This window comes from Pseudomonas sp. 34 E 7 (assembly GCF_900005715.1).
Taxonomy (GTDB): Bacteria; Pseudomonadota; Gammaproteobacteria; order Pseudomonadales; family Pseudomonadaceae; genus Aquipseudomonas; species Aquipseudomonas orientalis_A.
Genome location: NZ_CVTX01000049.1, coordinates 1 through 57,671, shown reverse-complemented (window position 1 = coordinate 57,671; position 57,671 = coordinate 1). Strand labels below are relative to the sequence as shown.

The window sequence follows — 57,671 nt, the reverse complement described above, 5'->3', positions numbered from 1 at the left end:
GTTTCGCCCTTCAAGGTTCTGTCTGGCAAAACTCAACAGATACTGACTCATCGCGCTTCCTCCCTGATGCGCACCAGCGTAACCGGACTGAAATCACAAAGCCATTACCATGCTCTTGGAAGGCACTAGTCGGGCGGGCGCGGAGGAGCAGAATTTATGGGCACCTCTTAGCCTCAACTGAGGCCATGAGCAACCCGTGTTCCCCCCGAATGATTAAAAATCAAGTGTGCGAAAAGAAGCCACCAATCGCTGATGTAACGTCAAGTCTCGACGTATCGACGCACATACTGAGAGTCCATTTTAGCGGCTATTACGCTTGGTTCTTTGAGTCACTGGCAAGGTGATGCCCCCCGGAGGTATCTTCGTTCTCAACTGTTGAGAACTTGAGTAGGGTGGTGGCTCGGCTTTCGAGCAGTGCACCCGCTTGAAAGTAGCCCATCACCGTACTCACACTGCGATGTTCGGTCATTGCCATAACGTCACCCAACGGTACACCCTGGCGGCCAGCCTCGGTCACAAAGCCTGAGCGCAAACTGTGCGCTGCCCAATCGCCCTTGAGGCCTGCCAATTTGGCTCTGCGCTGAACAATCCGCGCCACCTGGTCAGCGGACAGACCCGTTGATCCAACTTTGTCTCCTTTATACATACGTCGAAATAAAGGTCCTGACTCCGCCGGTGCTGCCAATAGCCAAGCGCTAAGTGCCTCAGCCGCGGGACCGCGTAGCGGCTTTTCTCTGCGTACCCCGCCGGTGTTGGTTTTGGTCACACCCAACGCATACAACCAGGTGTCGGTATCCAGTTGGCGCACATCGCTAATTTGTAAGTTCACCACCTCAGAACGCCGTCGGCCACCGCCGCTCCAGGCCAGTAGGAGGAGCGCGCGGTCACGCTGACCGCGAAGACCATCGGTGCAGGTGGCCAGCAGTGCCTGTAGAGACTCAATTACGATGGCGGTCTTCTTACGCACCGATAGCCCTTGGCGTGACTGCGCCTTGCGTGCCTCGCGTAGCAAGCTCTTGAGCACCGGTGCATCGGTGGGGCTATCCCAGCTATTCAATCGATGCCATTTGCCCAGCACCGAAAGTCGATGACTGACGGTGTTATAGGCCAGCGCACCCGGCTTGGCTTTGACCTTTGCGCGGATAAGCGCAGCATCAATGGATGCTGGCAATAAATGCACCCATTTGCCGTCGTCCGTCGGACGGGCGAGGTGATCAACCACAAACTGGACCGCCACTTCGACGGGTAAATGCGTATCGCCTAACGCGTGTCCATATCTCAGTTGTAACCACGCCGACCAATAGGCGAGGGCACTCCGATAGCTGCGCACAGTATTGGCCGCCGTGCCTGCTGCAATAAAGTCTGCGGCTGCCTCCTGGGCGTTTAGCGTCAGAAAATGCAGGTCCAGCGGCGTTTCGTCGACCTGCGAAATCTGGTTTGTAATATTTAATACGTCCAACGTATTTTAAATCCATATTTAGGAAGATTGGGTCGGATAACATTTAATTATCAGACCTAATATAGCGGAGGGCATGGCATGGCGGTAGGCGTACCGGAAACGACCTGTTCGCCGCCGCGGACGCGGTATTGGGCCGCGGAGAGCGGCCCACCGTGGAGCGGGTGCGACTGAAACTAGGCCGAGGCAGCCCGGCGCGCGTTGGGGCCCTACTGGATCAATGGTTGGAGCGGTTGGTCCTTACTGGCCGTCGCCCCATCAGGCCTAACACGCCGTCGATGGGCATTCTAGCTGGTGGAACACGTTGCCAAAACGGTGGCAGACGCTGGGGGAGTCACCCACCAACTTGCGCTTGGCATGGGGGGCTTAAACGTGGCGACCTGAGTGCCATGGGCATGGGGCGCTCGGACTACGAAACCTTCATGGCGCAGGAGCCGCAAGACCAACGTAATGCCTTCCGGGTACTGGCGCGCAGCGGTGATTTGCCGAGCGAGCTGCTGATGGCGGGTGAACATGTCCCCGCCGAAACGGTTGCGATTCTACGCAAGTCGATCGTGGATAACTCGGCAGCGTTGATCAACAGCATCAGCCAAGGTTGAAAAACTTAACGTCGTGTCCGGGATTAGTTGACCACTACATGCACCGTTTGCATGGATAAGTTACTCATGCTCCACGTTCCCCACAGCCAGAGACAGCGAATCACCAAGAATGCGCCACAAAGCGGTAAGACGCCGACAGTAGGTGCCTTCACTACAGTAAATCAACTCGACATGAAGGCTGTCGACAACCGCTATATAAGCATCCTGAAACATTGAAATCTCGTTCGCCGACAGGGCTGGATACCTGTTCTCAAGGTTTGCGCCAAAGCGTTCACGAAGACGGTCCAGATAGGCTTCAAAGCCACTTGTCACCGATGCCTTTAACTCCGAAGGCGGAAAGAATGCCGTTCGCAGCAGGAAACGCAGGGCAGCGGAAGACTCGTAGCGGTTTGAAAGATTGTCCGTGTACAGCTTGCCGGGCTCGTCATCATTCGCCGGGACGCTTGCAAACATCTCTTCGATATAGTGCCTCTCCGTCGCCAGCGCCAGATTCAGCACGGCGTTGAACAGATCATCCTTGCTCTTGAAGTGCGCGTATAACGAGGGCTTGCGCATACCTGCCACGACCGCGATTTCATTGAGCGACGAGGCGTCGTATCCCCGCTCAGCGAAATGCACCAGAGCGATATCACAGATTCTGCTTGCGGAAGGGCTCAGCACTTTCATCGGGATGACCTTTTAATTCAGTGATTTAACGCGGTGATGTGCTCGGCCCTGCCTTCGCGCACACTGACCCAGGTCAGCGCACCCACCATAACGGCGCAGACTATCAGGAATGCGCACCAGGCAATGGCGCCATAGCTGCTCGCCCAACCGGTCAACGGTGTGGCGAAGGCCGAGATGCCAAGCTGAAACGCGCCGAGCAATGCAGCCGTTGAACCCAGGGCAGTGGTTTGCGAAGACATCACCAGCGTCATCAGTGAGGTTTCTGCAATCCCCAATCCAAGCAGTGCTACCGCGACACCGGCAGCCAGCCAGTACAAACTAGAACCAGATACTGCTGCGCCGTAGGCCATGACAGAACCTGCAAAGATGCAAAAAGCTCCAGCCGTTGCCATGCGGGCCAAACCGTACTTGCCCACCAGTCTGGTAGCCACGACGGCCCCTATGAGAATCGCGATGCCGGTTGCGCCAAACAGCGTACCGAACTGGGCAGCAGGCAGTCCGTATTCCTTCTGATAAACAAATGTAGCGCCGCCCACATAGGCAAAGAGAAAGAAGAACACGGCTGACAGCGCTAAAGCTGGCCTTAGAAAACGACCGTCTTTTGCGAGGCGCGCATACGTGCGTATCGCAAGGCTCATATTCAATGGCTCGCGCTTTTGCATTGGTAGTGTTTCAGGCAAAACAGCCATCGAATTCACCGCCACCAGCGCACCGAGAACAGCCAGTACCAGCATGACGGCCCGCCATCCGAAATGCGCCTCAATGTAACCACCCAACCCCGGGGCGATGATGGGAGCAACACCTTGAATGGTCAGCAGCAGGCCAAAAAGTTTTGCTGCCTGAACGCCCTGAGTGACGTCACGCACCATGCTCATGATGACCACCAACGTCAAAGCACTGCCTATCCCTTGAGCAAATCGTGCCACGAGTAGCCACTCAAGGGTTGGTGCCGCTCCTGCAGCCAGCGCACTCAAACTGAACAGCAACAAGCCTGCTATCAGTGGACGTCGACGGCCCAAGGCGTCGACTACCGGCCCGAACAGCAATTGTCCAAGCCCCATTGCCAATAAAAAGACCGTGAGCGTCAGCTGAATGCTGGCAACACTGGTCGAATAATCAACCGCCATTTCGGGCAGGCTAGGCAAATACATATCGACGGCTGAGGGCCCCAGTGCGGCGATGGCCCCCAAGGCAATGGCAAACTTCAGTGAAGGATTGCCGAAATGACTCTTTTCCATAACAAACTCATGATTGACTTCCTACCGGAAGGTAGGAAAGTGGCGTGAAGTTAACGAGAACCGAGAGGCAAGGTCAAGCGGTTATTTTCTTAGTGGCCAGGCAGCACCTGCCAGCGCTCCGCGCAATGCATGCGCACGAAAGTGTTTTAGGCTTCAGTTCAAAGTGTTTTTTCAAGAAGCGGCTGAAATGAGCGGAATCTGTGAAACATCATTTTTAAGCGATCGAGGTAAGCGACTCAGTGCGCAGCAACGGGTTGGCCAAATCGATCACGCTGCGTTCGAGCCTGGCGCGCTGGATGTATCGACAGACGCCGTCACCTTCCGCACCAGCTATGGGGCGGAGAGGGTGGCCATCTCGTTGTAGTCGGGGCAATTTGGAGGCAACACAGAGGACCACCTGGCGCCGTTATCCAGCGCCACGGTTGGCCCACACGCCAACGGGACACTTAGCGCCAATGGCCGTAACTTTGTGGGCGGGATCAGGGTTCAAATTGAACTCTATGAGAGCCAGACTTGCCTGCGAACTAGGCGCCTTGGTGTATCAGGCAGACCTCTTCATCGTACGCGCGTGCAAGCCTCGATCCAACAGATGGCCTCCGATACCTCTTACAAGCGAAACCTCGACACCATGCTGTTCAGGTCAACCGCCAGGCGGGTCAACTCGCCGCTGGCGGCGCTGGTCTGGGCGGCGCCGTTGGAAGATTGCGTCGACAGGTCCCGGATGTTGACCAAGTTGCGGTCCACTTCACGGGCGACTGCAGCCTGTTCTTCCGCAGCGGCGGCGATGACCAGGTTACGCTCGTTGATCTCGATCACTGCGGTGTTGATGGTTTCCAGCGCCAAGCCTGCGCCTTTCGCGATGCTCAGGGTAGATTCAGCACGGTCAGTGCTGTTACGCATTGAACTGACCGCTTTTTGGGTGCCGCCTTGAATGCTGCCAACCATACGTTCAATTTCGCTTGTGGACTGTTGGGTGCGATGGGCCAAAGCGCGTACTTCATCGGCGACAACCGCAAAACCGCGACCGGCTTCACCGGCCCGGGCCGCTTCGATAGCTGCGTTCAGCGCCAGCAGGTTGGTCTGATCCGCCAAGCCACGAATCACGTCCAGAACCTTGCCGATGTCGCGGGACTCCTCCGCAAGATTACCAATCAGATCGGCGGTGCTTTGCACATCCCCGCTCATGCGTTCGATAGCGTTGACGGTTTCGTGAACTAGATCCCGGCCATCGCCTGCTGACGCCGTCGCGTTTTTTGACGCCTCTGAAGTGCTCACTGCGTTACGCGCCACTTCTTCGACGGCGCTGGTCATTTCGTTGACTGCAGTCGCGGCTTGTTCTATTTCGTTGTCCTGCTGCGCAAGGCCGCGGGCGCTTTCATCGGTAACTACGTTCAGCTCCTCGGCAGCGGAAGCCAGTTGTGTTGCGGATCCGGAAATACGCATCAAGGTATCGCGCAGTTTCTCCTGCATTTTTTGCATGGCGAGCAGCAACCTGCCCGCTTCGTCAGTGCCATCAACCTTTATCGGTCGGGTCAGATTACCTACGGCTATGGTTTCAGCCGCTTCAAGTGCCAACGCTATAGGTTGGGTGATGCTCTTGGTCAGCAGCCAGGCAAACAGCATGGTCAGCAGCGAGGCAATAATGAGGAGGCCGACAACCCAGTTGAACGCAGAGCTGTACTGGTCAGCAGCGGATTGATTGATGATAGCCAGCTGGGCGTTATTGAAGTCAGTAAGCTTACCCAACGCCACGTTTATCTGCTCAGCGTTAGCCGCAGACTCGGCGTTCAGCACGCGCGTTAGCTCCTGCAGATCGCCAGCCCGACTGAGGGTAACAAGGCGCGTTTCAATCTTGCGATATTCACCCATCAGCCGCATATAGTCGTTGTAGTCGGATTGCTCTACAGGGGATGAAATCAGTTTGGCGTATGCTGCCTGCGACTGGTTAAGTTGTTGGTTTTGTTCCGCAAGTAATTCGATGGTCCTGTTCTGAATATTTGGTTCGCGATCAGTTAACAGCCGATGCGATAAAACCCGCATGCGGACGCCCGTCACCGTTAGAGCATTCAGGGTCTGAAAGCTAGGGACGCCATTTATCGCGATGTCGTCGCCAGCTGCTCGGATCTTGCTCATCTGAGACAGGGCGAAGAGGCCGAGAATCAGCATGAGCGCGCCTATCAGGGAGAACCCCAGAAATGCGCGCGGAGCAATGTTCATTGTTCTTATTGTCATGGTTTTCCCAGAGCGTGGAATGTGCTCCCCGCAAGCAGCGGCGGATGGCCCAGCGCATAAGTTTTTATCGGTCGCTTGATGACACACTTGAGCGAAAACAGCTGTGTGCCGCATATTAAAACTGATATTGCCCACTCACCAACTTACATACATCGACTGATGTCGGCCCGATGCAGCCCGATTGCGACAATCTTCAACCCAGACGACCTGGACGCGATTTTCGTTCAGTTGGTAGAGACTCGCTAACAAGGTTGCATATTTCTCTTACAGAATCAGCTCTAGAGGCTGCAGCAGCGTGACAGAAGCTGCTGTGCATAGTGGTGCTCAAGGATAGGGGATGGTCGGTTCGATGCCCGCGAACACCGCGCCAGCGCCGTCGTAAGTCGCTTCGCCGAGGAAAGCATGCTGTGTCACTACCATGGAGTCGCGTACGATCCATTGCAGACGATTGTCATTGAAGATGGCTGCAGTCCCCGCCAGTCGATAAGCCTTCATGACTACGTCCGCTCCGGTATGAGCGGCATGGGTGGCGCTGAGGCGTAATAAGTTAGTCTGCTGCAGGGTCACCGGATTACCGGCGATGAGCGAGGCCCATACAGCTTCGGCGGATTCGTAGAAAAACGCCTGGGCGCTTCGCAGCATCGCCTCTGCCTTACCCAGTTCGCTGCGGTAATAAGCGCGATCACCCAAACGCGGGGCACCGGTGACAGTCTTGGTGCTGCCCGACATTGCGATCACCAAGTCCAGTGCTGCGCGTGCCAGCCCAAGGTTAACGGCGGCGTGAACTTGCGCCTGGTAGGAAACAGACGGGTAATGATAGAGGGGCTCGTCAATTGTGGAGGCACTGCCCCGCACGAAAGTCCACTCGCGTTGGACGTTCTTTTGGTGCAATTTGAGGTCATGGCTCCCCGTGCCTTGCATCCCGACAACATTCCAGTTGTCGACGATCTGCACTTCGCTTGCCGGGAACACAGCGGTCAGCGGTTTGCCTGCCGTCGGTCCTCCACCGTTGGCCGATGTGCCACCGATGCCTACACCAATCCAGTTGGCACCTTTGCACCCACTAGCAAACCGCCAGTGCCCGCTGACTTCCCAGCCATTTTCAGTCTCTTTGGCAGGTTGTAGAGGGTAAAGGCCGCCAGCATAGACCTGGTCTGGCCCGTTGGCATAAATCAATGCTTGGGTTGCCGGGGGGAGTGCCGCCAGGTAGATGTTGGCTGAGCCGAACGCGGTCACCCAACCGACCGAACCGTCGGCTTCGGAAACCCGCTCTACGATGCGCAGGAACTCGGCTGGAGGCAGCGCATCGCCACCGAAACATTTGGGAGTACTGGCGCGGAAGATACCCACTGCTTTCATTTTTTCAATCATGTCTAAAGGGACATGGGAGCGTTGGTTAAACTCGCTGCGACGCTCAGCAATCTCCGCAATCACATCATCCAGGGAAATCGCCTTGATGCTGATTGGAGCGCCTTCACGTGTGTCACGATCATCGAAATTGTTTTTGCTGTTCATGTTTATTGTTCTCTGGCTAGGGTGATTGCATACACGTTCAGAATGCGTGGGATGATAAGAAAAAATCAAATTCGGAATATGAATAAGCTAAATAATCCGTGGGAATTAACTGTCGTGCCATGCGCCTCTAAAGGGGAGGGCGTTTAAGGGCGATGGCTATTCCTGCTGTCAATAGTGCGTATGAGTAAAGCGAATTTGACCGAATGAACAATCCCTCTCAACATGGATTCACCAAGTCAATAATTAAAAGGTGAAGGTTATGGTTAGCGATCAATCAAAACAACATTTTCGGCAAGCGCTGTCATTGTTGTCTGCGGCGGTGAATATCATTACTACCGATGGCCCCCATGGTCGCTTCGGATTAACTGCGAGTGCGGTCTGTTCGGTCACTGATACGCCCCCAACATTATTGGTTTGCATCAACCGTAACAGTTCAATTCATGAAGCGTTGCTGGGCAACAGGGCGTTGTGCGTAAATATACTGACCGGTGATCTGGAGGGTGTTGCGCGACAGTTTGCTGGCATGACCGACCTGCCGCCTGCTGAACGTTTTGCCGGCCAGGATTGGCGGACAGGCTCCTCGGGCTTACCGGTGTTGAACGACGCCCTAGCAAGCCTCGAAGGAAACATAGTAGATATCAAGGAAGTCGGATCGCATTCGGTATTATTTGTCGAAATTAACCAAATTCAGGTCCGTGAAGAGGGGGAGAGTCTGATTTACTTTGGGAGAAACTTCCACCGTCTGGGGCGGGCTGCAGCCGTCAACGTACAGACGTCGGCATCCTGAATAATTGCAGTTCCCCATTCGTGGCTTACAGGGTTTATAAAGAATGCTCGCACGCCTCATTTGATATGAACTCCAGTATGGCTGCCGGAGGCAAACAGACTAATGATTAACCCGCGCAGCCAGGTTATCCCGGCATCCGATAGGAAACGGCTATGGCAATAAAGTCCCACCGAGATGGCTGGCAATTCGATGGGCAGACTCAGCAGCCGATAGCGCTGGTCGTGGTTTAGCTGCATGGCAATGGCACGCGGCAGAATCAATGCCAGATCAGTGTTGGCAACGATTTTCGGGGCAATCGTGAAGTTAGGCACTTTCAGAGCGATTTCGCGCGCAATGCCGGCCTTTCCGAATGCTGCATCGGCGGTTACGCCATGGCCGGTAATATTGCTCGAAACGTCAACATAGCGCAGGGCGAGTATGTCCAGAACGCTCAATTCATCTTCCTGAAAAGGATGGCCGTCGCGCAACAGACAAATGAATTCGTCGTCTAGCAAGTTTTCGTGGATGCACTCTTCACCAAGTTCTACCAGATAGCCTATCGCGATATCTACATCACCTTTGCGCAATGCCATAGCCAGTTGCTCTATAGGCATTTGACGCACATCCAGGCGTACTTTCGGCGCCTCGCGCGCTAGCACTTCCATCACCGTCGGTAGCACATAAAGTTGCGACATATCCGACATGGAGATGCGAAAAGTACGATCCGCTGTTTTCGGTTCAAAGTTCGAAAACATCATTAATGCGCTTTGAATAATAATCAGCGCATGTTCAATGGGTCCGTGCAGGCGAATAGCTGCGTCAGTCGGCTCCATCGACGTTGCTGTTCGTACGAACAGCGGATCGTCAAACACATCGCGTAGTCGACGCAGTGCGTGACTGACGGCGGGCTGGCTGAGGTGTAGGCGTTCGGCCGCGATTGTCAGGCTGCGGTGTTCCCAAATAGCCACAAAAGTCCTGAGAAGATTCAGATCGATCGTGGCCATGTTGATGTGCGTCATTTATTTACCACGAGCCTTACGCGTGATGCTGGAAAAGACGCCGTCGCGGTATATCCAAGCATGTATCAGCGCTGCGCAAAGATGTCCTAACACAAGCAGAAACAGAGCCCAGGCGAATAACCCATGTGCGGCCCGAAACCAAGCGTAAAGCGCGGAGCTGACAGGAGCAATGGGTGGAAGGTTCCAGCCCGCGAACATGGTGACAGGCCAATTTCCGGCAGAGAGCGTCGCCCAACCGAGCAGTGGCAGGCAGAGCATCAGCAAGTAGAGCAATAGATGCGAAACATGCGCCGCCATTGCCTGCCAGTACGGTACGCTGGCAGGCAATGGCGGCGTGGTGCTTAAAAGCCGATTGCCTAGACGCAGGATAGCCAAAAGAAGAATGGCGATTCCCAGAGGCCTATGAAGATCAATGAGCCAGGGACGCAGGCTCAGAGAAGCCATCATGCCTACACCTATAAATAGCATAGCCAGGATAAGGACAGCCATGAGCCAATGGAGAAGCCGTGCCGCGAAGTTGAAACTTTGCACACCGGTGTGCTTCTGCTGGGTATGCATTATTTGATTTCCTTTTTGCCAACCGCGTCAGTGGCTTTACCAAAACCGACTTCTCGTAATCGGGCGTTATAGGACTGGGAGTAAATACCCGCACGGGCTGCAAGCACCGGATCGTCTGAAAGCGCTATTCCTGAAGGTACAAGCGTCGGGTCAAAGTTAATGTCACGACATGCCCCATGAGTTTGCTCTACCACCTGGTTGACCTCTAACGTCCCAGCGATTACCTCCTTGCGGTTGCTCGGCCATGGTTGAGAAGGGTCGTTCACCGGATCTCCCGCCTCGGCCAGTTGGAATACCAGATCCCAGTACAAGGGTGCTACACCCACACGCTGAGTTATTTCATTAAACAGGAAGTCATGACTGGCTTGCGCATGAGCCTCTTTGCTCAACATCTCTACCGCCGCATGAGGGCGCATGGACCAGCGCACAGGTTGACGTTTTCCATCCGCTGCAATGAGTACGAAGGCGTTGATGGAATTATATTCGGTTCCTGCAAAACTGGCCGGCCAAGTCGCGTTCGCCTCTCGCTCTACAGACTTGCGAGCCTCTGGATATTTTTGAAAAAACGCGGCCACCTTGTCCGGGGCTGGTTGTCCAGTGGCAGCCACCGGTTCAAAGGCCTCGACCTGCGCCAGGAAACCCTCGGCATCCCGAGTCGCGAAGTAGGGTTCGTTGTTGAGCTTCATTCGCCACTGTGACTTGTCGTCGCCTACCAGCATGAGTGCCATGCTGACGGTCGCCGTCGAATTGTCCGCCGCATGCGGGTCCACGGTGCCGATTGAAAAACGCCCGACGGCGGGGATGTTGGCCGGTAGAAAAATACGTGAGGTCGACAGAGGGACGGCCTCGCCGCTCGCATGAAAAGTCCCACTGAAACACATACCCTTACCGTGGGCCCGTCGATAGCCTGGTGGAAAATTATCTAGGGAGTCACCCAGAAACTCTTTTGTGGTAACGCCGGTGCCTAAGAATCCTCCTGCCCAGGCAAAAGCCAGCACAAGAGCAGTCGCGATACTGAATATGCCCAACAACGGCACTCGATATTTCCATAAACCCTGAAGGTTATTCTTAAGCATAAAATTCTCAGCTGCACGTTGTCAGGCAGCGCTGGATTGAAACTGCCGAATGGCTAGCGCCAACACTAACCGGCGCAGAGCAGTAGTCATGTGTAAGACAGGGGGATTTGAACCGCCGATACGGCAAGAAAAAATCCCGGTGGGCTCAATGGCTTTGCTTGAGCGGCAACGCATGACAATCCCTGCGCCATAGCCTGTGTGTCATTACATTGCTGAGGACGGCCAAGGCAAATGACGCCGGCGATGCACCGCTTTTGACGTTATATGTCCAGCACCAATCGTGGAGATTTTGATCGTGAACAGCATACCAATATCGTATCGTTCGCCGCTTTTTCATCAGCAGTGAGATACACATCGCGATGGTCTGGTTCACCCTCTAAAACATCACAGAGGCATGTGCCACAAACACCCTGCTCGCAGGATATTTCGATATCAATACCTACTTCAGCCAGTGCTTGATAAATGGTCTGCCCGGTCATGACATTGACGGTTTTACCGCTGCGCGCCGCCACAACCTCAAAACCAGACCCATTGGTATCAATGTCGGCCTGAAAGTATTCGCGGTGAATGTGTGCATCAGGGTAGCCGAGTTCGAGAGCATTATTGATAACCCACTTCATAAAACCTCCCGGTCCACATGTATAGATGTGAGCCGTGTCCTGGCTGCCTCCTAATACGCGTTTGAGGTCCAGTTGGCTTTCAGGTTCATCGTCGAAGTGCAGCTGGACAGCTTGGGAAAATCCGGAGAGCTCCAACTCTTCAAGAAACGCACTTCGGCTACGTGAGCGTGCGCAATAATGCATTTCAAACGCCTTGCCCCTGGCTTCAAGCGCATAGGCCATGGCCAGCATCGGTGTGATGCCAATACCCCCTCCGAGCAGGATTGAACGTTCGGCATTCAAGTCCAGCGGGAAATGGTTACGAGGCAGGCTTATGTTTACCTTTACGCCTTCAAGTAATTCCTGATGGACTGCAATGGACCCACCCCTGGATTGAGGATCTCTCAATACCCCAAGGCGATAAATGCCTGCGTCAGCGGGATCGCCGCACAACGAATATTGGCGGATCACATTTGAGGGTAGGTGCACATCAATATGGGCACCGGCCTCAAAGGTCGGTAAATTGCCGCGGTCTGCCCGCGCCAGCTCGATGACGACCACATCATCACCTTGCAGCACTCGTTTAAGCACGACTACGTTTAGGAGTTCATTCATCGGGTAATACCTGTACGCACGCGGGAAGACAATTCATATTGATGGTTTAAAAAAGGTCGCCAATCTTCATTCAGCCTGATCAAAAACACGCATAACACCGGCCTTGAGTGACGTATGGGCGAGTAAGCCTTCTTCACCCAATTCATGACCTGCGCCTGAATCCTTCATGCCGCCGAAGGGGAGACTGAGATCCAGCACATTGTGGTTATTGATCCAGATAGTGCCTGCTTTCACGCCGCAGAAGAAGCTCGTGATCCGATCAACGTTTTTGGTCCAGATACTGGCCCCCAAACCAAATGAGGTCGCATTGGCGCGCTGGATAACCTCACGGTCGTCCTTGAAGGAAAAGGCTGTTAGCACCGGCCCAAAAATCTCCTTTTGGGATGTGATGCTGTTGTTTGTAAGGTCGGTCAAAATGGTAGGCTGAATATAAGCGCCAGGGCTGTTGATCGTTTCGCCCCCACACAGTAATTCTGCACCGGACTCAAGGCCCTGGTGGATCATGCTCATCACCTTGTCGCGGTGGGCGTGATGAACTAGTGGACCCATCTGCGAACTTAAATCCAGACCCGGGCCAATTTTGATGGTCCGTGCGATTTCAGCGACTCCAGCAGTGACTTCGGCGTAGTGGCGTTCGTGGACGTACAGCCGAGAACCTGCGCAGCAGTTTTGACCATGATTGCCGAAAATAGCCCAGGCAGCGCCGGGAATAGCGATGTTCAGATCGGCATCTTCGGCGATGACGACCGGTGACTTACCGCCGAGTTCAAGCGTGTATTTTTTCATCAGGGGCGCTGCTATTGCGGCGATTCGTTTCCCTGTCTCAGTCGAGCCTGTAAAACTTATCTTGTCCACGCCAGGGTGCTCAACAAGCGCCGCACCTACTTCATGACCTAGGCCGGTAATGACATTGACAACTCCAGGTGGAATGCCAGCTTCATTACACAGCTCCGCCAGGCGCAAAGTAGTGAACGGGGTTTGCTCAGCGGGCTTGAGAACAACAGTGCACCCTGTTGCAAGAACAGGTGCCAATTTCCAGACCGCTTGGCAAAGCGGAACGTTCCACGGGGTAATTGCTGCGACGACACCCAGTGGCGATCGTTTTGTGAAACCAAAGAATTTTTGATCCGGCAGGTAAGGAACGGACAGATCCAGGGTTTTTCCAGAGATTTTGGTGGACCACCCGGCCATATAACGCAGCGTATAAACCGACAGGTCCGCATCGAATGCGCGAGTGTTTCGAATAAGGCGGCCACTGCTGAGCGTCTCGAGTTCAGAAAGCTCCTGAGCATTTTCCGCAATCAAATCAGCGAGCCGCAGCATCAAAGCTTCACGTTGATAGGGTCTCATTCTGGACCAGGCGCTGTCTTCAAATGCCTTGCGTGCAGCGGCCACTGCCAGGTCGACGTCAAATTGGTCTGCCTGTGCGATTTGACCTAATTCAAGACCGTTACTAGGATCGGCGATAGAAAAGTATTTTTCTGAATGCGGGTCCCTGAACTCACCATTAATGAAGATTTGGGTACGTTTGCCGATCCTGGATTTAGCCCCAGAGGTGAGGTGTTCGTAGTTATTTGCCAATGTCATGATCGAATGCCCATTGTTATTGTTTCAGGGGCCGCTATCGTACTAGCGGAATATAAAGGAAATTAATATCCCGCACCGTCACGAGTTGGACAATGACAGCAGAGGTACCTATTGTTGCCCTTGCTGCAACAAAGGCGAATCATCCAGGTGGTGCGTCCAATGTCTCACTTGCGTGTAGGGCGGATTGGTTTTTGCTGATCGTGCCCTAGGTCGTGGACCATGACTGCACTAAGCTGAGACGATGACGATATCGGGTAAAACAGTAGTGCATCTGACCGGGCAGGTATATCTGGCCTGTATGGAATACAAGCAAGTATGGTCTTTAAGGCGAATTAAGAGTGTTGTATAATTTCTGCAAAATTTTTACGTAAAAAGGAAATTCTCAATGAGGGTTGCTAAAAACAATCAAAAGACTGAAGAGAAACGTACGGCTATTTTGGTCGAGGCAAGGATGGTATTTCTCGACTCGGGAAATGCTGGATTCAGTATGAGAAGCGTGGCTAAAAAAGTCGATATGTCGCTGAGTCATCTTCAATATTTTTTTCCGACCAAAGATCAACTATTTTTGGAGATGGTCAGGTATACCGTAAATGACTATCTGAAAAATTATAAACTCATCATGATGGAGTCCTATAATAGTCCCGAACAACAGATGTGTGCTGTGTTGGATTATTTGTTTAGCGATCTCATGCGACTGGATGTTACAGCTATCTTCGTCGAGCTCTGGGGGATGGCACTCCGGGATGTAGAGGCGCGCCTTTTTCAGCGTAAACTGTACAGAGTCAATAGGCGAAAATTTTCGACAATCCTTACCAGGGTTTACCCTGATGCATCGCGTGAGACCATCAAGCGGGTCGCAACCCAGGTGCTGTTACACATCGATGGCATTATGGTGCTTTACATGGTGGATTGGCCGGATGCGCAGAATTATGAGCGAATAGTTCAAGACGCTAAATCCATCATATGGAGAATCATGGAAAATATCGCTCAGAAAAAAGAGGCTAGTCAACTGCCGTAGCTATGGCATTTTTCCGAACCAAGAAAATCTTATTGGGATTTCTGCTGGTGCAGTCACGAATGCGCCGAATCTGTGCGTTTATCGCCATTGCCAAGTAATGCACCAAATCACGCGAAAGAGGGGACAGCTTCCTGGATTGGCGCGAAATAATTTGTACTTGTGTTACATTCAATGCGTGATAATCGATAGGAATAGCTTTTAATGTGCCGTTGCATAACTCATCAATGACGGGAAAGTCACTGAGTATTGTCGAGGCTATGCCATTGCGCGTGAGGTCCAACATTATCTTCAGTGAGTTTGAAGTAATGTAAGGCTGGAAGTGAGCGCTGCTTTCACTTTGCAACTGATCAATAATTCCTCTGATCCGGTACTCAGGCGGGGGTAGAACAATATCTTCGTCAGCCAGGTCTTGAAGACTGAGTATCGATCTGCCCGCCAGCGAATGGTCGGGGTGGACAATAGCTCTCATGGGTTGATCGAAAGAATGGAGCCTATTGATGTTGGTGGTCTTGGTAGGGGAAAACACCAATCCTATGTCTGCTTCGTCTTCAGCGACCATTCGCTCAACTTCGTGAGAGGGCGCAATCAACAGCTCAGTGTGCGATTGTCGGTTAGCTTTGAAAAATTGATAAAGCTCACCTATGGCCTGAGTACTAAGTAGTCCTTCGCCCACCGCAATGCTGGTTCTATTTAAATATCCTTCTTTGAGTTGGCCGAGTTTTTTCAAAAGTTGATTGTGATGACCCATACGCTCAACATAATAATCAACTGCAGCCTGACCTGCGGCGGTCAGGCAGATCCTGTGAGTACCTTCTTGTATGAGCTGAATACCTAGATCGGACTCCAGTTTCGCAATCTGGCGACTGATGGAGGAGACGGCGAGCTCCAGCTCTTCGGCCGCCGCGCGCATGGTTCCCAGTCTGGAGCTCAAATACAGATACTTGAAGCGTTGATCTTGAAGCTCAGTTTGGGAATTCATCATGGGTGCCTCGCACGGTTCGCATCATCAAGTTTTTTATTATGTTGATGAATCTATGCTAGTGAATGCCGGGAAGCAATACTGTGGGCTAGTTTTTTTGGTCAGTGACCTACAATATTTTTATAGCTTTTTGATCTAAGAAGGTTTTTCTGTCTGCGCCGAAATTTGCGGTTCTAGGTTGCATAGTTAGCTTTCTATAGGACTCTTGATTGCTGAGGTACCCCTGATTTTCTGGCTTGATCAGCTGTGCTGGCGCTTGAGGTGATACGGTGCGGGATTAACTATGGGGGTGTCGCCAGTGACGAGATCAGCGACCAGTTGTCCGGCTGCTGGAGAGGTTCCAAAACCATGCCCTGAGAATCCGGAAGCAAGCGTCAAACCCGGGATTTTATCTACGGGGGATATCACTGGGAGGCCGTCCGGCGTTACATCGATCATGCCAGCCCATTCGAGTTCTATGGTGGCTTTTTTAAAAGCGGGCCAAGCTTCAGTGAGATTGCGTAATGCAGCCCGATTCAGTCCGTGATTGACGTTTGGGTCTATTGTCCGTCTCTGCTCGAAAGCAGAGGTACCTTGGTCAGAACTGCGTCGCGACAGGGCCAGTTCTGTCATGAACTCTCGTCCCAGGGAAAGATTCATGTTTTTCCATTGAGAACGCAGTGTGGAAAAGTAGTGATGCCCGATCAGCAAGCTGTCAGGTACGATCGGCACCATGAAAGCTCCCCGGTTCGTAATGATGTATCCGCCGTCCTGGTGTTTGCGAAAAGAGATATCTGGAGTGCCTACTGCGACTTCAGTCATTCCCTCTATCGTCAGAGGAGCCGTTCGAAGGACTGAGGCGACTACCGGTAACGTCAAGAGGGGAACACCGCAGGTAGCCAGAAAGCGTCTCGACCACATGCCGCCGGAAAGGATTACGTTATCGCAACGCACTTCCCCCCGCTCGGTTACAACACCGCTTACTCTGCCTGCCGACATGGATAGCGTTCGCACCGCGCAGTTCTCCACGATGATAACGCCTTTAGCGATAGCCGCCCGTGCGATGGCACTGCTGGCAAGAGTAGGTTCTGCTCGGCCATCAGAGGCTGTATAAATTCCGCCTGCCCAATCGACGGTGCACCCTGGAGAAATATCAGCGATTTCTCTCGCCGTGACCAGGCGTGAGTCGAGCGAGGCATCAGCGACTGAGTTCAACCATTCTTGATGTGAAGCCATTTCCCCGGCTGAGCTGGCGGTATACAAAATACCGGTCTGTCTGTAGCCAACATCGGCATTGAGCCGTTGTGCCATGGTGCTCCATAGTTTTTCTGCGGCGATTGAAAGAGGGAGGTCCAGTTTGGCCCGCCCCATTTTCCTGATCCACCCCAGATTTCGCGAGGATTGTTCGCCAGCAATTCGGCCCTTTTCAAGTACTGTGACGGGGATGCCACGTTCTGCCAGCGACAATGCCGCAGTGAGTCCGATAATGCCCCCTCCGATCACCACCACTGTCGTGGCGGCAGGAAGAACGACAGAAGTCTGAACGGGAGAGATAGAGGGGGCCAAGTTTCTTGTCCTTGATACTGTATACGTTATCGAAAGTGCACTGAATCGCTACGCCCTGAGGCTGCTAAGTGTCACGTATTGTTATGAGTAATCGTGATTTCTTTGACATTGGCCTTTGAGACCCCGCGATAGGCGGTGACTTCAATTTCAACTTTGTATATCTCAGATCCCAGAGGAGGGCTGGTCAGCGTCAGCGTTGGATTAATACCGCGCATTTTTTCTGCGTAGGTGGCCATTACGATATCTATGTCCTTCGCAAACGGTATGAACACGCGCGCGGCAACGATATCGCCAAGCGAAGCGTCAACGGCCGAAAGGGCATGTTCTATATTGGCCAAGACTTGAAGGGTCTGCTCAGCCGGGTCTTCGGGCATTTCCTTTGTGGCGGGATTGCGGCCGGCGGTATTGGATACGAAAATCAGATCGCCGACGGCGATGAGGCGCGAATAGCTACCCAGCTCCTCAAACTTGGATCCGGTTTTAACTTTAATAACGTCGATAACTTCTTTCATGTGGAGTGTCCGGTATTCAATGAAAACTCAGAAGGCGCGGTGGCCGTGCGGGATCAACTTAGCGTTGGGGTTTCCCAGAGATTAAGTTTGACGCCTATGCCTTTTTCGCAGGCATTGCGATAAATCACGGTGCCCCACGCAACGTCTTCTACCGGCATACCGCCGACGGACATGATGATGATTTCATCGTCGTTTTTGCGGCCAGGTGCTTCACCGACAACAATCTTGCCCAGATCCTCGAGCTGGTCAGGTGACATTTTTCCTTCGTCTATCAGATCCAGGAATTGGATGCCCACTACTGGCACGATGTTGTGCACTGGCTTGGGATTTTCTTCATGCCATGCCTGGTAGAGAGAAGGATTGTCCAGAACCTTGCGGATGTCGGGTGACTGCATGCCTTCATCGATACTCGTCAAGGCGGGCATGGACAGAAACGTACCAGGGCTTAACCATTCACGCTTCACCACAGGATAGGCAGAGGCATCGCCAATTGCTCCGGAATTGCAGAATGTGACGATGTCACAGTCGCGTACCACAGCTTCGTTGGTGTCAACCACATGAATGTTGACAATCTGCGGAAAAGTCTCACGAACCCACGATGTAAACGCATCGATATTTTTTTGGCCGCGTCCTTTGACTTTAACTGTGTCAATCTCAGGACATTCGGCAACGAATGCCGAAAGTGAGGTCTTCGCCATCACACCTGGACCCAGGATGCCAACCACCTTCGAATTCTTTTTGGCCAGATGGCGGGCGCCTACGCCAGGCACGGCGCCTGTTCGATAAGCAGAAAGAAGATTCGCTGACATGATTGCCAGAGGAGCGCCCGTATCGGCATCGTTGAGTACGAACAGAAGGATGGAGCGGGGGAGGCCCTTCTCTCTATTCGCGATGTTGGATCCGTACCATTTCATCCCGGCTGTTCGAAATTGACCGCCAAGGTACGCAGGCATCGCCATGAAGCGTCGATCGGGGGTAGGTTTGGGCATGTCCGGAAAAGGTGAGTCTTCGGGAAATACCACCACAGATCCGTGGGAGTTGTTATTGGGACCTGCCATCCGGTAGTCGCCGTGGTACATCAGGGAAAACATTTCTTCCATCGTGTCAACGCAGGCTGCCATATTGGTGACGCCCGCCTGAATCATGTCCGGTTCGGAGAGGTAAATGAAATCAATATTTGGTAAGTTGTGCATAGTCGTTGATGCTCATTTTGAAATACTGCTCTTGCCGCTGATACGAACCTTTCTCAGCGGGGACGTGATCTGACCGGTTGCGCTCTAACCTTCAACGCCGTTGTCATTCTGAATCGAACGGTCCAAATCGCAGGGCCTTCGAATAATCGGGTGAGCCATGACGGTTATGCGCTTTTTTCGGCGCTTAACTGCTCCAAATCAGCCTTGGAGCATTCGGCATGAGTTCTGGCGCTCAAGCTAAACTAGGTAACAGACCACGCTTATCCTACAGTTCGTTTTTTTGAACTCGATGACATTCGAGGCGACACTTGTTGTGGTAATGACAACGCTTGCGCTAGCAGGGTATAGCGGCTATTCCGGTCAAGCACCGATCAACATCATTGCCTAAAAAGCAACATGATCCCTGGTTGCTGTGATTGTGGCCCGATTTCTATGTCAGTAATTTCCTTGTCTTGTTTTTGCAGATTCGACAGGAGCCTTTTCATGATTTCCCCCATTTCTGACATTTCCCTGCTGGAAGAGCGTATTCGGGTACTTGAGGCCGAATCTGCGGTTCGCCATTTACTGAATCGGTATATGTTTTTGTGCGACGTTCCCGGGCCTGAAACACGTGAAAGCGAGCTGGGCCAATTGTTCTGCCAGGACGCAGTTTGGCAGGGGGTCGGTTCTCGGTATGCCCTTAAGTTTGGTCGTGTAGGCGGACGCAAAGCGATAGTGGCGATGCTCATGAGTTACCTGCCGCCGGCTCCACACTTTCTGTCAAATATGCACTTTCTTTCCGGTGAGCAGATATCTGTCGATGGTTTTCAAGCCAAAGGCCGATGGGTAATGCAGCAACTCAGTCGCTACGAGTCTGGCCAATCAGGATCAATTGTCGCCGCCCTCAGCGTGGAATTTCTCTGGGAGGCAGACGCCTGGCGCATCTCCTCTTTTTCAACTGAACGCGTTGATGCCTTTCGTCTCGAGAATGTCCAGGGGGCGTCACTGTGAGCCCGCTGGTCATTGAAGGTTGCATCGGGGGGCCAGGTCGGACGGTCGCCATCAAGGATTCTTTGGATGTGGCAGGTTGGCCAACACGGTGTGGGAGTCGTGCTTTCGAACACGCCCCGCCAGCCCAAAACCATGCAACTGTTGTGAAGGCGCTTCTCGACGATGGTTGGCAAATCATTGGCAAGACTGTGCTGCATGAGCTGGCTTTCGGTGTGACCGGTATCAACGAGTGGGCTGGAACGCCAGTTAATCCACAGGCACCAGATCGGATACCTGGTGGCTCTTCCAGTGGCTCAGCGGTCATCGTTGCTCAGGGAAATGTGGATGTGGCATTGGGTACTGATACAGGAGGTTCTGTGCGCATGCCGGCTGCTTGCTGTGGGGTCTTGGGTCTCAAGCCATCGTTCGGTCGTTTGAGTCGTCACGGTGTGTATCCGGCCTCCAGTTCTCTTGATGTTGTAGGACCCATGGCTCGTGATCTCGAGACGCTCGTGGCCGCGATGACTTCAATGGACTCAACTTTCTCGGCGCATAAGCCTCTCGGGAAATTTCGGGTAGGTTTAGTCAATGTCTCTTGCGATCCTGCGATTGAGCAAGCCATACGGAACGAGATGAATCGTCGCGGCTGGGCCTGGGAAGTCGTCACGCTGCCGCTTCTTGATCAGGCATTCGAAGCTGCATTGACCGTAATTAATGCTGAAACGTGGGCTGCTTATAGTCATTACACCGGCCAGGCTTTACTGGGTGCCGATATTGAGGCGAGGTTACTGCGTGCGGCCGACACTGATGCCGTGGCCGTACAAGCAGCGAATGCGGTGCGCATGGCATTCAGCGAACAGGTAGACCATTTGCTGGAACGCTTCGATACACTCGTCCTTCCGAGTTTGCCTCGTCTGCCACCGCTATTGGTCGATGTGTGCAAGGGTGAATCGGTGATCGATCTGACGCGCTTCCTCAGGCCGTTCAACTTGAGCGGGCACCCTGCATTGAGTGTGCCAATTCCCTATCCGGGTTCCTCCATTAAAACCGGCCTGCAACTCATCGGAGCAAAGGGTGACGATGCACGTCTGTGTGCCATTGCTGGTGCGTTCCTTTGAATAAATCAGCGTTCGTCATCGAGCGCAGCAAGCACGCGGGTCAGGCGGTGCAATCAGCAGGCGGTGCAAGCAAAAAGTGACTCAGTTCCTTCTCGGGCGACCAAGGACCTGATCAGGGATGTCACCCAAAAGGTTGCAGCGTTGCAATCTGTACAACGAATGTCGCTTACGGTGTCATCGTTTCCGCGGCGAAGTACTGCAAGGATACCGGTAGGCCGTACACCGCTATGAAGCCGGCGACATGTGATGCGCAATCTACATCGCGCCGACAATTAGAAGGATACGCTTGAACCAGATTCAATCCGATTGCCACGGCCAGGAATATACACTGCACATTGATGCCTCATTGAATAGGCGTCATGAATCGTGTCATCGAAGACAAGTTCCTGAGTACCCGCCTTTTGGCAAGATAAGCGTTTGGTGAACTTGGCAACGAGTGGAGAGCGATATAAAGAATAGCCAGGCTGCGGTTTTCAGGGGCAGCGCGCAGGTATTGCTTGCGCTTGAGGAGCGCTCGCGTTGGTCCGCAAGGATGCTGCTGCATCGATTTATTTCCGTTATTCATAAAATAATTAGAGTGGAGAATTGGGATGACAGAGCTATCCGAGCCCCTATCTGCAGATGTGCCTGCAGGCGGCCAGCAATTAGAAGGTAATCTAAGTGCTTATAAAATCGCGTTATTGGTGATTGCAGCCGCAGGACCGTTAGGGGCGGTTCTCACCGCAGCCCCTATTGCTTTTGAGCACGGTAATGGCGCTGGCCTTGCCGGAGCATTCCTGCTGGCAGGAATTCTGATGATTTTTTTCTCGATAGGGTATGGCGAATTAATCCGGGCGATCCCGGGGGCCGGCGCATTTTACAAATACCTCACGGTGATCTTTGGACGGGGCGTAGGAGCGGGGGCGGCATGGGTTGCCTTAGCCTCTTATCTGGCGATTACCACGGCGATTGCTGTGGCGTCCGGGTATTACACGAATATGACCCTGCAAGGGTTTGGTATTGATATCGGCTGGGCAGCATGGACCGTCTTATATGTGGGGGCGATCTGTTACCTGGGTCGGGCGAATATTGATTTTGCCGCAAAGATCCTCGTGCCTTTGGTGCTTGCAGAGTTCTTTGTGCTTTTTCTACTGGGTATTTCCATATTCTTGGATAAAGGTCTTAACGCCCTCCCGGTTCAAGCCATCTCGGTGGACGCAATAATGTTGCCGGGGCTGGGGGTTGGGCTCATGGTGGCGCTGGCATCATTCCTCGGTGTCGAGTCCGCCGCGCTTTATGCGATGGAAGCCAGGAAGCCAGCAAAAACCATTCCGCATGCCACTCGTTTGGCGGTCGTTTTGGTAGGCGTCGCCTACTTGATCATTATCTGGCTGATCATCGGTGAGGTTGGGTTTGACTCCATCAAGGACGAGGCAGCAATAGCGAAGGGCGGGTTGGTCATTAATCTGTTCACGACTCGTCTGGGTAGCACGATGGCGACGATTGTTTCCCTCATGCTCTGCACCAGCAACTTTTGCTGTTTGTTGTCACTGCATAATGCTGCGACGCGCTATGTTCAAGTTTTGGCCAAAGACAGACACTTGCCGAATGTGCTTTCACATGTTCATGAAACGAAAAAATCTCCAGCCAATGCTAGTCTTCTTGTAACCGTGCTCGTTGCGCTGACCATTATCGTCTCTTCCTCCCTGGGCTATGACGCCTTTGTATTTTTGTTTCCCGTAACGGTGGCATTGTCGACGCTTGGATTGATAGGGCTTCAGACATTTGTCACATTGGGGGTCGTCGTTCACTTCAAAAAAGCCAACGATAAACGGTATTTTAAAACATTACTCTGCCCACTCATCGCACTGGCGGGTCTTAGTACTGCCGTTTATCTTATCTACGATAATTACGGCATGCTAACGGGCAGTGAATCTGCCTGGGTCAATGGCACTCCATTACTTCTGGTTGTCTTGTTTCTCTACGGGATAATCAAGGGGCGCTTCAGGAAAGCTGACTCCTCCGGGATCAAATGATATAGGCCTTACCTAAACCGCCGTTAAGCTTGATCCAGGTGGGCTTACGCTTGTTGTCTTTAAAACAATAAACCTCTCGCGGTCGGCGGTTGATGAGCTGTGGGTGCGGGCTTAAGGTTATTTAAAAATGACTCTCGTCACATTGCGATAGAAAGGTAATTAATTGTGAGCGATTTAATTAACGTTGTCGGGTTTGATATGGAGCCCGCAAGCTTGGTCAAGCACGACCGCGTGCACACCTCGTTGTACACCGACGCCAAGCTGTTTGACATGGAACTGGAAAAGATTTTCTACAGTACCTGGGTCTGGGTCGCGCACGTCAGCGAGATCCCGGAGGCGGGCAGCTACAAAAGCACCTACATCGGCAAGCAGCCGGTGATCGTGGTGCGCGACCGCAAGAAACAGGTCCATGTGCACCTCAACCGCTGCCGCCATCGCGGCGCTACGGTATGCGAACACAAGAAGGGCAAGACCAACAGCTTTGTCTGCCCATATCACGGCTGGAGTTACGCGCTGGATGGTTCACTGCGTGGTGTGCCGAGCCCTGAAAGCTACGGTGATTGCCTGGATAAGGGCGAGCTGCCTCTGGTCAGCCTGCGTGTTGAAGAATACGCGGGCATGCTGTTTGCCACGCTCAAGGATGACATCGAACCATTGGTCGACTTCCTCGGGCCTGCCAAGAAATGGATCGACCTTTTCATGAAGCAGGGCGCCGGTTACCCGATCAAGGTCCCAGGCGAGCACCGTTTTCGCTTTCCGGGCAACTGGAAAATCCAGCTGGAAAATACCACAGACGCTTACCACTTCCCTCTGGTGCACAAGTCATTCCTGGCATCGGTTGATGAGCAAACCCTCAAACTGTTCGACTTCGTTGAAGGGCCGGGTTACGTCGAAGACCTTGGTAACGGGCACAGCGTAATGGTGATGATCCCCGACCTGGTGGATCTTGAAGCCGATCTCGACAAACCGATTCCGGAGCGCTTCGAGGAGCTTGCTGCGCAATTGCGCGAAGACGGTATCGAAGAGCAGCAAGTGCGCCGTATTGTTCGTGCTGTCGGTGGCTCGGGTTTCAATCTTAACCTGTTCCCCAACGTTGCCTGTTCCATGGCGTTTTTCCGCGCGCTGCAACCGATATCGGTGACAGAAACAGAAATTCATCACTCGGTAATCACCATGGACGGCGGCCCTGCTATAGCCAACCGCTACCGCCTGCGTTTGCATGAGCACTTCCAGGGTCCGATGGGCTTTGGTACTCCGGACGATTCCGAAGCCTGGGAGCGTGTGCAGAAAGGCGCCAGTGCTGGCGAAGACCTGTGGATCATGTTGAACCGTGGCCTGCCGGGTGAGAAACCGACCGAAGACGGGCTGGTCAGCGACGTAAGCGCCGAGACCGGCATGCGCGCTGCTTACCAGCAGTGGAAAAAGATGATGACGGCAGAGACTAAGTAAATGAACCTGCAATTACTGAACCAAGTCACCGCTTTTATCTGGGCTGAAGGCGACATGCTCGACCATGGCGAATTCGACACCTGGTTGAGCCTGTGGAACGAAAAGGGTACTTACATTATCCCGATCAATCCCAAGGAAGAAGACTTCGAAAACACCCTCAACTACGCCTATGACAATCATCACATGCGTCAGTTACGAATCCAGCGTCTGACCGGAGGTGATTCGATTTCCACCAGCCCGCAGCCGCGTACCGTGCGCACCCTGTCACGTTTTCGTGTGCTGTTCGAAAGCGATGAAAAAGTGACGGTCCGTTGCGCGCAAAACGTGCGCGAGTTCCGTAAGGACTCGCTCAAACATTACAGCGCGGACATCGTCTACGAGCTTGAACGCGTCAGTGACACTTTCAAGATTCAGCGTAAGTTGATTCGTTTGATCAACGCTGACGACGCGCTCGCTGGGATAGGTTATATACTTTAAGTTAACAGTTCGGGTGCCGAAGACGAGGAGTGTCCGAACTGTTTCTGCCGACTATAACAGTGGTGCCTTCTGACACTCGCCAAGCGTTTTGATCGGAAGGCACTTTGTCGGGGTTGAACAGGGTCTACTGAGGGTGTCGGTTATAGATTTAAATATCAGTCTCTGTAGAGGCGGGTGTTTTCTGTCGGGTCAGCATACTCAAATTTTTAGCCCTTCTTATACGTGGCACAGGCTCTACAGAAAAAGCACGTCAGACTCGATTGTTGTACAGATAATAATGCTCATGTTAGGCCTGCTAGAGAGGTATTCAAGCAAGATATCGCGAGGAGGTGAAGATTTAAAAAAACGCAACAGATGTTTAAAGCATAGACTGCGCAACTATTAATCGGTAGCTCGCATTGACTACCCCAACGACTGCAGAATCCTGGCGGCATTTAAATGCAGGTGAGGAATAGCCCATTTAATGTATCGCTTAACCCAATAAAAAAAATGGAAATGCAACCATGCGTCGATATTCCCTGCTTCACTTTTGTACCCTCGCTGCACTGTTCAATGCAACAACTCCCGCGGGCGCTTATGAGCTTTTTTCCCGAGATGACACCCATCTCAATGCTAACTTGGATGCGGTTTTTGGCGTTTTCCACAGTCGTGAAAGTTATCCAGCCTCTGGCCGGTTAACACAGGGGGCGTCCTCATGGCGAGAGGGCTACATCAAGTACGGCGTGAGCGGCGATCAGGGATTGCGAGGCGCAGGGACGGCCTATGGTGCCTTCTCACTGGTCAGTTCGGCCACTTGGGGGGACGGGGACGCTGCTGGCTACACTGATGGATCTGAGCGCACCACCAAGATTGAAGATGCTTATTTGGGATGGCGCTCGGGCAACCTGGTTGAAGTCCTTGGCAAAGACGGCATCGACTTTTCATTCGGTCGACAGAATATTGCAGTGGGCGACGGCTTCCTTATTCAGGGCGATGCCTTCAGTGCAGGTCGCGGCCTCGGCGACGGGCAGTACAATCGTGGAGGTGCTTTCTACGTGGCTGCCCGCAAAGCGTTCGATAAGACAGCCGTGTTGCGCATTGGCGGTAAAGAGGGCTGGCGTGGCGATCTGATGTGGCTTAAATCCGATAACCCCTCTCAGGCCAATACCGAGATGTACGTCGGTACGCTGGAACACGTGGCTGCAGCCGGTACGGTTGGCCTGACGTACATCAACACCACGAAAATCGCTGAACAGTACGCTTCGCCCCTGCAGCTTGAGCGTGAAGGCATGAAGACCTACAGCGTGCGCGCAGTGGGTAATGCTGGCGTGGAAAACCTGTTTTTGTCGGGTGAATACGCCAGGCAAAACAAACCGAATGCGGCGAATGAGGACGCTTGGTATCTGGAAGCAGGGTGGACCTTTGCTGATGCTCCGTGGAGGCCGAGCGCCAGCTATCGCTACAGCCGCTTTTCAGAAGGTTATGACACCTTGTTTTATGGGACGGGTCGTGGCTACGGCACATGGTTCCAGGGTGAAGTGGCCAGTAACTATGCCGGCCCCTTCAACAATAACGCTCGTATCCAGAATGTTACGTTCAAGGTCAATCCTTTGGAAAGCCTGACCCTCGGAGCCATGTACTTTAATTACGACACCATCGATCGTAACGTGAGTAACACCGATGGTCATGAAATCGACTTGTATGCCGAATGGCGCGTTAATCAGCACTTGACCGTTTTGCCGTTGTTAGGCATCTACCAGCCAGACAAGAGCGCAGAGAAGGGGGGGACGCAGTTGGGTAACAACGATACAAATGTGTACACCCAGTTGGTGTTTTCTACGACATTTTGATACCTGGCAGGTGACTGATGTCACCTGTTTTTGTTCCTCGCCGTTTAGATAAAGTTGTATCCCTGCACACGCCATAGCTCACCGTCGGATCGCCGAGTTTTGCCTGGCAAACGTTCTGTACTTCTTGCGAGATCTAGCTTGATCAAAGAAAAGCATGACGTAAATAACGCAGTCAGCACTAGAAACCGGCAGAGCGTTTCATCCGTGCGCCTGGAATAGTTTCCACTTTTGCTCCTTGGTGGAGGTGCCCTCGTTCCCGAGGGCACCCTTTTTAGACAGCCACTCTTTTTGAGCGGTTCTTGGCCGCTTTATTCTGGCGTTGCGTTTCCCAAGACTATTTCGTCTGGAGCACTCACGATTTTAGCCCCATCGACTTTCCTGACAGCGTCGCCGCGACATCGAGCATCATTTCGCGCCAACGCCGAGGGCCGGCTTGAAGCTTGATGTCCGAAATTTACAATACCGTCACCAACCGCACGCCGATACTCGACCTCGATAGCGTGGGAGCAGTCGATACCTCCTTCAGTCGAGAATAATAATGTCCACTACCACAAACATAGACTTGATCTACTTGTCCGAGCGCGTATCGCTTCGATCGTTTCTGATTTGACCCAAACCTCATGCCACTGTAGGAGCGAGGTTGCTCGCTCCTACGCAGATTAGCGGAGCGAAGCTATGCACTCAGCCAGCAGTTTCTTCACCACTCGAGCAGGCCTGAACCTGCATGTCCTGCGCTCGGACTTTCTGCCGGCGGCGACCCTGCAAGCCATGCGCGACTGCAATGCGCAGGTGCGCACCGCCGAAGTCGCGGACGCCAGCCATTATGTGCACGACGACCAGGGCGCGGGCCTCAACCGCCTGGTCATCGAGTTTCTTCACAGACTCGCGATTTCCGGTCGATGAACCCGCGGGCACGCCTGATTGTATTGCTCTCATCATTGACGGCCTTCGGGCCGTTTTCGATTGACACTTACCTGCCCAGCTTCCCGCAAATCGCCGAGGACCTGTCGACCAGCACTGCGCAGGTGCAACACACCATCAGCGCGTTTCTCGCCGGGCTGTGCCTGGGCATGTTGTGCTACGGCCCGTTGTCCGACCGCTATGGCCGACGCCCTCTGCTGCTTGGCAGCCTGGTGCTGTACGCGGCAGCGACCCTGGGTTGCCTGTTTGCCGGCAGCGTCGAACAATTGATTGCCTGGCGCTTTTTCCAGGCGCTCGGTGGCGCGGGCGCGCTGGTACTGGCGCGCGCCGTTGCCAGGGACATGGTCGGCCTGGTGGAGGCCGCCAAAGTGCTGTCGTGGATGCACGTGTTGACGATGATGGCGACACTGGTCGCGCCGATGATCGGCACCTGGCTGGTGCTGATCCAGGGTTGGCGCACGATCTTCGCGACCTTGTTCATCCTGTCCAGCCTGTGCCTGTTGCTGGTTACCCTGACGCTTAAGGAAAGCCTGCCGATACAGGATCGCGGCGCGTCCGTGGCGGCGGCTTTCGCGGCCTACCTTGCCATTGCCCGCCAGCCCAGGGCGGTGGCACTGATCCTGTGCATGGCCTTGGGCTTTGGCGGCATGTTCGCCTTTATCACCGCTTCGCCTTTCGTGTACGTGATGTATTTCGGTGCCTCGCCTCGGGTATTCAGCGCATTGTTCGCCTTGAACATCCTCGGCATCATCCTGGTGACCTTCATCAATGCGCGCTGGGTCGGCCGTTATGGGCCGCAACGCATGCTCGGCGTGGGCGCGGTGCTGGTCAGCGGGGCAGGGCTGGGGCTGATGCTGGTCGGCTATACCGAATGGGGTGGACTGGCGAGTATCGTGTGTTGCATGGCGCTGTACATGGGTGTGACCGGGTTGATCGGCGCCAATTGCATGGCCAGCCTGATGACGCTGTTTCCACGCCGGGCCGGCGCGAGCGTGGCGTTGGGGATTTCGGTGCAATTTGCCACTGGCGCGCTGGCCAGTGTGTGGGTCAGCGAGTTGGCTGATGGCACCGCGTGGCCGATGTGCCTGGTGGTGGGGTGTTGCGGGTTGGGTAGTCTCGTCGCTTATGCGGTGAGCCGTCGCCTGCCTGCTCGGGCGGTCGCAATGCAAGCTTGAGTCCGGTGGCAGTTGAGTTGTCAGCCCTGACCAAGAATTCGGCAATACTGGACATGCCAGCCAGGCAAATCCGCTACACACTGTAGGCGTGATAGGCCCTGATAATAAAAAGGTAGTCTGGTATGTCGTTGTCTCTGGAAAACCCTTCTTCGTACTACACCATGACCCGTAAATACGATCTGTATTATCGGGATCTCGAAGGGGATATCGAGGCAGAGGTTGTGATTATCAGGGGCGGTTTTTCGGGTATCAACACGGCGCTGGAGCTGGCCGAGCGCGGTATCACCAACGTGGTGATGCTGGAAGCCAATTACTTGGGCTTCGGCGGTTCGGGGCGCAACGGCGGCCACGAGATGGCGGGCATCGGCCATGATCTGGAGAATATCGAAAAGGACGTCGGCCCCGAGGGGCTCAAGGCAATCTTCGAGATCAGCGACCTGGGTGCAAGCCTGATCAAGCAACACATGGCGCGGTATGACATCCAGGCAGATTTTCGGCACGGTTATGGTTACCTGGGCTTCAATAAGCGCCAGGGGAAGCTGTTGCAGTCCTGGGCCAAGGGTTTCCAGAGCCTGAATCCGGATCAAGAAATCACTTACCTGGAAGGTTACGAAGTGCGCAGCATCGTCGGGTCCGATATCTACACCTGCGCGCTCAAGCATATGGGCAATGGGCATATCCATTCGCTGAACCTGCTGCTGGGGCAGGCTCAGGCATTCACTGAAATCCATGGCAGCAGGATTTTCGAGCAGTCTCCTGTGCTTGAGGTGAACTATGGGACTCAAGTCCCCGCGCGAACCGCAAAAGGGTCGGTCAAGGCCGACAAACTGCTGTTTGCGTGCGGGGCCTTTCTCAACAAGCTGGACCGCTCGCTCGACAACTCCACCATCAACGTCTACGCAATCAATACGGTCACCGAGCCGCTGACCAATGAAATGATCGAGCGCATCAGCCCGATCCGTGGCGCCTTCAGCGATATCACGCCGATCATTGATTATTACCGGATCACCGCGGATAACCGGCTGATGTACGGCACCGCCGGCATGCTGCTCGAGTATGTCCCGCTGGACCTGAAGGCGTGGAACCATAAAAAGATGCTGAAACTGTTTCCCTACCTTGCCACCACCAAAATCGATTTGGCCTGGGGCGGCCCGATGGATTGCTCGTTGAACCTCTTCCCGCAGGTCGGCACGTTGGATGAGCATCCGAATGTGTTCTATGTGCAGGGATATTCCGGGTTCGGGGTCACACCCAGCCAGGTGATCGCCAGAGTCATCGCCGACGGCATGAGCGGTGGCTCGCCCGCCTGGGACGCGATGAGTTCAATTCCGCGCAAGCGTATTTTCGGCAAGGATCGTTTCAGGGCAGTGCTGTGCTCTCTGGGCAAGGTTTCTCGCCAACTCAATGCCTACCGTGTAGGCCGTCGTTAAGCAAACGTGGACTTCTGTTCATCAAGCCGGGATACCTCAATGAAAATTACAAAAAAAAATCCGATCGATAAAACTTCCGTTTACTTGTGTGCAGGGCTGGTCTCGGGGGCGGGCGCACTATTATTGAACGTGCTGCCGGTCCTGTTTGGAGCGTTTGCCGAGCGATTCGGGCTGGGCGAGCACCAACTGGGTAACCTCGCCATGGCGATGAACCTGGGATTCGGCGCGTTCGGGCTGGCGTCATTGCTGTGGATTCACCGGCTCAGCTGGCGGGTTATTTCGGCGTTGTCGTCGGCGCTGGTGGTGGGCGCGGTGTTGTTTGTTTTGCGCGAGCCTTCCTATGAAATGCTGCAGGTGATCATGGCCTTGGCGGGTGCCGGGACAGGCGCCTTGTATGCCCTGGCCATGACGATTTTCGGTGACAGCTCTCGGCCCGAACGTGCGTTTGGTTTCAAGCTGGGTATCGAGACGGTACCGGGCGCCTTCCTGCTCATCCTGCTGCCAGTGGCGGTGGCGCCGGTGTGGGGCTTTGAAGGCATGTTGATCACCATCGCCCTTGCCATGGTGGTGATGGGCATTCTGCCGCTGCCTTGGGTGCCGCGTCGCAGCGAGCGCCAATTGGATGCGTCCGATGCTGCTGTCCAGATTGCCAGTACTGAGAGTCGCGCCATCGTGTGGTTGAGTCTGGTGGCCAGCCTGGTGTTCCTGACCGGCATCATGTCGGTGTGGGCGTTTCTCGAACTGATGGGGAAAAAGACCGGACTGAGCTCCGATACCATCGGGATGGTGCTGGCGCTGGGCTTTTTGATCAATGCAGGCGGTGGTTTCATCGCGTCGGCAATCGGCCTGAAGGTGGGGCGCTTCATGCCGGTGGCGGTTATCATACTCGCGGAGTTGCTGGGCCTGGTGGCGCTGGCGCAGTTTTCCTCTCTGACGACCTATGTCGTAGGGGTCATTTGCTTCCTGTTTTCGATCAGCTTCGTGCTGGCTTACACCTTTGGCGTCATGGCCGAGTTCGACCTGTCGGGCAAGCTTGTCGCGTTGGGCGCACTGTGCCTGTCTCTCGGTGCGGCATTCGGGCCAGCTATCGGTGGGTTCCTGATCGAGGCGTTTGGCTACTCAGCGGTATTCGTGTTCTCTGGCGCCTGTTCGGTTGCGGTCCTGGCCATCTATGGTGCTGCGGTGTTGAGAGCTCGGTTGGCGTTCAATCGCGCCAGGGATTCAGACACCGCAGTCATGTCCAGACTGTGAAGCAGGCGACCACCTGTTATTCAGCGCGCACTGCGCTGCTGCGCTGAGCCTCGACGAACGCCGCCAGGCGTTCGCTGGCATCGGCATTCAGCTCTTTGTAAGACTCCCCGGTGGCCTGCGCCATGGTCTTGATCATGCGCTTGGGCGCCAGCCAGTAGTACAACGCCGCCGACTGGCCTTTGAGTCATGCGCTGAAGTTGGATTTCGCAGCGCGTGGTCGACACCACAGGCTATCGGGCCTGGTCTGCGAACTATATGGGCTGGCGCCCTTGCACAAAGGTTTGGCAACAGCAGGCAAACCACGGCCTTCCAGTTGATTTTTTTGCGAGTTGGCGCGCTCTGTGCTTAATCATTAAAAGTAAGATTTTTTTGTTACCTGAATCACGTGAAAAGCGCACTAATAATGGGCGTGCCCCTGGGAGAATATGATGAATGGTCAAGCGTTGTCGGCATGGAACGAAAGTGTGAACGCGGCTTGCGGTCGTTTCGAAACGCGCTATGACCATTGCCAGAGCCTTTTCATCGGGGAAATGAAACAAACACTGATAGGCAGCACGGCTGTTGCTCACATCCGCAGCAATGCCCATGTGATTGCCATGGATAGTCGGTCAAGCGGGCGCGATTCAGTGGGCCGGTGTTTCCTTGTGTTACAACAGCAGGGTTCAATGGCCATTGAACTGGGGGACCGGGTGGTTGACCTGCGGGCGGGTGACCTTGCTTTGCTCGACTTTTCCGAGGGGGTAAAAATGATCCCCCAGGGGTTGTTTTCCCATGTGTCGATCCCTCTGCCGCGTGAGCTGTTCAAGGACCTGGAGCGCGCCCGCTTCGGCAAACTGTCGACTACGGGGGGTTGTGGTCAACTGCTTGGCACGCTGGTGCGTCAGGTCGCTGGAGGCGAGCTGGCTCAGTGGTCTTGCCCGCAGGATGGCGACGGCGTGCAACGAGCCTTGGTTGCCTTGCTTGAGTCGGTGATGGAGTACCGCGCCAGCGACCACTCGCCGGGGTGGCAGTTGCATGAAGTGCAATCGGTCATCCAGCAGCGGCTCGACTCACCGCGGCTGTCGCCGGCGTCGTTGTCCGAAGAACTTGGCATTTCCAGCCGCCAGCTCTACCGGCTGTTCGAGGCCAGTGGCGACAGTGTTTGCCGGTACATTATGCGTGAGCGGCTGTTGAAGGCGGCGCAGGATTTGCGCGACCCCGTTTGCTCGCATCGCTCGATCACCGAGATCGCCAGCTATTGGGGGTTTGCCGACTCGGCGCATTTTTCCAAGACGTTCAAAAAGCAGACGGGGCTGACACCGAGCACCTACAGAAGTCGCGGGCGCTGAGTCCGGGTTCAGCGAACCGTGCGGATATGACTGCTTTCGTGTCGCATCCGCGCGGCTTTTTGTTGTCCGCGATTTGAGCGCAACCTGACAATAATTTGCAAAATGCTGTCCAGCATGTCCAATCAATCGGCGCCCGACTGCATCAGAATTTCTGTGTACCAGCTTAGAAACCGGCCCACAGCGATCTGATCCATTCATTCATTGAAACGGGTGCTTCATGACCAAGAAAGTATCGTCTTCCCTTGTGCTTCTGGCTGCACTGGCCTGCGGCTTTCCACACGCGCAGGCGCAATCCTCCGAACCGCTGCAGAGCACCATTGAGAACAAGCTGAACGGTATTGCCGCCAGCCGGCCGAAGAAAGACGCCAGGACAGTTGTCGAGCAGGTCTACACCGAGCAGACCCAGATCACCGGCGAAGGGGCAGCGGAGCGTTATCAGGGCAAGGCGCAGCTTACCGGCCTGGTTCAGCACCTGATGGCGGGCTCCAGGAGCACCGTCATCCATCTCAACCGGTTGGTGCAACTCAACGATGAGTCGGCCTACACCTGGGTGACGTGGGACGTGACTCCGGCCGGCAACGAGGAGCAGTTGAGTACGGCGGGGCGATGCGTGTCTGCCGTACTCGTTCACAAATAATGTTGGATCTCTACCTATCAGGTAGATAGAGATCTGCTTTTGATCTGCCCTCAAGTTCCTTCGTGTCAGTAGCGGATGATCACCGATTTCAGCTCGGTATAATCGTCGATAAACGCACTGCCGAACTCACGCCCGACACCCGACGCTTTCATCCCGCCAAACGGCACGCTGGGGTCGACGAAGGTGTGCATGTTGACCCACACCGTGCCCGCTTCGATTCGCGGGATCAGACGCAAGGCCTTGGACAGGTCGTTGGTCCAGATGCTGGCGGTAAGGCCGAACGGGCTGTCGTTCATTAGCTCGACCAGTTCTTCTTCATCGTCGAACCCCAGCACGCACACCACCGGGCCGAAGGTTTCTTCGTGCAGCAGTGGGTCGTCCTTGCCGGTGGCCACGATCAGCGTCGGTTCCACGTAGTAACCGGCGCGGTCCACTGCACGTGCGCCGCACACCACCTGGTTGCCCTGCAGGGCGCGGTCGAAAAAGCCGAGGATTTTGTCGAAGTGCGGCTTGTTCGACAGCGGGCCGAACTGGGCGTGTTCGTCCAGGGGCGAACCGATGACCATCTGCGACAGCATCGCGGCCATCTTCTGCGTCACTTGCTCGACGAGGGAGCAGTGCACGAACAAGCGCTCCGGTGAGGCGCACACTTGACCCTGATGCACATAGGCCGACTGCACGAAGCGCGCCACGGCGTCATCGACATTGGCATCGGCCAGTAGTGCCGCCGCGTTCTTGCCGCCCAGTTCCAGAGTGACGCGGGTCAGGTCGGCGGCCATGGCGGCCTTGCCCACGGCAATGCCGGTGGGCACCGAGCCGGTGAACGACACCTTGCGCACCTGCGGGTGTGCGATCAACTGCTGACCGACCTGGCCACGGCCGTTGACCACGTTGATCACGCCCGCCGGAATCCCGACCTCAATCGCCAGTTCTGCCAGGCGTAGCAGAGACAGCGGCGTGTATTCGCTGGGTTTGAGCACGACGGTGCAGCCGGTAGTCAGCGCGGCGCCGAGCTTCCATACGCCGATCATCAACGAGAAGTTCCACGGCACGATGGCCGCCACCACGCCCACCGGTTCGCGCAGGGTGTAGGCGCTGTACTGCTCGCCGTCCATGGCCGGAAACGACGGGGTCATTGTCTGGCCGCCGATCTTGCTCGCCCAGCCGGCGAAGTAGCGCAGGAACACCGCGCTCTGGCCCACTTCGATATGCCGCGACAGGTTGATCGATTTGCCGGAACTCAGGGTTTCCAATTGCGCCAGTTCTTCGCCGTTGGCTTCTATCAGATCTGCCAGGCGGTTGAGCAGGACGCCGCGCTGGTAAGGCGTGACCTGTGCCCAAGCGCCCTTGAAGGCGGTAGCCGCGCTGTCGACGGCCAGGTTCACATCTTCGGCCTGCGCATCACGCAACTGCGCAACGGTCTCGCCGGTGCCGGGGTCGATCACGCCGATGCGCTGCGCTGACGCGCTGGTGTGCACGGCGCCATCGATGAAGTTGGAATGATCGCGACCCAGGAAAGCAACGACTGAGGGCAATAAGGCAATGTGCATGGCGGGGCTCCAGTGAAAGGTTCGTCGCGCCCGTTGGGCGCTCGAAAGACCTCTGCATTAAAAGCCGATACGCGCCTGGCTGCTTGTTCAAGCCTGCCAGGAAGTTGACTATGCGCGACAGGCTATGTCGCGGCTGGCCTAGGGCTCGCCGAGGTTGTCGAACACCGTTTCGAGCAGGCGGCTCAGGCGCTGGATCTGCGCTTCAGTCATGCCGGTGAAGCTGCGTTTGAATACATCGCGGGTCGCCACCTGGATGCGTTCGATCGCCGCGCGGCCCTCAGGGGTGATTCGCACCTGGGTGACGCGGCCGTCGTCCTCGCAGGGCGCGGTATCGACCAGGCCATCTTCCTTCATGCGATAGACCGTCTTGGTGATGGTAGACAGCTTGGCGATCGCGTGGGTGGAAATCTCAGAAATGCTCGACTGGCCGTTCTCCTTGAGGATCAGCAGCACGCGCCAGCGCGGGATATCCAGGCCGATTTTCTTCAACGCCTTTTCCATGTACTGGCTGTAGCGGCCATGCACCATGGCCAGCCAGTAGAACGGAAAGTCTTCCTTGTGAAAGTTTTCGCTGCCGGGGTCGTAGCGGTTTGCGGTTTTTTTTACAGAAGTCATGGCGTGCTCATGTCAGAGGAGGCGAGTAATCATAGACTTTTCTCGTGAATTGGGCACGGTTATTGAGCCGTACGGTCTGGGTCGACAATCATAAATATAATTGACAATTCACGTAATATTCGGTGAGTGTGAAAAAAAGGAAAGGGCGCATCGGGCGTCCGTATTCCGTAATTCGTACTGAAGGTGACGTGACATGACCCTGGTGATTGAACAGCTTTCCCTTGGCGGCGATGGTCCGACCGTGATGGTCAAGGACACTATCGATATCGCCGGCCTGCCAACGCGTGCGTCGAGCCAGGCCCTGGCGGATGCCGCGCCGGCCACCGCCCACGCCGATGTGGTGCAGGCCTTGCTGGACAAGGGCTGTCGCCTGGCGGCGAAAACCAGTCTGCACGAGCTGGCGTTCGGCACCACGGGCATCAATCACTGGGCCGGCACCGCGCCGAACCCGCGTTTTCCGGGGCGTATTCCAGGCGGTTCCTCCAGCGGCTCGGCAGCTGCCGTGGCTGCGGGGCTGGCGGATTTCTCCCTGGGTACGGATACCGGCGGTTCGGTGCGCATCCCCGCGTGTTGCTGTGGTGTGTTCGGTTTTAAGCCGACGTTCGGACGGGTCAGCCGCCGTGGCGTGATGCCGACGCACAGCAGCCTCGACTGTGTCGGCCCGTTTGCCGCGAGCCTGCCGATGCTGGTCACGGCCATGCAGGCGATCGACACGACCTTCAAGCCCGTGCCGACACCCGCCGCGCCGCGCCTGGGGATTGTGACGGTGCAGGCCAGCAAGGAAGTACAGCGCGTGATCGACGCTGCCATCGCCGGCAGCCAATTGCCCAATGAACCCCTCACGCTGCCCAGCCTCAAGGCGGCCTATGACGCCGGCATGGTGGTGATCAACCGCGAGACCTTCGATGCCTGCGGACATTTGCTGGACACCGGCAAGGTCGGCGCCGACATCGCCGCGCGCCTGGCGGCCGCCGACAACACCACGGCCACTGCGCTGGCCGAGGCCGAGCAGGTGCGCCTGCGCTTCACCGCCGAAGTCGATGCGGCGCTGCAACAGGTCGACGTGCTGGTGCTGCCAACCATGCCGGACTTCCCCTTGACCCTGGCCGAGGCGACCGACACCCAGGCGGTGCTGGGCATGACCGCCTTCGTCCGCCCGTTCAACCTGTCGGGGCATCCGGCGCTGAGCATCCCGCTAGCCAGTGCCGAGGGCCTGCCGGTTGGCCTGCAACTGGTGGCCGCCAAGGGCGCGGATGAGCAACTGCTGGCCATCGCCGGTCGCCTGCTTGAAAGCCTGTACGCTGGGCATGGTGGCTGAAATGAGCACAAGCATTCCCCGCGCAGACTTGGAACAACGCCTGCGTCGCTTTGAGATCCAGGACAGCGTCCGCGCCTGCATGAACCGCTACATGGTGTTGTGTGACGCCCTCGACGCACACACGCCGCTCGACGAACTGGCCGGCTTGTTCACCGAAGATGCGGTGTGGGAGGGCAAGGGCGCCAAGTACGTCCAGAGCTTCGGCGGCTATCGCGGGCGCGCAGCCATTGCCGCGATGTTCGCCGGCTACATGAAAACCCCGGCGCACTTTGCCCTCAATGTGCACTTCCTCGCCAGCGAGCTTATCGAGGCGCGGGACGCCGCCGTGGTCGGCAGTTGGGTGATGTTGCAGACGTCCACCTTCGCCAGCGGCGCCTCCCACCTCAACGCCGCGCGTCTGAGCGTGCGCTTTGCCGAGGAAGACGGGCAGTGGCGCATGGCGCATTTCCAGACCGAAAACCTGTTCAGCCGCCCGGTACAGGCGTGGAGCAGCGACGCCGAGCTGCCGGTGCCCAAGCCTGCCGCACAGGTGAGCGATAGCGCTCACGAATAACCCCTGACTTTCATATTCCGCGACTGCCGATAACGGCGGGCGCGCTGTGCGCGTGGCGCCTGGAGATTGCTTTGAAACTGTTCGAACTGTTGACCTTCACCTTGCGTGTACGCACCGTGCCGCAAGCCTTGCCACGCCTGGAGCAGAGTTTGCGCGAGGCGGGCGAGGGCGTGCATTTGATGGGCTGCTGGGTATCGGAAATCGGCTCGCAGAATCTTATCGCGGTGCTGCGCGGGTTCGACGATGGCGGCTGTCGTGAACGCGAACGCGAGCGCTATCTGCTGGCGTCCGATGGCTTTGCGATCGGCGAATTTCTGCTTGAACAGCAAGTGGATGATTACAGCGCCTTCGATTTTGTCGAACCGCTGCCTCCCGGGGCTCATGGCCCGTTCTATGAATTGCGCGAATACAACCTCGTGCCCAGCGGGCTGGCACCGACGTTGCGTGGTTGGGTCAAGGCCGTGGAGCGGCGCACCGGACCGGACTATTCCCAGGTGTATGCCGCGTTCTATGCCACCAGCGGGCAGATTCCGCGCTACTTGCACATCTGGCCCTACAGCTCGCTGGAACAGCGCCTTGAAGTGCGAACTCGCGCCGTGGCCGAAGGCGCCTGGCCGCCGGAAAATTCCGCGCCGCAACTGTTGCAGATGCACTCCACGGTCTATCTGCCGGCGCCGTTCTCGCCGCTGCGCTGAAAAAATTGCACAGAGCACCCCCTGTAGGAGCGAGCTTGCTAGCGGAGAACTCTCAGACACCGCGTTTATCCAGGTGGTACACGTCATCGTTGAGGTTTTTAGCGGGCAAGCTCGCTCCTAAATTTTTATATTTTTTAAAAATAAATTTTTAATTTATTAACGATAATCCCATTTAAAACAATGAGTAATACTTATTTCATCCAATATTTACGCAAAATATTACGTGATTAGTATTGTTTTTAAGCGTGATAAATCAATTGACAATTCACGTAACCAAGCTCAAATTCACCCCAACGGCACCCACAAAAACAAAGGTAACCACTATGCCGATCCATCGCCCTCGTTACGCCCCGCGTCCCCGCTCGACGCTGAATTCCCGCCCAGCCCAATACCGTTCCTGAAAACGGAGTCAATCTATGCATTCGCTTAAAAAACCAGCGGTTGATACGGTGAGCTCGCTTGCCAGTGGCCCCGCCTTCGAAGCCTTGCTGGTCGATGTGCGTGAACGTGCCCGAGCCGGCGAGTTCGACTGCCAGCGCCACATTTCCCAGGACGTGATCGAGGCCTTCAAGCAGCACGGCGTTTACCGGGCACTGGTGCCCAAGCGCTTTGGTGGCCTGGAGTGTTCGCCGGCCGAGTTCTGCCAGGTGATCGAGCGTATTGCCCAGGCCGATGGTTCCGCCGGTTGGGTTGCCAGCTTCGGCATGAGCCCGGTGTACCTCGCGGCGCTGCCGCTGGAGAGCATCGCCAAGGTGTATGCCAACGGTCCGGACGTGGTGTTCGCCGGTGGCATCTTCCCGCCGCAACCGGCGGAAGTGGTCGAAGGCGGTTTTGTGGTCAATGGTCGTTGGAAATATTCCAGCGGCTCCCTGGGCTCCGACATTGTCGGCGTCGGCATCGCCCCGAAAAACGGCGACACTTTCGGCCTGCCACGCATTGCGGTAATGCCGCGCAGCGCGATCCGCATCGACGAAACCTGGGACACCGTCGGCCTGCTCGGTACCGGTAGCCATGACCTGGTCGCCGAACATGTGCGGGTCTGCGAAGAGTGGACGTTCGTGCGTGGCGGCTTGCCGAATCTGGACGAGCCGTTCTTCCGCTACCCATCGCTGTCATTCGCCACCCAGGTGCTCTCGGTGGTCAGCTTGGGCGTTGCCCGTGCGGCACTCGATGCCCTGGCCGACATGGCCAGTGGGCGTGTCTCGGTCACTGGCGCCCCGGCGATTGCCGATCGGCCCCTGGCCCAGGTCGACATTGCCCGTGCCGAAGCCGAGTTGCGTGCCGCACGGGCGTTTTTCTACGAATCCATCGACCGCGCCTGGGACTACGTCCTGGCCGGCGACGCGGTAACCGTGACCGCGACTAACCTGCTGCGGCTGTCGTCGACCCATGCCACCCGCGTCGCCGCCGATGTGGCGCGTACCGCGCAAATGCTCTCGGGCATGAGCGGCGTGTACAACGACAGCCCGCTGGCCCGCTGCGTCAACGACGCCCAAGTGGTGACCCAGCACGCCTTCATGGGCGACATCACCTATCAAAACGCCGGAGCCATGTTCTTCGGCAAACAGCCTTTGCCTGGCTACCTCTAACCGTCGAGGAAATAAAATGAGCGATAAAAAGACCTTGCGCGTGCTGTTCTGCATGGGCATCAACCAGAATTTTTTCGATGCCGCGCGCGACGAGCAATTGCAGGTGTGGGCAGCGTTCAGTGCAATGTGGAACGGCATTCACGACCTCGCCGGCGTCAAGGTGCTGGGCAACATGGATGACGACCAGAGCATGGTCGGGCCTTCGGATGGCTTCCCGTGGACTACCTATCTGCTGGCCGACGTGCCGGACATCGAGACCGTGCATGCCGCCTGCAACCTGTTTCGCACGACACCTGTGGGAGATGGCCCGTACAAGCTGTGGCGCTACACCAAGGTCGAAGCCCGGGTTGGGCGCGAGCTGATCATTCAGCGCACTTGATACGGACGAGGACACTCCCATGAGCAAACTGATTCCCGCCATAAACCTTGACGTCGACCCCGCCGACCTGGTTCAGGCTGACCGCGTCCACACCTCGATGTATACCGACGCGCAGCTGTTCGACGCCGAGCTGGAGAAAATTTTCTACAGCACCTGGATCTGGGTCGCCCACGCAAGCGAGATACCCGAAAACGGCAGCTACAAGACCACCTATATCGGCAAGCAGCCGGTGATTGTGGTGCGTGACCGCAAGAAAGACGTGCACGTGCTGCTCAATCGCTGTCGCCACCGTGGCGCCACCGTGTGCGAACACAAGAAAGGCAAGACCAACAGCTTCGTCTGCCCGTACCACGGCTGGGGCTACGCACTCGATGGCTCGCTGCGCGGCATTCCACATCCGGAAAGCTATGGCGACTGCATCGACAAGGCCGAGCTGCCGCTGGTCAGCCTGCGCACCGAAAGCTATGCCGGCATGATCTTCGCCACCTTCAAGGACGACATCGAGCCACTGGAGGATTACCTCGGCGCGGCGAAGAAATGGATGGACCTGTTCATGAAACAGGGCGCCGGCTATGGCATCAAGGTTCCGGGCGAGCACCGTTTCCGTTTCCCCGGCAACTGGAAGATCCAGCTGGAAAACACCACGGACGCCTACCATTTTCCGCTGGTGCACAAGAGCTTTCTGTCGTCGGTGGATGAACAGACCCTTGAGCTGTTCGACTTCGTCAAGGGCCCCGGCTACGTCGAGGACCTGGGCAACGGCCACAGCGTGATGGTGATGATTCCCGACCTGATCGACCTCGAAGCCGACCTGGACAAACCGATCCCCGAGCGCTTCGAAGGCCTCGCGGCCGAGCTGCGTGACGGAGGTATCGAAGAGCAACAGGTGCGCCGGATCGTGCGTGCGGTCGGCGGCACCGGCTTCAACCTCAACCTGTTCCCCAATGTCGCTTGCTCGATGGCGTTCTTCCGGGTGCTGCAACCGATCTCGGTGACCGAGACCGAAATCCACCACTCGGTGATCACCATGGACGGCGGCCCGGCCGTGGCCAACCGTTATCGCCTGCGTCTGCATGAGCACTTCCAGGGCCCGATGGGCTTCGGCACCCCGGACGATTCCGAGGCCTGGGAACGGGTCCAGAAGGGCGCCAGCGCCGGTGAACGCCTGTGGATCATGCTCAACCGCGGCTTGCCCGGCGAGCAGGCCAGTGCAGACGGGCTGGTATCCGATGTGAGTGCCGAAACCGGCATGCGCGCGGCCTATCAGCAGTGGAAAAAGATGATGTCGGCCTGACCCGTGGAGAACCTTATGAACCTGCAATTACTGCACGAAGTGACCGCTTTCATCTGGCAGGAAGGCGACATGCTGGACCACGGGGAATACGACGGCTGGTTGAAGATGTGGACCGAGAAGGGCACCTACATCATACCCATCGATCCTCTGGAAACCGACTTCGAGAACACCCTCAACTACGCCTACGACGACCATCATATGCGTGAGCTGCGGGTGCAACGCCTGACCGGCGGCGAATCGATTTCCACCAGCCCGCAACCGCGCACGGTGCGCATGCAGTCGCGGTTTCGGGTGTTGGCCGATGACGGCGTGCAGGTGACGGTGCGCTGCGCGCAGAACATCCGTGAGTTCCGCAAGGAAAGCCTGAAGTTCTACAGCGCCGACCTCACCTACCAACTGATCCGCAGCGAGGGTGGTTTCAAGATCCAGCGCAAAGTGGTCAGCCTGATCAACAGTGACGATGCCCTTGCCGGTATCGGCTACATCCTTTAAGGAGCGCCGAAATGAGCCAGATCGCATTGGTGACGGGCGCGGGTCAGGGCCTGGGGCAGCATTTCTGCGCGAGCCTGCTGCGGGCCGGGTACTCGGTGGTCATTACCGACCTCAACCTTGACGCCGCGCAAGCCTGCGCCAAACAGTTGGATCCCGCCGGCGAGCACACGCTTGCGCTGCAACTGGACGCCGGCAGCAAGGCCGATTTCGAAGCGGGCCTGGAGCAGGTGCTGGCGCGTTTCGGCGCGCTGCACGTGGTGGTCAATAACGCGGCCGTCACTAAGACCACGCCGCTGATGCAGATCAGCCCCGAGGAATTCGACGCCGTGGTCGGCCTGAACCTGCGCAGTGTGTTCCTTGGCTGCCAGGTGCTGGGCGCGCACATGGCCGAAACCGGCTATGGACGCATCATCAACATGGCCTCCCTGGCCGGGCAAAACGGCGGCACCGCGACCGGCGCGCATTATGCCGCGAGCAAGGGCGGCATCGTGACGCTGACCAAGATCTTCGCCAAGGAATTTGCCGCGCGCGGGGTGACGGTCAACGCGATTGCCCCAGGCCCTATCGAATCGGCGGCGGTGCGCGCGGCGATTCCGGCCGAACGCTTGCCGGGCCTGATGGCCAATATTCCGGTGCAGCGCCTGGGCGATGCGGATTTTCTCGGTGACTTGATTGTGCAGTTGGCACGCCCCGAGGCGTATTTCGCTACCGGAGCCACTTGGGATGTGAATGGCGGCCTGTTCATGCGCTGACTGATACCGGCCGCTACGGCGGCCTTTGCGAACTCCATGGAATAATGGCCATGACTGAAGAACTGTTGGACGTAGTCGTGCGCAAGCGCGAGCTGCAAGGGGACGGTGTTGTCGTCCTGGACCTGACCCGCCGTGACGGCGCGCCGCTGCCGATGTTCGATGCCGGTGCGCACGTCGATATCCATATCGGGCCGGGGCTGGTGCGCCAGTACTCGTTGTGCAGCAACCCTGCCGACCCGAGCCTGTATCGCCTGGGTGTGCTCAGGGATCCGGCCTCGCGCGGTGGTTCGGTCGGGGTGCATGACATCCTGCTCGAAGGTCACGAGGTGCAGATAAGCCTGCCGCGCAACCTGTTTGCGCTGGCGGCCGATGCGCGGCGTTCAGTGCTGTTGGGTGGCGGTATCGGTGTCACGCCGATCATTGCCATGGCCTATGCGTTGCACGCGGCCGGCCAAACTTTCGAACTGCACTACTGCGGGCGTGAGCGTAAGCGCAGTGCGTTCCTCGCGGAACTGGCCAGCGCACCGTTTGCCGCGCAGGTGTTCACCCACTTCGATGACGAAGGGCCCGAGCAGAAGCTCTATCTGGCCAAGGTGCTGGGCAAGGGCGAGGCCGGCGTGCACATGTATACCTGCGGCCCCGCAGGGTTCATGGACTGGGTGATCCAGGGCGCGCGCAAGCAGGGCTACAGCGAGTCGCACATCCACAAGGAATATTTCCAGGTGGAAGTGGACAACTCGGGTGGCAGTTTTGAAGTGGTGGCCGCACGCAGCGGCAAGACCGTGCAGGTGGCCGAAGGGCAGAGCATTCTCGCCGCGCTGGCGCAGGTGGGCGTCAAGATCGAGATTTCCTGCGAGCAGGGGGTGTGCGGGACCTGCCTGTGCGACGTGCTCGAAGGAGAGCCGGACCATCGCGACGTGTACCTCACGGACGATGAAAAGGCCGGCAATGACCAAATTCTAGTGTGCTGTTCACGAGCCAAATCCAAAAAACTCGTGCTGGATATCTAAGGGGAACGACCATGATAGATGTAGGCAGCTTTCGCAATGCAATGGCCATGCTGGGCGGTGCCGTGTCGGTCATCACCACCGATGGCGCCGCAGGACGGTTCGGCTTTACAGCGTCGGCGGTCTGCAGCGTGACCGACTCACCGCCCACGCTGTTGGTGTGCATGAACCGTTCCTCTCATTCCAACGAGCATTTCAAGCGCAATGGCGTGGTGTGTGTTAACACCCTATGCGGCGATCATCAGCACCTGTCCGGTGCTTTCGCCGACCGCACGCTGAGCATGGATGAGCGCTTTGCTGTGACGGGGTGGACCACCCTGGAAAGCGGCGCGCCGGTGATGCTCGAAGCGCTGGTGAACTTCGACTGCCGGATCGCGCAGGTCCACGAAGTGGGTTCCCACAGTATTTTCTACTGCGAGGTGCAGACCATTCGCCAGAGCGGTGCGGACGAGGGCCTGGTATATTTCAACCGCGCCTATCACCGCCTGGGTGAAGCCTCCAAGGCTTGCTGAATGCCACGTTCGCTGGAGAGCGAACGGTAGCCGGGTTCAGACAAACCCGGCCGGAGGAACTCAGATCAATTCTTCCACCAACTGCAGGCAATGTGTAAGCCCCGGCGACTGGTCATTCATCCGCCGGCTCAGAATGATCGGCGAGGTCGCAGTGGTTTCCACAACAGGCGTGTAGCCGATGTCCGCGCGGTGCAGCACCTGCACCGAAGCCGGTACCAACGTCACACCCATGCCCGCGCCGACCAGGCCGATGGCGGTCTGCAATTCGTTGGTCCATTGCGCCACCTTGAGGCTCAGGCCATGGGCGTCGAACAGCGCGATCACATGGTCTGCATAACTGGGACGCGGATTGCCGGGGTACAGCACAAAAGGCTCTGCGGCCAACTGGGCGAGGGTGGCTGGTGCGGCCAGCAACGGGTGGCGGGCGGGCAATACGGCGACTAGTCGATCTTCCACCAGTACGCGCTGGACGATGGCCGAGTCGTCGATGCGGATTCGCCCGAAACCCACATCGATCCGCCCGGCCTTGAGCGCTTCGACCTGTTGTAAGGTGGTCATCTCCGACAGCCCCAATTCCAGCTCCAGCGCCTCGTGGGTGCGCAGCATGCGAATCAGTTCCGGCAACACGCCATACAGGGTCGACGGCGCAAAGCCGATGCCCAGCCAAGTCTTCTCTCCCTGGCCGATGCGCCGCGTGTTGGCGCACACCGTGTTCAGCTGTTCCAGCAGCACATTGGCATGCTCATAAAAAAACCGTCCGGCCTCGGTCAGCCGCAGCGGCCGGCCGCGTTCGAGCAGAACAACCCCCAGCTCATCCTCCAGTTGCTGGATCTGCCGGCTCAAGGGCGGTTGGGCGATGTGCAGGCGTTCGGCGGCGCGGGTGAAGTTAAGGGTTGCCCCCAGCGCTTGGAAATAACGCAGGTGACGTAGTTCCATGATCACTCCCTCCATACCCTAAGGGTATTGTTCGAGACTCATTCTATATTGGATGCCCTGAAGAATAGGGAACAGAATCGGATCAAATCTAAAAAGAACTCAACAGGTATCGCCATGCCCATTTGCGCCATAGAGTCGATCGAGACCATCATCGTCGACCTGCCCACCATTCGCCCGCACAAGCTGGCGATGCACACGATGCAGAACCAGATCTTGGTGATCATCCGCGTGCGCTGCGCCGACGGCATCGAGGGCATCGGCGAATCCACCACCATTGGCGGCCTGAGCTACGGCAATGAAAGCCCCGACAGCATCAAGGTCAACATCGATCGCCATTTTGCGCCGCTGCTGATCGGCCAGGACGCCAGCAATATCAATGCGGCCATGTTGCGCCTGGAGCGCAGTATTCGGGGCAACACCTTTGCCAAGTCCGGCGTCGAAAGCGCCTTGCTCGATGCGCTGGGCAAACGCTTGAACCTGCCGGTCAGCGAACTGCTCGGCGGCCGCGTGCGCGATGCGTTGCCGGTGGCCTGGACCCTGGCCAGCGGCGACACCGAAAAGGACATTGCCGAGGCCGAGAAAATGCTCGACCTGCGCCGCCACCGCATCTTCAAATTGAAGATCGGCGCCGGTGAGGTCGACCACGACCTGGCCCACGTGATCGCAATCAAAAAGGCCCTGGGCGACCGCGCCAGTGTGCGCGTGGACGTTAACCAGGCGTGGGACGAGGCGGTGGCATTGCGCGCGTGCAAGGTGCTTGGCGACAACGGTATCGACCTGATCGAGCAACCGATTACCCGCAATAACCGCGGTGGTATGGCGCGGCTCAACCTGTCGAGCCCGGCACCGATCATGGCGGATGAATCCATCGAATCTGTGGAGGACGCCTTCAACCTGGCCCGCGAAGGCGCGGCGTCGGTGTTCGCCCTCAAGATCGCCAAGAACGGCGGCCCCCGCGCGGTGTTGCGCACGGCGGCAATCGCCGAGGCGGCGGGCATCGGCCTGTACGGCGGCACCATGCTCGAGGGCGGTATCGGCACCCTGGCGTCGGCGCATGCATTCCTCACGCTGAACAAACTGGCGTGGGACACCGAACTGTTCGGCCCACTGCTACTGACCGAGGACATCCTCACGGAGCCGCTGGTGTACCGTGATTTCCACCTGCATGTCTCCACCGCACCGGGCCTGGGCCTGGCCATCGATGAGGAGCGCCTGGCGTTCTTTCGTCGTGACAAACACTGAGAGGCACCTGCCATGTTGTTCCATGTGAAAATGACCGTGAACCTGCCCCTGGACATGAACCCCGAGCGCGCGGCCAGCCTCAAGGTCGATGAGAAGGCCCTGGCGCAGCGTCTGCAACAGGAAGGAAAATGGCGCCACCTGTGGCGTATCGCCGGACATTACGCCAACTACAGCGTGTTTGATGTCGACAGCGTGCAAGACCTTCACGACCTGCTGATGCAACTGCCGCTCTTCCCTTATATGGCCATCGAAGTGAACGCCTTGTGCCGGCACCCTTCGTCGATCCATGAAGATGACCGCTAAGCCTGTCATTCACCCAATAATTACAAGATGAGGAATGCACTATGTCCACCCGACTGTCACAGACCGACCACGCTCAACAGTTTCTTGAAGAGGCCAGCGGCAACCTTAACGATGGCGGCAACCCGCGCACCAAAGCGTTGGTGTACCGAATTCTGCGCGACACCGTGAACATCATCGAAGACCTGGAGGTGACCCCCGAAGAATTCTGGAAGGCGGTCAACTACCTCAACGAACTGGGCAAGAACCAGGAAGCCGGGCTGCTCGTCGCGGGGCTGGGGCTGGAGCATTACCTGGACATGTTGATGGACGCCGCCGATGTCGAGGCCGGCAAGACCGGTGGCACCCCGCGTACCATCGAAGGCCCGCTTTACGTGGCCGGTGCGCCGTTGTCCAAGTACGAAGCGCGGCTGGATGATGGGACCGATGCCGCCGCGCCGCTGTTCATGCGTGGTCAGGTGCGCGATACCGACGGCAATCCACTAGCCGGCGCGATTGTCGATGTGTGGCAAGCTAATACCGGCGGCACGTATTCGTGGTTTGACCCGACGCAATCGGAGTTCAACCTGCGTCGACGCATCGAAACCGATGCCCAGGGCAACTATCGTTTCCGCAGCATCGTGCCGTCGGGTTATGGCTGCCCGCCGACCGGGCCGACCCAACAGTTGCTTGATCAACTCGGGCGCCACGGGCAGCGGCCGGCGCATATCCATTTCTTTATTTCGGCACCGGGTTACCGGCACCTGACCACACAGATCAACCTGTCGGATGACCCGTACTTGCACGACGATTTTGCGTATGCCACACGCGATGAACTGATCGCCGAAATCCGCTTCAGCGACGATCAGCAACTGGCGCGGGAGTTGGGCGTGCAAGGGCGCTTTGCGCGGATTGATTTCGACTTTGAGCTGCAGGTGGCCGCTGCACCGGTAGAGCAGAAGCGCATGCAGCGCGTTCGTGCGCTCGAGGATTGAGCGCGGTAGGGCAGGTGAGTACCTGACTGTTCGGGATTACGGTGTGTCGGTCAGTCTATCGACCGATAGATCGCAACGGGGGCGCAAGCAGACTTTAGTTGCATTGCCTGGTCAGCGGATGCTGACCAGGCTTGGCGCAGAGGCTTTTTGGAGAAACTCAGCCGAATTGATCTGCATATTCAACTACGGCTTTAGACTTCCTGCTACGTGTTAGCTGATAAGAAAAAATTGCCAGCCACATGAACCAGCCTGGCATCACCATCAGGACGACGCTCAGCCATTTCGCGGCTGACGACCGTGCACTTTTCGCCAAGGGTGGGCTATTCCTGCAGCGACCGATATCGCGTTTGCCTTGGGCGTACTGTCGCTGCTCGGTAAACGTGTGCACATTTCGTTGAAAATTTTTCTGTCCGCGCTGGCGATTCTTGATGACCTTGGCGCCGTACTGACCATCTGCTCTCCAAAACTTGTTCATGACCGACTGTTCAGACCGCAGCGGTGCAAACACATCCAGTTGCCTCTGGCATTGCAGCGGGGGGGGGGGGAAGTTACACCAATATTTTCGAACGGGAGTAATCTCTGTATGCGTCATGAGCGGCAACGTTTTTCAGTCTACACATTCGTTCGTTGCGAGTAGACAATGTGCGCTCTGTTCCGGGGTAGTTCAGCGGTAGAACACTCGGCTCTTAACCGGGTGGGCGCTGGTTCGAATCCAGCCCCCGGACCCACTACATCGCAGGGTCAGAAGGACATATGTCCAGGCACGATAGGGAATCGGATGCAATGGCCGGCATAAACGCCGGTTATGCGGTCTTTCAGTTATCTCGAGCATTGACCGCATCGGGTCTAGACACTGTGAAAGCGCGTGAACGGATTGAGCGCTGGCAGCAGGTGGTCGAACACATGGTGCAGGGCACCGCGCTGTATGGCTCGCGTATACCACTCGTGGATGTGCCTGAATGGGTCACACTGGAGGTAGTCACGGGTGGTTTTGCCACTGGACGGTATCTGGCCAGTGGTGCACTGACCGAGTACGAACGGCGGCTGGCCGCCTCAATCCCAGGCATCCGCCCTGGTTTTGAACGACTTGATCTCAACACCTGGCACCTTACGGATGAGGGGATCGAAGCACTGCAAAAGCAACTGGTGAACAGCGACTATCGGATCGATGTACCAGAAGAGGCAGCGCTACTGTACGTGGCCTGGCTGTTGGGACAGCAGCGCACGGAGGAAGCACGCAGACTGATTGAGTCGATCGCACCTTTTTTTGAGCAACTGCGTTTCTTTCCAATGGCTTCTGACGGGCTACCGCTCGCGGCGGTGGAAGTGCAGATCTTCGATGTCGGCGATATCAAAAAGCTGCTTTCAAAACTCCCTGCGCAGCAGCGTCTGGCGGTGCAAAAACATGTGGTCGTGACTCGGTTGCCTTTCTACGATGCAGCTATCTCGCTCTTCCTCTTAACGTACCAGGATGATTGGCCTTGCCGGCAATATCCTGAAGGCTGGCTTGAGCAGGCGAATGCGCTAAGTAGTCAGTTCGATGCCACCGGTAGCAATGACATCCTCAACGTTGAACCTTTCAGGGGCCGGGTAGGGGAGTTGTACGCGTTGCTAAGGCTCTGCTCCCGTGACCCAATCTCGTTGACAGGGCGTCAAGTCGGACGTATTCGGCGGATCGTCAATGATTTCGTGTGCAAACATGGTCATCCTGAATCCGAAGATCATCTACAGAGCCGAGCCATGCAACGCCATCAGGTGGCCGCGCCCGAGCATCATCTGATCGCCAAGGCGGTTTCTGAGCGTCTGACCAGCTATACGAACTCGGAAGGCATCTCTGATTTTTCGTCCCTGTTGGAACCGATTACCAATGAGGAGGCGAAGGCATATTCGCTGAAAACCGGTGTCGCCATTCCACCAGCAGTTCGCCGACGCCTCGAGCGCTGTCGAAAGGGAACCATCAGTCAGTTGATTGACAAGGGATTGATCACATCTGGGGATACCGTGGCGCGAGTACTGCCAGCGATGACGGCCGAAATCTGCAGTGCTGGTTCGCGATACGACACTGCGCACGTTGTCTATCGCAACGTATCGTGCTTTTCGGCGACGCCGTTCATTGCTGCTGCTCAACCTACAGAGCCAAGTCAAAATCAGTGAGTTGCCTTGGGTGGCGGCCGTTGAAGGTGAACGAGAGGCACACACTGTCGCCGTTGAGGGAGCCAGACAAGCCTTGATCGAATCCTCGGCAACAACCCTCGCTGCTTTCCCTCAGGCAATCCTTCCGAACAAGCTACTTCAGGAGTTTGGTTCGCTTGCTGTCACGGCGAAGCTGGATCTTCCTTTTGTGGAGGAGGTCGCGGCGGACATTTTCATGGGAACCTTTTCGAATAAATTCGTGGAAGCAGCCAGGCGAGCGGCCTCATTGATAGATGGCACCCTTTACGCCCATTATTACGACATCGACACGAACCAACTGGCGATCCTTCCCGATAAGCCGAAATCAAAGAGCAGAAACTATTTCCAGCGTGACTTGGATACCAGTGATGCATTGGCGAACCTGTGCGCACAGCGGGCTAATGCACCCTTGGGTGGATGGCATTCAGCAACCAACGGCAGGATCATCGAGCAACAACAGATTTTGACGACGCAAAACCTTTCGCTTCTATTTGGTGATCTCGGTTTGAAAGCGCTGCTACATCATCGCTTGGGCTCACTTGCTCAGGAGTGCTTTCAATGGATATGCATGCGGCAGCAGATGAAAATCAAGTTCTATCACTCTAGCCTGGTGATGCTCAAAAATACCGCTTATGCCTGGCGCCAGATGGTGTTTTATTTATCCATGCAGGATGACGCCGAGAGGCGTTGCGCAATCGATAGCATCGAAGCTCATTTCGCGGCTCAACCCATTGCATTCCGAGAGAGATTTCTACCGGCAATTATGGGGTTGCGTGTGGCAGCTTCCGGGCTCCCGTTGACCCTGAACCGCCGGAAAAGTGAGGGGGCTCAGGTTTTTCTCGGATGGACCACCGAACGACATTGGTTGTTACCGCCGCAAACGAATGACATCAGTTAACCGCTCGGCTGTATCGATGAGGCGTGCTTGAACGCCTCAAAAGCGATATCTGTTATCTGGCTGGAGTTCTTGTACAGACGGGGCAAAACTTTCATGCATACATCAGGGACCGAATTCAGGAAGGACGTCCAACGATAAGAGCATGAACGTCTGCAAAAATCGGAACGTGGTGGCGCGTGACCTCAAGCACAAGTATAGAAAGTTCCACCCTGACACGTAATTTAACATAATATACATTATGCGTACCCGCATATACCGCCCACGGGTATCTCCACAGCTGCTTTTCACCAGGCCGAATTTCTCTGAGTCGAGAAATTCGCCGTCGTGCACGCAACTGCTCGTGATTAACGCTTGTCCGGATAATCCACGATGGTTTCGTGCTGCAGCACTTTCCCGTTCACTTCCAGCGTTATCGTTTTGCGGATGCGCGTTCCACTGAATTGGCCTGAGCGCGGCACCGGCTTTTCACGTCGCAGTAATCCGTCGGTAATGAGATTGACGCCCAGCGCGCCGCCCAAGAGTCCCATCAAGCCTGCAAGAAAACTCATTGATTGCGTCATCGTGTCGAAGACTGGCTCAAGCATTTTTGGGATGTCGGGAGGCTCTGGGCATGCATTGGTCTGTTTGGCCTTTTCACAGGCACTCGACCAACTTTTCAGTGACTCAGCAAGCGTATTCGCGGCTTTAAGCTGTTGGTTGTGCTTGAAATCGATAAACGCGTACCAGACGTACGTACCTGGTGCCACAGAAAAAACCACCATAAACACACCGCAAAGCACATGCTTGCGCGCGATATTAAGGGCCCCGAATTTTTTCTCCGAGTTGATTCCCCAATAAATAAGCCCTGTCACGATCGCCCAAACTACGAACGCGGCCAGATACTTCAGCCAAAAAGCATTGAGCTCAGCATTGCCCCCCGTAAAATAGACCCACTTATCCTTGATGCTTGTAACTATCGCTTCCACGCTCACTACGGCCTCTCACATCCCAAGGTTTGGGCATAACTCAACTAAATGACTATTTAGTTGAGTTATCATATGGCAACTATTCTTACCCCGCGAAAAAACGCTTCAATAACCACTCGCCGCCGTCATCGCCCCACCGACAATCGCAATCCCTGAACTGCTGCCCAAGCGTGTGGCCCCGGCCTCAATCATCTTCAACGCAGTCGGATAATCGCGCACGCCACCAGAAGCCTTCACCCCAACCCCGGCACCCACAGTTCTACGCATCAGTGCCACGTCTTCGACCGTAGCTCCGCTTCGACTGAACCCGGTGGACGTCTTGACGAAGGCTACACCCAGGTCACGGCAGATCTCGCAGGCTTGAACCTTCTGTTTGTCATCCAGCAAGCAGGTTTCCAGGATGACCTTCAACGGCACGGCGCGGCAAGCCTGTTGGACCAGCGCGATGTCTTCGCGCACGGCGTCCAGCAGCCCGTCCTTCAACCAGCCGATATTGAGCACCATGTCGATCTCCCCTGCCCCGGCGGCAATCGCCCGTTGGGCTTCGAAAGCCTTGGTATCGCTCAATCCGGCGCCCAGTGGAAAGCCGACCACGGCGCAAATCACCACCCTGTCGTCGGTCAGGCACGAAGCGGCGTAAGGCACCTGCGCAGAGTTGAGGCACACCGAATAAAAGCCATGCTCGCGGGCTTCCTCGCACAAGGTGCGGATCTGTGCCTGGGAGGCGTCGGGCGCCAGTAACGTGTGATCGATGTACTTGGCCAATGCGGCGGGTGGGAGACTGTTCATTTAATGGGCCCTTGCCTGTATGTTGCCAATGATTGTGAGGCGCTTGTCCCAGCGCCTACATAATTTCGTTACAATACTAACAATTAATGTTACTTATTTAACACCAACAATCAAGCCCTGGAAGACTCGTGGACAGTAGAAAAGCCGAGCGATTGAAGCTTATCCAACAAGCCCTGCAGGACCAGAACGCCATTCACCTGAAGGAAATGGCCGCACTGTTGGACGTTTCCGAGATGACCTTGCGCCGCGATCTCAACCATTTCAGCGATCACCTGCGGCTGCTGGGTGGCTATATCACCCGGGTCGGCAATGAGAGTGGCGATTACCGAGTAGCCGAGCAGGACACGCGTCACGTCGAGGAAAAGCGCCGCATCGGCAAACTCGCCGCTTCTTTGGTTCAGGCCGGCGATACGGTATTTTTCGACTGTGGTACCACCTCGCCTTTTGTCGTTGATTTCATCCCCGATGCGCTGGAGTTCACGGCGGTGTGCAGCTCATTGAACGTGCTGCTCAAACTGCAGAACAAACCCAATTGCAACATCGTGTTGTGCGGCGGCACCTTTCACCGCAAGAACCAGGTCTTTGAAAGCAGCGCCGAAAGCAGCATCCTCGATAGCGTGCGCCTGACGTGGGCCTTTGTGACCGCGGCCGGCGTCAGCCAGGCGTTTGGCGTAACGTGCTTCAACTTCAATGAAGTCGAGGTCAAGCAAAAGGTCATGCGCCAGGCTCAGCAACGCGTATTGCTCGCCGATTTCAGTAAGTTCGACACAGTGCGCACTGCGCACTTCGCCGCTCTTGAGGATTTTCAATACGTGGTCAGCGACAAGAAAATCCCCCGCAGCTACAAGGACGTCATTCAGGCCAATGGCGCGCAATTGCTGGTTTAATCCAGCAACCGTTGCCGTTCCTGCGCATTCAAATACCCGGTACTGACACTGAATGAAGCGCTGGCTCCGGCCGCCAGCGAACGCACATGGCCTTTCGCCTTCTCGGCTTTATAGCCCTCGGGTTCGCAGGTAGACGGCAACACGAACGCCGCCACTTGTTGATCTGGCGTGTACAGGATCCAGCGTGCGGCGTGCGCAAATTGCTCGGGACGGTAGCGGGTGTAGAACGCCGCACCGCTGGGATGATCCAGCAGAAAATGCGCCTGGCCCCTGGCGTCTGTGCCGACCCCGTCGAAGAAAAATACGATCTCGGGGTCGTACAATGCCGGTTGCTCCAGGCGGGCCAATTGCGCAGGCTGCTCGGCCAGCCGCGCCATATAGGCACTCCATGCCGGCGTCGGCTTGACATGGTCCGGCACGCTGGTGCGCAGACGCTGGCGCTGTATGCCCAATGGCTCGACAAAGCGGGCGCCGTCCACGTACGCGTAGTTCATGTGGGCCATGTACATCAGGTCCATGGGCTTGCCGGCCAGGTTCGTCACCTGCATGTCGATATCGAACACGGCCGAATCGGCGCGCAGCGTCACGCTGGGACTCGCTCGGTAGCGATCGCCGAATCCCTTGGCATATTCATACGAGCCGCCCAGGCGTACAACGCCCTCGTCCACCTCCAGCCAGGCCGTATCCATGGGCGCGCAGGGCATTTCGCCGTGCAAGGCATGCGTGTCATCCGGCGCGGGGCAGCCGTTGCGCAGCAGCCCACTGTGAAACATGAAGCAGCCGTAAGTATCGATTATCGTCGGACTGGGCCGAGGTTGCTCGAACAGGTTGCTCATGGTCAAGTCGCAACCGTCGAACACGGCTGACCAGATCATCTGCCCTTGAAAAGGCAGTATCACCAGTCGCCCACGGCTATTCTCCAGGCTCACCGCCAGCACGCCGGACGGGTAGACCCAGGCACTGACCTTGAAGGCCGACGATTGCAGGAGGATTTTCTCCTGCTCGGCAAACACCGCAGGGTACAGCGCGATATGTGTATTCATGAGGCTACCGCCCTGGTCGCGCCCACCGGTAAGGTGCCGGATTGGCGCATGCACTTGAGCGCATACATCACGATCACAATGAAACACAGCAACGGCACGCTGTAAGCCAGTTGCATGTTGCCGCCGCTGGCGTCGGACAACAGGCCCTGGAAGATCGGGATCACCCCGCCGCCGACGATGCTCATCACCAGCAATGAACCGCCGACGCCGGTGTCTTCACCCAGGCCATCGATGGTCAGACCGTAGATGGTCGGCCAGCAAGGGCCGAGGAAGATACTCACGCCAACCGCTGCATACACCGCCGAAATGTTCGGCACCAGAATGGTGTAGGCCAGCAGCACGATGCACAGCACCCCGTAGATCGCGAGTACCTTGGCGGGATGCAGGCGACGCATCAACAGGTTGGCAATCAACTTTCCGACAAAATAGGCGGCAAACGTAGTCAGCAGAAACCATGATGCGCTGCGTTCATTCATACCGCCCATTTGCATGGCCAGGCGAATGGTGAAGCTCCATACGCCGACCTGTGCGCCCACATAAAGAAACTGCGCCAATACGCCAAAGGTAAAGCGCGGGTTACGCCACAGCCGCCCCAGGCTTTGACCCAGGCTGCCGGGCTTGCTGCCGGCGGGCTTGTTGCCCTTGCACGCAGGGAACCGCGTAATGGCGATCAGGATAAAGATCAGCACCAGCACCGCAATCATCCATTTGTAGGGCAACAGCGTGGACTGGATCATTTGCAACTGCTGCACCGCTGCCTCGGAGGCGCTCATCCGAGCCAGCTGTTCAGTGGTGGCGTCGGTGTCCTTGAACATCACGAAACTGCCCACATACACCCCGGCCATGGCACCGAAGGGGTGAAAGGTCTGCGAAATATTCAAGCGCCGGGTCCCGGTTTCTCGGGGCCCCATCAGTGTCGAGTAGGTATTGCAGGCGGTTTCAAGGAACGACAGGCCGGCGGCGATCACAAACAGCGCCAGGAGGAACATGCCGTACTTGGCCGTGGAGGCGGCCGGGAAAAACAACAGGCAACCCAACATGTATAGCAGCAGCCCGATCAGAATCGTGCTCTTGTAGCTGAAACGACGCACCACCATCGCGGCCGGAATAGCCACAAAAAAGTAGCCCAGGTAAAACGCCGACTGCACAAAGGCCGTCTGGAAATCACTCAGCAAAAATGCTTTCTTGAAGTGGGCGATCAGCACGTCGTTCATGCTCGCGGCCGCAGCCCATAGGGCAAAGATGCTGCACAGCAGGATAAAAGCGAACCAGGGCGTGCGGTTCAGGTAGAAACCGTCGGGTGTCTGTTGCAGCGCAGGTGTGTTCATTATTGTTCTCCGGGCTGGGCTGGGCTGAGGGTGTCAGCGCTGTTGTTGCTCAAAGCGATTGAACGTTTCACTGTCGGGATAGGAACTCTGCGTACCCAGCCCCATGACCGAGCAGGCGGAATACGCCACCGCCCGCTCCATGGCCTGGCGAATATGGCGGTCGCGGTTCCAGTGGTGAATGAAACAACCGATAAAGGCATCTCCGGCACCGGTGGTGTCGCGGGCTTCAACCCGTACCCCCGGCACCTGGAACTCGCCCTCCTCCCCCACGTACAGCGCACCGTGCTCGCCGAGTGTCACGATCACGTGGCGGATGCCGCTGGTCACCAGGCTACGGGCGGCGGTCTGGGCCGATTGCGGCGAGTCCACAACGTGGCCGCTGATCAACGCCAGCTCCGATTCGTTGGGGATCAGGAAGTCAAGGTGCGCCAGGTGCTCACGACTCAAACCGGCCAGGGCCGGTGCAGGGTTGAGGAGCACCGCGATACCGTGCCGGTGAGCGAATTCGATGGCGTGGTAGACCGTGTCAAGATTGATCTCCAGCTGCAGCACGATCAGCGTGCATTCGCGAAGGTCGGCGGCAGCCGCCTCGATGTCCGCCGGCAGCAAATGCGCATTGGCTCCCTTGACGATCAAAATGCTGTTGTGAGAGTCGGCCCGAACAAAAATCGGTGCGACGCCGCTGGAAACGCCAGGCACGCGCTGCACATAACGGGTGTCGATACCAAAGCGCTGGAAGTTGGCCACTGTGTTGTCGGCAAACATATCGTCGCCGACCTTGCTCAGCATCAGGACATCAGCCCCAAGCTTGGCGGCAGCCACCGCCTGGTTGGCCCCTTTGCCGCCGCAACCCATGGCAAAGCCAGGCGCTTCAAGGGTTTCGCCCTGAACCGGCATGCGGTCGATATAGGTAATCAAATCCACCATGTTGCTGCCGATGACTGCGATCTTGCTCATTGCTATTCCACCTTGTTACGGCTGGACCAGGCAGGCCATGCCGCTCTTGTTTTGTTATTTAAATAACATAAGGTGTGAATATTCAATCTTTTTTTGCGCGAACGATTCAAGTCATCGTACGAACAGGCGCTGACAAGGGTCGGGCATCAAGCGCCGGGGCGCGACGTTGAGCCGTTGCTGAATGATAATTTCACGCAAAAAAAACCGGCCCACCAGGAGCCGGCCACGAAGACGCCCGCGTTACAGTCTGAACCGATCCACGGACTGCGACAGTTTGCTGGCCAAGCCAGCCAACTCATCGGTGGTCGAGGCGGTATCGCCAATAACGCGACTATTGCTTTGCGACATGCCGGCAATCATCTCCACCTGATGGGCGATCTCGTTACTGGCCAAACTCTGTTCACTGATGGTGCGGGAAATATCATTCACCAGCTCCGTGGTATTGAGCGTGGCCTCGAGGATCTCGCGAATCGCGCGTTCCACGTCGGCCGTGACGGCCATGCCCTTGTCGACTTGAGCAACGCCCTCCTCCATGCTGGTCACCGCTTCACGGGTGTTCTGCTGGATACGCCCGACCATGCTGGCGATTTCCTGGGTCGAGGCGCTGGTGCGCCCTGCCAGGCTGCGCACTTCGTCGGCCACCACGGCGAAG

55 protein-coding genes, 1 tRNA gene and 4 pseudogenes (1 of these 60 running past the window's edge) are annotated in these 57,671 nt (G+C 56.4%); 34 read left to right on the top strand and 26 right to left on the bottom strand.

The window, feature by feature from the left end:
- A protein-coding gene (locus tag BFP96_RS02115) for an AAA family ATPase (protein WP_065935488.1) crosses the window boundary here: on the bottom strand, positions 1-51 show its start. 2,775 nt of this gene lie to the left of the window's left edge; only the first 51 of its 2,826 coding nucleotides appear in the window; the start codon lies at positions 49-51; its stop codon lies off the left edge, out of view.
- 259 nt (positions 52-310) lie between these two features.
- Entirely contained in the window at positions 311-1,459 is a 1,149-nt protein-coding gene (locus BFP96_RS02110; RefSeq protein ID WP_065935487.1) for a site-specific integrase, read from the bottom strand.
- A 78-nt stretch (positions 1,460-1,537) separates the two neighbouring features.
- Between BFP96_RS02110 and BFP96_RS31010 the strand changes: the two are divergent.
- Together BFP96_RS31010 and BFP96_RS29945 are read left to right on the top strand one after the other, a co-directional pair.
- Positions 1,538-1,692 (top strand): annotated as a pseudogene (locus BFP96_RS31010) (DNA-binding protein); the annotation flags it as partial.
- Between the two features lie 153 nt (positions 1,693-1,845).
- Positions 1,846-2,055 carry a hypothetical protein gene (locus BFP96_RS29945; RefSeq protein WP_065892717.1) on the top strand — a complete coding sequence of 70 codons (210 nt, stop codon included), beginning with the start codon at positions 1,846-1,848 and terminating at the stop codon, positions 2,053-2,055.
- Positions 2,056-2,115: 60 nt separating this feature from the next.
- Here BFP96_RS29945 and BFP96_RS02100 read toward each other — a convergent pair whose 3' ends face one another.
- The 5 genes and pseudogenes from BFP96_RS02100 to BFP96_RS02085 all read right to left on the bottom strand — a co-directional run bounded on the left by BFP96_RS02100 (position 2,116) and on the right by BFP96_RS02085 (position 7,706).
- Entirely contained in the window at positions 2,116-2,721 is a 606-nt protein-coding gene (locus BFP96_RS02100) for a TetR/AcrR family transcriptional regulator (RefSeq protein WP_065935486.1), read from the bottom strand.
- Positions 2,722-2,738: 17 nt separating this feature from the next.
- Complete coding sequence (locus BFP96_RS02095) at positions 2,739-3,959, bottom strand: multidrug effflux MFS transporter (RefSeq protein ID WP_056858394.1); 1,221 nt, start codon at positions 3,957-3,959, stop codon at positions 2,739-2,741.
- Between the two features lie 73 nt (positions 3,960-4,032).
- A pseudogene (locus tag BFP96_RS31055) lies at positions 4,033-4,281 on the bottom strand (hypothetical protein); the annotation flags it as partial.
- A 284-nt stretch (positions 4,282-4,565) separates the two neighbouring features.
- Entirely contained in the window at positions 4,566-6,191 is a 1,626-nt protein-coding gene (locus BFP96_RS02090) for a methyl-accepting chemotaxis protein (protein WP_065935485.1), read from the bottom strand.
- A gap of 324 nt (positions 6,192-6,515) precedes the next feature.
- Complete coding sequence (locus BFP96_RS02085; RefSeq protein ID WP_056858396.1) at positions 6,516-7,706, bottom strand: acyl-CoA dehydrogenase family protein; 1,191 nt, start codon at positions 7,704-7,706, stop codon at positions 6,516-6,518.
- 259 nt (positions 7,707-7,965) lie between these two features.
- Between BFP96_RS02085 and BFP96_RS02080 the strand changes: the two genes are divergently transcribed.
- Positions 7,966-8,493, top strand: coding sequence for a flavin reductase (locus BFP96_RS02080; RefSeq protein ID WP_003232755.1), 528 nt, complete (start codon positions 7,966-7,968; stop codon positions 8,491-8,493).
- A 56-nt stretch (positions 8,494-8,549) separates the two neighbouring features.
- On the opposite strand, the gene BFP96_RS02075 is transcribed toward BFP96_RS02080, so the two are convergent.
- The 5 genes from BFP96_RS02075 to BFP96_RS02055 form a co-directional block, all read right to left on the bottom strand.
- Positions 8,550-9,491, bottom strand: a complete 942-nt coding sequence (locus BFP96_RS02075; RefSeq protein WP_065876909.1) for a LysR family transcriptional regulator — start codon at positions 9,489-9,491, stop codon at positions 8,550-8,552.
- Positions 9,492-10,049, bottom strand: coding sequence for a cytochrome b (locus tag BFP96_RS02070; protein WP_056858398.1), 558 nt, complete (start codon positions 10,047-10,049; stop codon positions 9,492-9,494).
- Positions 10,049-11,125: a catalase family peroxidase gene (locus BFP96_RS02065; protein ID WP_056858399.1), complete on the bottom strand. Its 1,077-nt coding sequence runs from the start codon at positions 11,123-11,125 to the stop codon at positions 10,049-10,051. Before BFP96_RS02065 ends, BFP96_RS02070 begins: the two co-directional genes overlap by 1 nt.
- Before the next feature lie 260 nt (positions 11,126-11,385).
- The gene (locus BFP96_RS02060; protein WP_015372132.1) at positions 11,386-12,339 is read right to left on the bottom strand and encodes a PDR/VanB family oxidoreductase; all 954 of its coding nucleotides are present in this window, start codon (positions 12,337-12,339) and stop codon (positions 11,386-11,388) included.
- 66 nt (positions 12,340-12,405) lie between these two features.
- A complete protein-coding gene (locus BFP96_RS02055; protein WP_065935484.1) occupies positions 12,406-13,926 on the bottom strand; it encodes an aldehyde dehydrogenase family protein in 1,521 nt (506 codons plus the stop codon).
- Between the two features lie 385 nt (positions 13,927-14,311).
- On the opposite strand from BFP96_RS02055, the gene BFP96_RS02050 reads away from it, so the two are divergent.
- Positions 14,312-14,944 carry a TetR/AcrR family transcriptional regulator gene (locus tag BFP96_RS02050; RefSeq protein WP_015372130.1) on the top strand — a complete coding sequence of 211 codons (633 nt, stop codon included), beginning with the start codon at positions 14,312-14,314 and terminating at the stop codon, positions 14,942-14,944.
- Here BFP96_RS02050 and BFP96_RS02045 read toward each other — a convergent pair.
- From BFP96_RS02045 to BFP96_RS02030, 4 genes are all read right to left on the bottom strand, one after another.
- The gene (locus tag BFP96_RS02045) at positions 14,928-15,926 is read right to left on the bottom strand and encodes a LysR family transcriptional regulator (protein ID WP_236708818.1); all 999 of its coding nucleotides are present in this window, start codon (positions 15,924-15,926) and stop codon (positions 14,928-14,930) included. The two genes, BFP96_RS02050 and BFP96_RS02045, sit on opposite strands and share 17 nt — an antisense overlap.
- 237 nt (positions 15,927-16,163) lie before the next feature.
- Positions 16,164-17,468 (bottom strand): NAD(P)/FAD-dependent oxidoreductase, encoded by a 1,305-nt coding sequence (locus BFP96_RS02040; protein WP_056858402.1) that lies wholly within the window; start codon positions 17,466-17,468, stop codon positions 16,164-16,166.
- Positions 17,469-17,539: 71 nt separating this feature from the next.
- Positions 17,540-17,980, bottom strand: a complete 441-nt coding sequence (locus BFP96_RS02035) for a Rid family hydrolase (RefSeq protein ID WP_003232737.1) — start codon at positions 17,978-17,980, stop codon at positions 17,540-17,542.
- Between the two features lie 53 nt (positions 17,981-18,033).
- Positions 18,034-19,173 (bottom strand): tyramine oxidase subunit B, encoded by a 1,140-nt coding sequence (locus tag BFP96_RS02030; RefSeq protein ID WP_015372127.1) that lies wholly within the window; start codon positions 19,171-19,173, stop codon positions 18,034-18,036.
- A gap of 483 nt (positions 19,174-19,656) precedes the next feature.
- Here BFP96_RS02030 and BFP96_RS02025 point away from each other — a divergent pair, with 483 nt between their 5' ends.
- The 10 genes and pseudogenes from BFP96_RS02025 (at position 19,657) to BFP96_RS01980 (ending at position 31,807) form a co-directional block, all read left to right on the top strand.
- Complete coding sequence (locus BFP96_RS02025; RefSeq protein ID WP_065935483.1) at positions 19,657-20,163, top strand: nuclear transport factor 2 family protein; 507 nt, start codon at positions 19,657-19,659, stop codon at positions 20,161-20,163.
- On the top strand, positions 20,160-21,260 hold the full coding sequence (locus BFP96_RS02020; protein ID WP_065892722.1) for an amidase: 1,101 nt from the start codon (positions 20,160-20,162) through the stop codon (positions 21,258-21,260). Before BFP96_RS02025 ends, BFP96_RS02020 begins: the two co-directional genes overlap by 4 nt.
- A gap of 590 nt (positions 21,261-21,850) precedes the next feature.
- Positions 21,851-23,275, top strand: a complete 1,425-nt coding sequence (locus tag BFP96_RS02015) for an APC family permease (RefSeq protein ID WP_065892723.1) — start codon at positions 21,851-21,853, stop codon at positions 23,273-23,275.
- 165 nt (positions 23,276-23,440) lie between these two features.
- Positions 23,441-24,724, top strand: a complete 1,284-nt coding sequence (locus BFP96_RS02010; RefSeq protein WP_015372123.1) for an aromatic ring-hydroxylating oxygenase subunit alpha — start codon at positions 23,441-23,443, stop codon at positions 24,722-24,724.
- Positions 24,725-25,201: an aromatic-ring-hydroxylating dioxygenase subunit beta gene (locus BFP96_RS02005; protein ID WP_015372122.1), complete on the top strand. Its 477-nt coding sequence runs from the start codon at positions 24,725-24,727 to the stop codon at positions 25,199-25,201.
- A gap of 503 nt (positions 25,202-25,704) precedes the next feature.
- Entirely contained in the window at positions 25,705-27,030 is a 1,326-nt protein-coding gene (locus tag BFP96_RS02000; protein ID WP_041931474.1) for a hypothetical protein, read from the top strand.
- A gap of 732 nt (positions 27,031-27,762) precedes the next feature.
- Positions 27,763-27,933: pseudogene (locus BFP96_RS01995) on the top strand (alpha/beta fold hydrolase); the annotation flags it as partial.
- Positions 27,930-29,126: a multidrug effflux MFS transporter gene (locus tag BFP96_RS01990; RefSeq protein ID WP_065935482.1), complete on the top strand. Its 1,197-nt coding sequence runs from the start codon at positions 27,930-27,932 to the stop codon at positions 29,124-29,126. The pseudogene BFP96_RS01995 and the gene BFP96_RS01990, both read left to right, overlap by 4 nt.
- 122 nt (positions 29,127-29,248) lie before the next feature.
- Positions 29,249-30,556, top strand: coding sequence for an NAD(P)/FAD-dependent oxidoreductase (locus BFP96_RS01985; RefSeq protein ID WP_065935481.1), 1,308 nt, complete (start codon positions 29,249-29,251; stop codon positions 30,554-30,556).
- 6 nt (positions 30,557-30,562) lie between these two features.
- Positions 30,563-31,807 carry an MFS transporter gene (locus tag BFP96_RS01980; protein ID WP_240998955.1) on the top strand — a complete coding sequence of 415 codons (1,245 nt, stop codon included), beginning with the start codon at positions 30,563-30,565 and terminating at the stop codon, positions 31,805-31,807.
- Between the two features lie 16 nt (positions 31,808-31,823).
- Here the strand turns inward: BFP96_RS01980 and BFP96_RS28675 are convergent, their stop codons facing one another.
- A complete protein-coding gene (locus BFP96_RS28675; RefSeq protein WP_256548730.1) occupies positions 31,824-31,970 on the bottom strand; it encodes a hypothetical protein in 147 nt (48 codons plus the stop codon).
- Positions 31,971-32,235: 265 nt separating this feature from the next.
- Here BFP96_RS28675 and feaR point away from each other — a divergent pair, with 265 nt between their 5' ends.
- Both feaR and BFP96_RS01970 read left to right on the top strand, forming a co-directional pair.
- Positions 32,236-33,135 carry a transcriptional regulator FeaR gene (gene feaR / locus BFP96_RS01975; RefSeq protein ID WP_065892727.1) on the top strand — a complete coding sequence of 300 codons (900 nt, stop codon included), beginning with the start codon at positions 32,236-32,238 and terminating at the stop codon, positions 33,133-33,135.
- A gap of 217 nt (positions 33,136-33,352) precedes the next feature.
- Positions 33,353-33,772, top strand: a complete 420-nt coding sequence (locus BFP96_RS01970) for a hypothetical protein (RefSeq protein ID WP_065935480.1) — start codon at positions 33,353-33,355, stop codon at positions 33,770-33,772.
- Positions 33,773-33,837: 65 nt separating this feature from the next.
- Here the strand turns inward: BFP96_RS01970 and BFP96_RS01965 are convergent, their stop codons facing one another.
- On the bottom strand, positions 33,838-35,322 hold the full coding sequence (locus BFP96_RS01965; RefSeq protein WP_015372114.1) for an aldehyde dehydrogenase family protein: 1,485 nt from the start codon (positions 35,320-35,322) through the stop codon (positions 33,838-33,840).
- Positions 35,323-35,460: 138 nt separating this feature from the next.
- Complete coding sequence (locus tag BFP96_RS01960; protein WP_015372113.1) at positions 35,461-35,937, bottom strand: MarR family winged helix-turn-helix transcriptional regulator; 477 nt, start codon at positions 35,935-35,937, stop codon at positions 35,461-35,463.
- A 193-nt stretch (positions 35,938-36,130) separates the two neighbouring features.
- Here BFP96_RS01960 and BFP96_RS01955 point away from each other — a divergent pair, with 193 nt between their 5' ends.
- From BFP96_RS01955 to BFP96_RS01910, 10 genes are all read left to right on the top strand, one after another.
- On the top strand, positions 36,131-37,255 hold the full coding sequence (locus BFP96_RS01955) for an amidase (RefSeq protein WP_065892728.1): 1,125 nt from the start codon (positions 36,131-36,133) through the stop codon (positions 37,253-37,255).
- A 1-nt stretch (position 37,256) separates the two neighbouring features.
- The gene (locus BFP96_RS01950; protein WP_065892729.1) at positions 37,257-37,808 is read left to right on the top strand and encodes a nuclear transport factor 2 family protein; all 552 of its coding nucleotides are present in this window, start codon (positions 37,257-37,259) and stop codon (positions 37,806-37,808) included.
- 71 nt (positions 37,809-37,879) lie between these two features.
- Positions 37,880-38,503 carry an NIPSNAP family protein gene (locus BFP96_RS01945; protein WP_015372110.1) on the top strand — a complete coding sequence of 208 codons (624 nt, stop codon included), beginning with the start codon at positions 37,880-37,882 and terminating at the stop codon, positions 38,501-38,503.
- Positions 38,504-38,919: 416 nt separating this feature from the next.
- Entirely contained in the window at positions 38,920-40,092 is a 1,173-nt protein-coding gene (gene iacA / locus BFP96_RS01940; RefSeq protein WP_065935479.1) for an indole-3-acetate monooxygenase, read from the top strand.
- A gap of 16 nt (positions 40,093-40,108) precedes the next feature.
- Positions 40,109-40,471, top strand: coding sequence for a hypothetical protein (locus BFP96_RS01935; RefSeq protein ID WP_003232696.1), 363 nt, complete (start codon positions 40,109-40,111; stop codon positions 40,469-40,471).
- Positions 40,472-40,490: 19 nt separating this feature from the next.
- The gene (locus BFP96_RS01930; protein ID WP_065935478.1) at positions 40,491-41,765 is read left to right on the top strand and encodes an aromatic ring-hydroxylating oxygenase subunit alpha; all 1,275 of its coding nucleotides are present in this window, start codon (positions 40,491-40,493) and stop codon (positions 41,763-41,765) included.
- A gap of 15 nt (positions 41,766-41,780) precedes the next feature.
- Complete coding sequence (locus BFP96_RS01925) at positions 41,781-42,257, top strand: aromatic-ring-hydroxylating dioxygenase subunit beta (RefSeq protein ID WP_015372106.1); 477 nt, start codon at positions 41,781-41,783, stop codon at positions 42,255-42,257.
- 11 nt (positions 42,258-42,268) lie between these two features.
- Entirely contained in the window at positions 42,269-43,009 is a 741-nt protein-coding gene (locus BFP96_RS01920) for an SDR family NAD(P)-dependent oxidoreductase (RefSeq protein WP_015372105.1), read from the top strand.
- Positions 43,010-43,059: 50 nt separating this feature from the next.
- Entirely contained in the window at positions 43,060-44,019 is a 960-nt protein-coding gene (locus BFP96_RS01915; protein WP_015372104.1) for a PDR/VanB family oxidoreductase, read from the top strand.
- Between the two features lie 11 nt (positions 44,020-44,030).
- A complete protein-coding gene (locus tag BFP96_RS01910; protein ID WP_003232688.1) occupies positions 44,031-44,528 on the top strand; it encodes a flavin reductase in 498 nt (165 codons plus the stop codon).
- Positions 44,529-44,588: 60 nt separating this feature from the next.
- Here BFP96_RS01910 and BFP96_RS01905 read toward each other — a convergent pair whose 3' ends face one another.
- Positions 44,589-45,464 carry a LysR family transcriptional regulator gene (locus BFP96_RS01905; RefSeq protein ID WP_015372103.1) on the bottom strand — a complete coding sequence of 292 codons (876 nt, stop codon included), beginning with the start codon at positions 45,462-45,464 and terminating at the stop codon, positions 44,589-44,591.
- 114 nt (positions 45,465-45,578) lie between these two features.
- On the opposite strand from BFP96_RS01905, the gene BFP96_RS01900 reads away from it, so the two are divergent.
- The 7 genes and pseudogenes from BFP96_RS01900 (at position 45,579) to BFP96_RS01870 (ending at position 51,050) form a co-directional block, all read left to right on the top strand.
- A complete protein-coding gene (locus tag BFP96_RS01900; RefSeq protein ID WP_015372102.1) occupies positions 45,579-46,706 on the top strand; it encodes a muconate cycloisomerase family protein in 1,128 nt (375 codons plus the stop codon).
- 12 nt (positions 46,707-46,718) lie between these two features.
- Positions 46,719-47,009, top strand: a complete 291-nt coding sequence (gene catC, locus BFP96_RS01895) for a muconolactone Delta-isomerase (protein WP_015372101.1) — start codon at positions 46,719-46,721, stop codon at positions 47,007-47,009.
- Positions 47,010-47,050: 41 nt separating this feature from the next.
- Positions 47,051-47,980, top strand: coding sequence for a catechol 1,2-dioxygenase (gene catA / locus BFP96_RS01890; RefSeq protein ID WP_015372100.1), 930 nt, complete (start codon positions 47,051-47,053; stop codon positions 47,978-47,980).
- Positions 47,981-48,293: 313 nt separating this feature from the next.
- Positions 48,294-48,434: pseudogene (locus tag BFP96_RS28670) on the top strand (Na+/H+ antiporter NhaA); the annotation flags it as partial.
- Positions 48,435-48,633: 199 nt separating this feature from the next.
- Positions 48,634-48,708, top strand: a tRNA-Lys gene (locus BFP96_RS01880).
- A 55-nt stretch (positions 48,709-48,763) separates the two neighbouring features.
- On the top strand, positions 48,764-50,134 hold the full coding sequence (locus BFP96_RS01875) for a hypothetical protein (protein ID WP_065935476.1): 1,371 nt from the start codon (positions 48,764-48,766) through the stop codon (positions 50,132-50,134).
- Positions 50,094-51,050 carry a hypothetical protein gene (locus tag BFP96_RS01870; protein ID WP_139113313.1) on the top strand — a complete coding sequence of 319 codons (957 nt, stop codon included), beginning with the start codon at positions 50,094-50,096 and terminating at the stop codon, positions 51,048-51,050. The genes BFP96_RS01875 and BFP96_RS01870 overlap by 41 nt, the downstream gene beginning before the upstream one ends.
- Before the next feature lie 344 nt (positions 51,051-51,394).
- Here the strand turns inward: BFP96_RS01870 and BFP96_RS01865 are convergent, their stop codons facing one another.
- A complete protein-coding gene (locus BFP96_RS01865; RefSeq protein WP_065892740.1) occupies positions 51,395-52,021 on the bottom strand; it encodes a hypothetical protein in 627 nt (208 codons plus the stop codon).
- Between the two features lie 99 nt (positions 52,022-52,120).
- On the bottom strand, positions 52,121-52,804 hold the full coding sequence (deoC, locus tag BFP96_RS01860; protein ID WP_065935474.1) for a deoxyribose-phosphate aldolase: 684 nt from the start codon (positions 52,802-52,804) through the stop codon (positions 52,121-52,123).
- A 128-nt stretch (positions 52,805-52,932) separates the two neighbouring features.
- Here deoC and deoR point away from each other — a divergent pair, with 128 nt between their 5' ends.
- A complete protein-coding gene (deoR, locus tag BFP96_RS01855; RefSeq protein WP_065935473.1) occupies positions 52,933-53,691 on the top strand; it encodes a DNA-binding transcriptional repressor DeoR in 759 nt (252 codons plus the stop codon).
- On the opposite strand, the gene BFP96_RS01850 is transcribed toward deoR, so the two are convergent.
- The 4 genes from BFP96_RS01850 to BFP96_RS01835 form a co-directional block, all read right to left on the bottom strand.
- The gene (locus BFP96_RS01850) at positions 53,688-54,734 is read right to left on the bottom strand and encodes an aldose 1-epimerase family protein (protein ID WP_065935472.1); all 1,047 of its coding nucleotides are present in this window, start codon (positions 54,732-54,734) and stop codon (positions 53,688-53,690) included. The two genes, deoR and BFP96_RS01850, sit on opposite strands and share 4 nt — an antisense overlap.
- Positions 54,731-56,062: an L-fucose:H+ symporter permease gene (gene fucP / locus BFP96_RS01845; protein ID WP_065884316.1), complete on the bottom strand. Its 1,332-nt coding sequence runs from the start codon at positions 56,060-56,062 to the stop codon at positions 54,731-54,733. The genes BFP96_RS01850 and fucP overlap by 4 nt, the downstream gene beginning before the upstream one ends.
- Before the next feature lie 33 nt (positions 56,063-56,095).
- On the bottom strand, positions 56,096-57,019 hold the full coding sequence (gene rbsK, locus BFP96_RS01840) for a ribokinase (RefSeq protein WP_065892744.1): 924 nt from the start codon (positions 57,017-57,019) through the stop codon (positions 56,096-56,098).
- 240 nt (positions 57,020-57,259) lie between these two features.
- The coding region (locus BFP96_RS01835; RefSeq protein ID WP_256548728.1) for a methyl-accepting chemotaxis protein at positions 57,260-57,671 on the bottom strand (412 nt) is incomplete at its 5' end.

Bases quoted from the DNA above. Each gene is read 5' to 3' on its own strand.
- catC (WP_015372101.1), top strand. From the start codon at position 46,719: ATGTTGTTCCATGTGAAAATGACCGTGAACCTGCCCCTGGACATGAAC.
- deoC (WP_065935474.1), bottom strand. From the start codon at position 52,804: ATGAACAGTCTCCCACCCGCCGCATTGGCCAAGTACATCGATCACACG.
- feaR (WP_065892727.1), top strand. From the start codon at position 32,236: ATGAATGGTCAAGCGTTGTCGGCATGGAACGAAAGTGTGAACGCGGCT.
- BFP96_RS01925 (WP_015372106.1), top strand. From the start codon at position 41,781: ATGAACCTGCAATTACTGCACGAAGTGACCGCTTTCATCTGGCAGGAA.
- BFP96_RS02005 (WP_015372122.1), top strand. From the start codon at position 24,725: ATGAACCTGCAATTACTGAACCAAGTCACCGCTTTTATCTGGGCTGAA.
- BFP96_RS02090 (WP_065935485.1), bottom strand. From the start codon at position 6,191: ATGACAATAAGAACAATGAACATTGCTCCGCGCGCATTTCTGGGGTTC.
- BFP96_RS02050 (WP_015372130.1), top strand. From the start codon at position 14,312: ATGAGGGTTGCTAAAAACAATCAAAAGACTGAAGAGAAACGTACGGCT.
- BFP96_RS01970 (WP_065935480.1), top strand. From the start codon at position 33,353: ATGACCAAGAAAGTATCGTCTTCCCTTGTGCTTCTGGCTGCACTGGCC.
- BFP96_RS02095 (WP_056858394.1), bottom strand. From the start codon at position 3,959: ATGGAAAAGAGTCATTTCGGCAATCCTTCACTGAAGTTTGCCATTGCC.
- BFP96_RS01935 (WP_003232696.1), top strand. From the start codon at position 40,109: ATGAGCGATAAAAAGACCTTGCGCGTGCTGTTCTGCATGGGCATCAAC.
- iacA (WP_065935479.1), top strand. From the start codon at position 38,920: ATGCATTCGCTTAAAAAACCAGCGGTTGATACGGTGAGCTCGCTTGCC.
- BFP96_RS02065 (WP_056858399.1), bottom strand. From the start codon at position 11,125: ATGCTTAAGAATAACCTTCAGGGTTTATGGAAATATCGAGTGCCGTTG.
- catA (WP_015372100.1), top strand. From the start codon at position 47,051: ATGTCCACCCGACTGTCACAGACCGACCACGCTCAACAGTTTCTTGAA.
- BFP96_RS02030 (WP_015372127.1), bottom strand. From the start codon at position 19,173: ATGCACAACTTACCAAATATTGATTTCATTTACCTCTCCGAACCGGAC.
- BFP96_RS01930 (WP_065935478.1), top strand. From the start codon at position 40,491: ATGAGCAAACTGATTCCCGCCATAAACCTTGACGTCGACCCCGCCGAC.
- BFP96_RS01955 (WP_065892728.1), top strand. From the start codon at position 36,131: ATGACCCTGGTGATTGAACAGCTTTCCCTTGGCGGCGATGGTCCGACC.
- BFP96_RS01875 (WP_065935476.1), top strand. From the start codon at position 48,764: ATGGCCGGCATAAACGCCGGTTATGCGGTCTTTCAGTTATCTCGAGCA.
- BFP96_RS01985 (WP_065935481.1), top strand. From the start codon at position 29,249: ATGTCGTTGTCTCTGGAAAACCCTTCTTCGTACTACACCATGACCCGT.
- BFP96_RS02000 (WP_041931474.1), top strand. From the start codon at position 25,705: ATGCGTCGATATTCCCTGCTTCACTTTTGTACCCTCGCTGCACTGTTC.
- BFP96_RS02055 (WP_065935484.1), bottom strand. From the start codon at position 13,926: ATGACATTGGCAAATAACTACGAACACCTCACCTCTGGGGCTAAATCC.
- BFP96_RS01850 (WP_065935472.1), bottom strand. From the start codon at position 54,734: ATGAATACACATATCGCGCTGTACCCTGCGGTGTTTGCCGAGCAGGAG.
- BFP96_RS01990 (WP_065935482.1), top strand. From the start codon at position 27,930: ATGAACCCGCGGGCACGCCTGATTGTATTGCTCTCATCATTGACGGCC.
- fucP (WP_065884316.1), bottom strand. From the start codon at position 56,062: ATGAACACACCTGCGCTGCAACAGACACCCGACGGTTTCTACCTGAAC.
- BFP96_RS02100 (WP_065935486.1), bottom strand. From the start codon at position 2,721: ATGAAAGTGCTGAGCCCTTCCGCAAGCAGAATCTGTGATATCGCTCTG.
- BFP96_RS01960 (WP_015372113.1), bottom strand. From the start codon at position 35,937: ATGACTTCTGTAAAAAAAACCGCAAACCGCTACGACCCCGGCAGCGAA.
- BFP96_RS02075 (WP_065876909.1), bottom strand. From the start codon at position 9,491: ATGACGCACATCAACATGGCCACGATCGATCTGAATCTTCTCAGGACT.
- BFP96_RS01905 (WP_015372103.1), bottom strand. From the start codon at position 45,464: ATGGAACTACGTCACCTGCGTTATTTCCAAGCGCTGGGGGCAACCCTT.
- BFP96_RS01920 (WP_015372105.1), top strand. From the start codon at position 42,269: ATGAGCCAGATCGCATTGGTGACGGGCGCGGGTCAGGGCCTGGGGCAG.
- BFP96_RS02025 (WP_065935483.1), top strand. From the start codon at position 19,657: ATGATTTCCCCCATTTCTGACATTTCCCTGCTGGAAGAGCGTATTCGG.
- BFP96_RS02085 (WP_056858396.1), bottom strand. From the start codon at position 7,706: ATGAACAGCAAAAACAATTTCGATGATCGTGACACACGTGAAGGCGCT.
- BFP96_RS02070 (WP_056858398.1), bottom strand. From the start codon at position 10,049: ATGCATACCCAGCAGAAGCACACCGGTGTGCAAAGTTTCAACTTCGCG.
- rbsK (WP_065892744.1), bottom strand. From the start codon at position 57,019: ATGAGCAAGATCGCAGTCATCGGCAGCAACATGGTGGATTTGATTACC.
- BFP96_RS01910 (WP_003232688.1), top strand. From the start codon at position 44,031: ATGATAGATGTAGGCAGCTTTCGCAATGCAATGGCCATGCTGGGCGGT.
- BFP96_RS29945 (WP_065892717.1), top strand. From the start codon at position 1,846: ATGGGCATGGGGCGCTCGGACTACGAAACCTTCATGGCGCAGGAGCCG.
- BFP96_RS02060 (WP_015372132.1), bottom strand. From the start codon at position 12,339: ATGAATGAACTCCTAAACGTAGTCGTGCTTAAACGAGTGCTGCAAGGT.
- BFP96_RS01965 (WP_015372114.1), bottom strand. From the start codon at position 35,322: ATGCACATTGCCTTATTGCCCTCAGTCGTTGCTTTCCTGGGTCGCGAT.
- BFP96_RS02045 (WP_236708818.1), bottom strand. From the start codon at position 15,926: ATGATGAATTCCCAAACTGAGCTTCAAGATCAACGCTTCAAGTATCTG.
- BFP96_RS01950 (WP_065892729.1), top strand. From the start codon at position 37,257: ATGAGCACAAGCATTCCCCGCGCAGACTTGGAACAACGCCTGCGTCGC.
- BFP96_RS01900 (WP_015372102.1), top strand. From the start codon at position 45,579: ATGCCCATTTGCGCCATAGAGTCGATCGAGACCATCATCGTCGACCTG.
- BFP96_RS02035 (WP_003232737.1), bottom strand. From the start codon at position 17,980: ATGAAAGAAGTTATCGACGTTATTAAAGTTAAAACCGGATCCAAGTTT.
- BFP96_RS02080 (WP_003232755.1), top strand. From the start codon at position 7,966: ATGGTTAGCGATCAATCAAAACAACATTTTCGGCAAGCGCTGTCATTG.
- BFP96_RS02015 (WP_065892723.1), top strand. From the start codon at position 21,851: ATGACAGAGCTATCCGAGCCCCTATCTGCAGATGTGCCTGCAGGCGGC.
- BFP96_RS01915 (WP_015372104.1), top strand. From the start codon at position 43,060: ATGACTGAAGAACTGTTGGACGTAGTCGTGCGCAAGCGCGAGCTGCAA.